The organism is Prochlorococcus marinus subsp. marinus str. CCMP1375 (assembly GCF_000007925.1).
GTDB classification, from domain to species: Bacteria; Cyanobacteriota; Cyanobacteriia; order PCC-6307; family Cyanobiaceae; genus Prochlorococcus_E; species Prochlorococcus_E marinus.
On record NC_005042.1, the window covers coordinates 1,022,448 to 1,080,118 of the forward strand.

The 57,671-nt window shown below is 36.4% G+C and carries 56 protein-coding genes and 1 tRNA gene (2 of these 57 cut by a window edge); 33 read left to right on the top strand and 24 right to left on the bottom strand.

Features of this window, described 5'->3' with window-relative positions:
• Positions 1-1,767, top strand: partial view of an ABC transporter ATP-binding protein gene (locus PRO_RS05400; RefSeq protein ID WP_011125248.1) — the 3' portion only. The gene continues 15 nt to the left of window position 1, outside the view; 1,767 of the gene's 1,782 nt are visible here — the last part of the coding sequence; the start codon falls outside the window, past its left edge; its stop codon occupies positions 1,765-1,767.
• A gap of 18 nt (positions 1,768-1,785) precedes the next feature.
• Here PRO_RS05400 and psbP read toward each other — a convergent pair whose 3' ends face one another.
• Complete coding sequence (psbP, locus tag PRO_RS05405; RefSeq protein ID WP_011125249.1) at positions 1,786-2,343, bottom strand: photosystem II reaction center PsbP; 558 nt, start codon at positions 2,341-2,343, stop codon at positions 1,786-1,788.
• 114 nt (positions 2,344-2,457) lie between these two features.
• On the opposite strand from psbP, the gene recR reads away from it, so the two are divergent.
• Both recR and lipA read left to right on the top strand, forming a co-directional pair.
• The gene (recR, locus tag PRO_RS05410; RefSeq protein WP_193328872.1) at positions 2,458-3,057 is read left to right on the top strand and encodes a recombination mediator RecR; all 600 of its coding nucleotides are present in this window, start codon (positions 2,458-2,460) and stop codon (positions 3,055-3,057) included.
• Positions 3,058-3,072: 15 nt separating this feature from the next.
• Positions 3,073-3,999 (top strand): lipoyl synthase, encoded by a 927-nt coding sequence (gene lipA, locus PRO_RS05415; RefSeq protein WP_011125251.1) that lies wholly within the window; start codon positions 3,073-3,075, stop codon positions 3,997-3,999.
• Here lipA and PRO_RS05420 read toward each other — a convergent pair.
• The 6 genes from PRO_RS05420 to lysA are packed head-to-tail and all read right to left on the bottom strand — an operon-like array spanning position 3,996 to position 9,584.
• Positions 3,996-4,520, bottom strand: a complete 525-nt coding sequence (locus tag PRO_RS05420) for a hypothetical protein (RefSeq protein ID WP_011125252.1) — start codon at positions 4,518-4,520, stop codon at positions 3,996-3,998. The genes lipA and PRO_RS05420 overlap by 4 nt on opposite strands.
• A complete protein-coding gene (locus PRO_RS05425) occupies positions 4,517-5,482 on the bottom strand; it encodes a rhodanese-related sulfurtransferase (protein ID WP_011125253.1) in 966 nt (321 codons plus the stop codon). The genes PRO_RS05420 and PRO_RS05425 overlap by 4 nt, the downstream gene beginning before the upstream one ends.
• Positions 5,475-6,473 carry a biotin synthase BioB gene (gene bioB, locus PRO_RS05430; protein ID WP_011125254.1) on the bottom strand — a complete coding sequence of 333 codons (999 nt, stop codon included), beginning with the start codon at positions 6,471-6,473 and terminating at the stop codon, positions 5,475-5,477. The genes PRO_RS05425 and bioB overlap by 8 nt, the downstream gene beginning before the upstream one ends.
• Positions 6,474-6,484: 11 nt before the next feature.
• A complete protein-coding gene (locus PRO_RS05435) occupies positions 6,485-7,285 on the bottom strand; it encodes an isoprenyl transferase (RefSeq protein ID WP_011125255.1) in 801 nt (266 codons plus the stop codon).
• 12 nt (positions 7,286-7,297) lie between these two features.
• Positions 7,298-8,188, bottom strand: a complete 891-nt coding sequence (gene cdaA, locus PRO_RS05440; RefSeq protein ID WP_011125256.1) for a diadenylate cyclase CdaA — start codon at positions 8,186-8,188, stop codon at positions 7,298-7,300.
• Positions 8,189-8,216: 28 nt separating this feature from the next.
• A complete protein-coding gene (gene lysA / locus PRO_RS05445) occupies positions 8,217-9,584 on the bottom strand; it encodes a diaminopimelate decarboxylase (protein WP_011125257.1) in 1,368 nt (455 codons plus the stop codon).
• Positions 9,585-9,656: 72 nt separating this feature from the next.
• On the opposite strand from lysA, the gene PRO_RS05450 reads away from it, so the two are divergent.
• The 5 genes from PRO_RS05450 to PRO_RS05470 all read left to right on the top strand — a co-directional run bounded on the left by PRO_RS05450 (position 9,657) and on the right by PRO_RS05470 (position 15,585).
• Positions 9,657-10,118, top strand: coding sequence for a GNAT family N-acetyltransferase (locus PRO_RS05450; RefSeq protein WP_011125258.1), 462 nt, complete (start codon positions 9,657-9,659; stop codon positions 10,116-10,118).
• Between the two features lie 192 nt (positions 10,119-10,310).
• Positions 10,311-12,881 carry an ATP-dependent Clp protease ATP-binding subunit gene (locus tag PRO_RS05455; RefSeq protein ID WP_011125259.1) on the top strand — a complete coding sequence of 857 codons (2,571 nt, stop codon included), beginning with the start codon at positions 10,311-10,313 and terminating at the stop codon, positions 12,879-12,881.
• A gap of 34 nt (positions 12,882-12,915) precedes the next feature.
• Positions 12,916-14,049, top strand: coding sequence for an iron-containing alcohol dehydrogenase family protein (locus PRO_RS05460; RefSeq protein ID WP_011125260.1), 1,134 nt, complete (start codon positions 12,916-12,918; stop codon positions 14,047-14,049).
• Between the two features lie 12 nt (positions 14,050-14,061).
• Positions 14,062-14,943 (top strand): alpha/beta fold hydrolase, encoded by an 882-nt coding sequence (locus tag PRO_RS05465; RefSeq protein WP_011125261.1) that lies wholly within the window; start codon positions 14,062-14,064, stop codon positions 14,941-14,943.
• Positions 14,944-14,946: 3 nt separating this feature from the next.
• Positions 14,947-15,585 carry a hypothetical protein gene (locus PRO_RS05470; protein WP_011125262.1) on the top strand — a complete coding sequence of 213 codons (639 nt, stop codon included), beginning with the start codon at positions 14,947-14,949 and terminating at the stop codon, positions 15,583-15,585.
• On the opposite strand, the gene PRO_RS05475 is transcribed toward PRO_RS05470, so the two are convergent.
• Together PRO_RS05475 and PRO_RS05480 are read right to left on the bottom strand one after the other, a co-directional pair.
• Positions 15,582-16,472 (bottom strand): phosphatidate cytidylyltransferase, encoded by an 891-nt coding sequence (locus PRO_RS05475; RefSeq protein ID WP_011125263.1) that lies wholly within the window; start codon positions 16,470-16,472, stop codon positions 15,582-15,584. The two genes, PRO_RS05470 and PRO_RS05475, sit on opposite strands and share 4 nt — an antisense overlap.
• Entirely contained in the window at positions 16,472-17,869 is a 1,398-nt protein-coding gene (locus tag PRO_RS05480; protein ID WP_036892278.1) for an aminotransferase class I/II-fold pyridoxal phosphate-dependent enzyme, read from the bottom strand. Before PRO_RS05480 ends, PRO_RS05475 begins: the two co-directional genes overlap by 1 nt.
• Before the next feature lie 92 nt (positions 17,870-17,961).
• Here PRO_RS05480 and PRO_RS05485 point away from each other — a divergent pair, with 92 nt between their 5' ends.
• From PRO_RS05485 to PRO_RS05495, 3 genes are all read left to right on the top strand, one after another.
• Positions 17,962-19,608, top strand: coding sequence for an ABC1 kinase family protein (locus tag PRO_RS05485; protein WP_011125265.1), 1,647 nt, complete (start codon positions 17,962-17,964; stop codon positions 19,606-19,608).
• A gap of 69 nt (positions 19,609-19,677) precedes the next feature.
• Complete coding sequence (locus tag PRO_RS05490) at positions 19,678-20,391, top strand: pseudouridine synthase (RefSeq protein ID WP_011125266.1); 714 nt, start codon at positions 19,678-19,680, stop codon at positions 20,389-20,391.
• Between the two features lie 11 nt (positions 20,392-20,402).
• The gene (locus PRO_RS05495; RefSeq protein WP_011125267.1) at positions 20,403-20,897 is read left to right on the top strand and encodes a helix-turn-helix domain-containing protein; all 495 of its coding nucleotides are present in this window, start codon (positions 20,403-20,405) and stop codon (positions 20,895-20,897) included.
• A 62-nt stretch (positions 20,898-20,959) separates the two neighbouring features.
• Here the strand turns inward: PRO_RS05495 and malQ are convergent, their stop codons facing one another.
• Both malQ and PRO_RS05505 read right to left on the bottom strand, forming a co-directional pair.
• Positions 20,960-22,510, bottom strand: coding sequence for a 4-alpha-glucanotransferase (malQ, locus tag PRO_RS05500; RefSeq protein WP_011125268.1), 1,551 nt, complete (start codon positions 22,508-22,510; stop codon positions 20,960-20,962).
• A gap of 314 nt (positions 22,511-22,824) precedes the next feature.
• Positions 22,825-23,370 (bottom strand): hypothetical protein, encoded by a 546-nt coding sequence (locus PRO_RS05505; protein ID WP_011125269.1) that lies wholly within the window; start codon positions 23,368-23,370, stop codon positions 22,825-22,827.
• A gap of 85 nt (positions 23,371-23,455) precedes the next feature.
• Between PRO_RS05505 and PRO_RS05510 the strand changes: the two genes are divergently transcribed.
• Positions 23,456-24,451 carry a ribose-phosphate pyrophosphokinase gene (locus PRO_RS05510; RefSeq protein ID WP_036892408.1) on the top strand — a complete coding sequence of 332 codons (996 nt, stop codon included), beginning with the start codon at positions 23,456-23,458 and terminating at the stop codon, positions 24,449-24,451.
• Between the two features lie 10 nt (positions 24,452-24,461).
• Here the strand turns inward: PRO_RS05510 and PRO_RS05515 are convergent, their stop codons facing one another.
• Both PRO_RS05515 and PRO_RS05520 read right to left on the bottom strand, forming a co-directional pair.
• Positions 24,462-24,884 (bottom strand): hypothetical protein, encoded by a 423-nt coding sequence (locus PRO_RS05515; RefSeq protein WP_164923231.1) that lies wholly within the window; start codon positions 24,882-24,884, stop codon positions 24,462-24,464.
• 120 nt (positions 24,885-25,004) lie between these two features.
• A complete protein-coding gene (locus PRO_RS05520; protein ID WP_011125272.1) occupies positions 25,005-25,559 on the bottom strand; it encodes a hypothetical protein in 555 nt (184 codons plus the stop codon).
• A gap of 112 nt (positions 25,560-25,671) precedes the next feature.
• Between PRO_RS05520 and PRO_RS05525 the strand changes: the two genes are divergently transcribed.
• Positions 25,672-26,817: a histidine kinase gene (locus PRO_RS05525; protein ID WP_011125273.1), complete on the top strand. Its 1,146-nt coding sequence runs from the start codon at positions 25,672-25,674 to the stop codon at positions 26,815-26,817.
• A 57-nt stretch (positions 26,818-26,874) separates the two neighbouring features.
• Positions 26,875-26,947, top strand: a tRNA-Glu gene (locus tag PRO_RS05530).
• On the opposite strand, the gene PRO_RS05535 is transcribed toward PRO_RS05530, so the two are convergent.
• Positions 26,948-27,469 (bottom strand): SRPBCC family protein, encoded by a 522-nt coding sequence (locus tag PRO_RS05535; RefSeq protein WP_011125274.1) that lies wholly within the window; start codon positions 27,467-27,469, stop codon positions 26,948-26,950.
• Positions 27,470-27,695: 226 nt separating this feature from the next.
• On the opposite strand from PRO_RS05535, the gene PRO_RS05540 reads away from it, so the two are divergent.
• The 4 genes from PRO_RS05540 to PRO_RS05555 all read left to right on the top strand — a co-directional run bounded on the left by PRO_RS05540 (position 27,696) and on the right by PRO_RS05555 (position 33,286).
• Positions 27,696-28,790, top strand: a complete 1,095-nt coding sequence (locus PRO_RS05540; RefSeq protein WP_011125275.1) for an FAD-binding oxidoreductase — start codon at positions 27,696-27,698, stop codon at positions 28,788-28,790.
• A 193-nt stretch (positions 28,791-28,983) separates the two neighbouring features.
• Positions 28,984-30,504, top strand: a complete 1,521-nt coding sequence (gene zwf, locus PRO_RS05545; RefSeq protein WP_011125276.1) for a glucose-6-phosphate dehydrogenase — start codon at positions 28,984-28,986, stop codon at positions 30,502-30,504.
• A 39-nt stretch (positions 30,505-30,543) separates the two neighbouring features.
• Positions 30,544-31,857 carry a glucose-6-phosphate dehydrogenase assembly protein OpcA gene (locus PRO_RS05550; protein WP_011125277.1) on the top strand — a complete coding sequence of 438 codons (1,314 nt, stop codon included), beginning with the start codon at positions 30,544-30,546 and terminating at the stop codon, positions 31,855-31,857.
• Between the two features lie 19 nt (positions 31,858-31,876).
• A complete protein-coding gene (locus tag PRO_RS05555; RefSeq protein WP_011125278.1) occupies positions 31,877-33,286 on the top strand; it encodes a cobyrinate a,c-diamide synthase in 1,410 nt (469 codons plus the stop codon).
• A 10-nt stretch (positions 33,287-33,296) separates the two neighbouring features.
• Here PRO_RS05555 and PRO_RS05560 read toward each other — a convergent pair whose 3' ends face one another.
• From PRO_RS05560 to folD, 4 genes are read right to left on the bottom strand one after another with little or no spacing between them, the layout of a single operon-like run.
• A complete protein-coding gene (locus tag PRO_RS05560) occupies positions 33,297-34,736 on the bottom strand; it encodes an AAA family ATPase (protein ID WP_011125279.1) in 1,440 nt (479 codons plus the stop codon).
• Positions 34,733-35,248, bottom strand: coding sequence for a divergent PAP2 family protein (locus PRO_RS05565; RefSeq protein ID WP_011125280.1), 516 nt, complete (start codon positions 35,246-35,248; stop codon positions 34,733-34,735). The genes PRO_RS05560 and PRO_RS05565 overlap by 4 nt, the downstream gene beginning before the upstream one ends.
• Positions 35,245-36,147, bottom strand: coding sequence for a geranylgeranyl diphosphate synthase CrtE (crtE, locus tag PRO_RS05570; RefSeq protein ID WP_011125281.1), 903 nt, complete (start codon positions 36,145-36,147; stop codon positions 35,245-35,247). Before crtE ends, PRO_RS05565 begins: the two co-directional genes overlap by 4 nt.
• 42 nt (positions 36,148-36,189) lie before the next feature.
• Complete coding sequence (gene folD, locus PRO_RS05575; protein WP_011125282.1) at positions 36,190-37,098, bottom strand: bifunctional methylenetetrahydrofolate dehydrogenase/methenyltetrahydrofolate cyclohydrolase FolD; 909 nt, start codon at positions 37,096-37,098, stop codon at positions 36,190-36,192.
• Positions 37,099-37,168: 70 nt separating this feature from the next.
• Here folD and PRO_RS05580 point away from each other — a divergent pair, with 70 nt between their 5' ends.
• Positions 37,169-39,271 (top strand): HDIG domain-containing metalloprotein, encoded by a 2,103-nt coding sequence (locus tag PRO_RS05580; RefSeq protein WP_036892411.1) that lies wholly within the window; start codon positions 37,169-37,171, stop codon positions 39,269-39,271.
• Positions 39,272-39,333: 62 nt separating this feature from the next.
• Here the strand turns inward: PRO_RS05580 and PRO_RS05585 are convergent, their stop codons facing one another.
• From PRO_RS05585 to PRO_RS05595, 3 genes are all read right to left on the bottom strand, one after another.
• A complete protein-coding gene (locus PRO_RS05585; protein WP_011125284.1) occupies positions 39,334-39,726 on the bottom strand; it encodes a membrane protein in 393 nt (130 codons plus the stop codon).
• A gap of 103 nt (positions 39,727-39,829) precedes the next feature.
• Entirely contained in the window at positions 39,830-40,066 is a 237-nt protein-coding gene (locus PRO_RS05590) for a hypothetical protein (RefSeq protein ID WP_011125285.1), read from the bottom strand.
• 62 nt (positions 40,067-40,128) lie between these two features.
• On the bottom strand, positions 40,129-41,739 hold the full coding sequence (locus tag PRO_RS05595) for a 2-isopropylmalate synthase (RefSeq protein WP_011125286.1): 1,611 nt from the start codon (positions 41,737-41,739) through the stop codon (positions 40,129-40,131).
• A gap of 84 nt (positions 41,740-41,823) precedes the next feature.
• On the opposite strand from PRO_RS05595, the gene PRO_RS05600 reads away from it, so the two are divergent.
• Complete coding sequence (locus tag PRO_RS05600) at positions 41,824-43,389, top strand: 1,4-alpha-glucan branching protein domain-containing protein (protein ID WP_011125287.1); 1,566 nt, start codon at positions 41,824-41,826, stop codon at positions 43,387-43,389.
• A 5-nt stretch (positions 43,390-43,394) separates the two neighbouring features.
• On the opposite strand, the gene crtL is transcribed toward PRO_RS05600, so the two are convergent.
• Both crtL and gyrA read right to left on the bottom strand, forming a co-directional pair.
• Positions 43,395-44,624: a lycopene beta cyclase gene (gene crtL, locus PRO_RS05605; RefSeq protein WP_011125288.1), complete on the bottom strand. Its 1,230-nt coding sequence runs from the start codon at positions 44,622-44,624 to the stop codon at positions 43,395-43,397.
• Complete coding sequence (gyrA, locus tag PRO_RS05610) at positions 44,621-47,239, bottom strand: DNA gyrase subunit A (protein ID WP_036892286.1); 2,619 nt, start codon at positions 47,237-47,239, stop codon at positions 44,621-44,623. The genes crtL and gyrA overlap by 4 nt, the downstream gene beginning before the upstream one ends.
• Before the next feature lie 851 nt (positions 47,240-48,090).
• Here gyrA and PRO_RS05615 point away from each other — a divergent pair.
• The 4 genes from PRO_RS05615 to rsmD all read left to right on the top strand — a co-directional run bounded on the left by PRO_RS05615 (position 48,091) and on the right by rsmD (position 51,023).
• Complete coding sequence (locus tag PRO_RS05615) at positions 48,091-49,254, top strand: GuaB3 family IMP dehydrogenase-related protein (RefSeq protein WP_011125290.1); 1,164 nt, start codon at positions 48,091-48,093, stop codon at positions 49,252-49,254.
• Positions 49,255-49,428: 174 nt separating this feature from the next.
• Positions 49,429-49,752: a thioredoxin gene (trxA, locus tag PRO_RS05620; RefSeq protein ID WP_011125291.1), complete on the top strand. Its 324-nt coding sequence runs from the start codon at positions 49,429-49,431 to the stop codon at positions 49,750-49,752.
• Positions 49,753-49,782: 30 nt separating this feature from the next.
• Positions 49,783-50,424: an imidazole glycerol phosphate synthase subunit HisH gene (gene hisH / locus PRO_RS05625; RefSeq protein WP_011125292.1), complete on the top strand. Its 642-nt coding sequence runs from the start codon at positions 49,783-49,785 to the stop codon at positions 50,422-50,424.
• Positions 50,421-51,023, top strand: coding sequence for a 16S rRNA (guanine(966)-N(2))-methyltransferase RsmD (gene rsmD / locus PRO_RS05630; RefSeq protein WP_011125293.1), 603 nt, complete (start codon positions 50,421-50,423; stop codon positions 51,021-51,023). Before hisH ends, rsmD begins: the two co-directional genes overlap by 4 nt.
• On the opposite strand, the gene petG is transcribed toward rsmD, so the two are convergent.
• A complete protein-coding gene (gene petG, locus PRO_RS05635) occupies positions 51,004-51,123 on the bottom strand; it encodes a cytochrome b6-f complex subunit V (protein WP_011125294.1) in 120 nt (39 codons plus the stop codon). The two genes, rsmD and petG, sit on opposite strands and share 20 nt — an antisense overlap.
• A 56-nt stretch (positions 51,124-51,179) precedes the next feature.
• Here petG and PRO_RS05640 point away from each other — a divergent pair, with 56 nt between their 5' ends.
• The 9 genes from PRO_RS05640 to PRO_RS05680 form a co-directional block, all read left to right on the top strand.
• The gene (locus PRO_RS05640; RefSeq protein ID WP_036892287.1) at positions 51,180-51,572 is read left to right on the top strand and encodes a c-type cytochrome; all 393 of its coding nucleotides are present in this window, start codon (positions 51,180-51,182) and stop codon (positions 51,570-51,572) included.
• Positions 51,569-52,309, top strand: a complete 741-nt coding sequence (locus tag PRO_RS05645; protein WP_011125296.1) for an RNA methyltransferase — start codon at positions 51,569-51,571, stop codon at positions 52,307-52,309. The genes PRO_RS05640 and PRO_RS05645 overlap by 4 nt, the downstream gene beginning before the upstream one ends.
• A gap of 33 nt (positions 52,310-52,342) precedes the next feature.
• A complete protein-coding gene (locus tag PRO_RS05650) occupies positions 52,343-53,380 on the top strand; it encodes a serine hydrolase (protein WP_011125297.1) in 1,038 nt (345 codons plus the stop codon).
• A 114-nt stretch (positions 53,381-53,494) separates the two neighbouring features.
• A complete protein-coding gene (gene bchI / locus PRO_RS05655; protein WP_011125298.1) occupies positions 53,495-54,583 on the top strand; it encodes a magnesium chelatase ATPase subunit I in 1,089 nt (362 codons plus the stop codon).
• Positions 54,584-54,587: 4 nt separating this feature from the next.
• Positions 54,588-55,055, top strand: coding sequence for a crossover junction endodeoxyribonuclease RuvC (ruvC, locus tag PRO_RS05660; RefSeq protein WP_011125299.1), 468 nt, complete (start codon positions 54,588-54,590; stop codon positions 55,053-55,055).
• Between the two features lie 38 nt (positions 55,056-55,093).
• On the top strand, positions 55,094-55,660 hold the full coding sequence (locus PRO_RS05665) for a 5-formyltetrahydrofolate cyclo-ligase (protein WP_011125300.1): 567 nt from the start codon (positions 55,094-55,096) through the stop codon (positions 55,658-55,660).
• A gap of 50 nt (positions 55,661-55,710) precedes the next feature.
• On the top strand, positions 55,711-56,154 hold the full coding sequence (locus PRO_RS05670; RefSeq protein WP_011125301.1) for a SufE family protein: 444 nt from the start codon (positions 55,711-55,713) through the stop codon (positions 56,152-56,154).
• Between the two features lie 40 nt (positions 56,155-56,194).
• Complete coding sequence (locus tag PRO_RS05675) at positions 56,195-57,514, top strand: homoserine dehydrogenase (RefSeq protein WP_011125302.1); 1,320 nt, start codon at positions 56,195-56,197, stop codon at positions 57,512-57,514.
• 144 nt (positions 57,515-57,658) lie between these two features.
• Positions 57,659-57,671, top strand: the 5' portion of a protein-coding gene (locus PRO_RS05680; protein ID WP_225866372.1) for a hypothetical protein. Its footprint extends 164 nt past the window's final position; only the first 13 of its 177 coding nucleotides appear in the window; it begins with the start codon at positions 57,659-57,661; the stop codon falls past the right edge of the window.

Consider the following 57,671-nt stretch of genomic DNA (forward strand, 5'->3'; position numbering starts at 1 on the left):
AAGAATAAAAGCAACCCCCTAATCAGACTGGCCAAAAACCAGTCCGAACAAAGTTTCCTAATAATATCAGCAACATTTTGTTCAATATTAAATAAACTTTTTGATCTTGCTCCACCTGTTCTAATCGGTTTGTCTATTGATGTAGTCGTAAGAGAAAAAAGCTCATGGCTTGCTAGTTATGGCTTTGAGTCAGTACCAACTCAACTTTTAATACTTGCAACTGCATCATTCCTTATATGGACTGCAGAATCTTTTTTCGAATACTTATATGGCTTACTTTGGAGAAACCTTGCGCAAAGTACTCAGCATAATTTAAGAATACAAGCATACAACCATCTGCAAAAACTAGAACTATCATTTTTTGAAAGTGATAGCACTGGCAGGTTGCTTGCAATACTAAATGATGACATAAATCAATTAGAAAGATTTTTAGATCAAGGGGCCAATCAGCTACTTCAATTATTTGTTACTGTAATTCTTGTTGGTGGTGCAATGGCATTCTTAGCTCCAGGAGTAGCAATATTTGCATTTATACCTATTCCAATTATTCTTTGGGGATCTATCAGATTTCAAAAAAGGCTAGCTCCTAAATACAAAGATGTTCGAGAAAAAGCAGGAGATATAGCAGCACGGTTAAGCAATAATCTTGGGGGGATGCTTACAATAAAAAGCTTTGCAACCGAATCATGGGAACTAGATCGACTGAGATTAAATAGCCACTCTTATCAAAGGAGTAATAGAAATGCAATAAGACTTTCAGCAGCCTTTATTCCTTTAATACGTTTTGCAATTTTATTTGCTTTTCTTGCAATTCTTATAGTTGGTGGCCTTCAGGCTTGGGAAGGTGAATTAGAGATTGGGATATACAGTTTTCTTGTATTTATAACTCAAAGACTATTATGGCCTCTAACTACACTTGGGCACGTCTTAGACGAATATCAAAGGTCCATGGCATCAACAAATAGAGTCCTAGATTTAATTGACAAACCAATCGAGATTTCGGGTGGTTCTTTGAGACTTGAGCCTAAAAATGTAATAGGGAATATAGAGTTTAAAAATGTTTATTTTAATTATAAAAATAGAAATAACCTTCTCACTAATTTCAATCTGAATATTTCAGCTGGTACTACAGTCGGGATTGTTGGTTCAACAGGTTCCGGCAAAAGTAGTTTGGTTAAATTAATTCTTAGGCTTTATCCAATTAAATCAGGGGAAATAAAACTTGATGGAATAGGTATAGATAAATATAATCTACTAGATCTACGTAGATCTATAGCTCTTGTAAGTCAAGAGGTATATCTTTTCCATGGAACAATTGAAGAAAATATCTCATATGGGAACAACAGTGCATCGCAAAAGCAAATACATGAAGCAGCAATATTGTCTGAAGCTGCAGATTTTATTGAAAAACTTCCCGAAGGCTATCAAACTCTTGTTGGTGAACGTGGCCAAAAGCTATCAGGTGGTCAATGCCAACGCATAGCTTTAGCAAGAGCAATTCTTAAAGATGCACCAATACTAATTCTTGATGAAGCCACAGCGTCTGTTGACAATGAAACGGAAGCTGCTATTCAAAGGTCTTTATCCAAAGTAACCTCTAATAGAACAACAATAGTTATTGCTCATAGACTTAGCACCATTAAAAATGCTGATAAGATTGTTGTCCTACAAGAAGGTTCTATCTCGGAAGTAGGCACTCATGAGTTTTTAATTAAAAACCAAGGGGTATATTTTGACCTTTGGAAAGTTCAAGCAGGAGCAAATTAATAAAGAAAGGCTTTATTCCTAAATTAGAAAAACAAATGAACTTATAACTCTTTCAAATAAATCACCTACAGTATTCCACCTGGAATCATTAGTCCCGGCAGCAAAAGTGTATAAAGATCCTCTATCAACAACAACTGTTGCTAGTTCATGACGATCTTTATCAGGGAGATGAATCAAATATTCAATATCATAAAAAGTGTGATTGTCAGCAACTCTCGATTTAGCATCTAATAACTCTGCCTCTCTTTCCCCACCATTAGGAGCCAACAGATTATTCATCAGCTTTTCACCAACTTCAGAAGGACTGCCCATATTTTCAAGTTCAACATCCGCTGAAATATCAGAAATAACCAAACTCAAAGTTTCATCACTGTTAATAAGGTCATGAAAAACAACTTCAGGTCCTCCTTTTAAAGTGATGCGTGTCCATCCAGTTGGATAAAAGAAACCATAACGTCCATCATTACTTTGAAATGCTTCTAAACCGGCCGTAATCCCTGAGCTACAAGAAACTAGCGAAATAGAAAGTACTATTAACAACAAAAGGCTTGCGGAAGATTTAAAGAAGGTTTTCATGGTTTTCTGTACAAAAAACAATCTATAAGATCAATGTACTTACTTATATAAGAATTAGTAAATTTCACTTTAAGGGGCAAGAGCGTTTAAATTCTATATATATGCCTAAAAACTCTGAGCAGCTTTACACGCCCACTCGCTCACCTAATAGACCAATTTGAACAACTGCCTGGAATTGGTCCTAGGACAGCACAAAGACTTGCATTGCATTTACTTCGACAACCTGAAGAAAAAATCAAAGCTTTTTCTAATGCTCTCCTAAATGCAAGAACAAAGGTCGGGCAATGTAAAAAATGTTTTCATCTCACTGCTGAAATAGAATGCGAAATATGTCTTAATCCAAAAAGGGACAAATCATTGCTTTGTGTTGTTGCTGATTCAAGAGACTTAATAGCCTTAGAAAGGACACGAGAATACAAAGGTCTCTATCATGTTCTTGGTGGACTTATCTCACCAATGGATGGAATTGGACCAGAGTTGCTTAACATTTCTGCATTAGTTCAAAGAGTTTCAAATGAAAGTACTGCCGAAGTAATACTTGCACTAACTCCAAGCGTTGAGGGTGACACTACAAGCCTTTATATTGCAAGACTTTTAAAAGTTTTTGTTAAGGTCACAAGAATTGCTTATGGTCTACCAGTTGGAAGTGAGCTGGAATATGCTGATGAAGTGACCTTAACAAGGGCTATTGAAGGTCGACGTGAAGTCGAATAGACATTTTAACGAGAAATGACAACCACAAACAAAAAAACTCGTTACAGTGCAATTAAGCCAAGCGAAAGGCTACCTGAATGGATAAAACCCTCTTTAGGTACGGCCTCACAATTAGAAAAAGTACAGAACCTAGTTAAAGAATATCGATTAAATACAATATGCGAAGAAGGACGCTGCCCAAACAGAGGTGAGTGCTATGCATCAGGAACAGCTACTTTCCTATTAGGTGGTTCAATCTGCACTCGAAGCTGCGCTTTTTGCCAAGTAGAAAAAGGAATGCCACCACAAAACATTGATCCAAATGAATCAATCCGTGTAGCAAAAGCAGTTTTAAAATTACAACTCAAATACGTTGTCTTAACTTCTGTCGCAAGAGACGATCTTGATGATCATGGAGCAATTCATTTTTCAAGAACAATTCATGCCATAAGAAAAACTTCTCCCACGACATCTATTGAAGTTCTAACTCCTGACTTTTGGGGTGGATGTATTGACAAAATAAAAGCAACAAAAATTCAAAGGGAGCGCTTAAAAATAGTTCTTAAAGCAAAGCCAGTTTGCTTTAACCACAACCTTGAAACTGTAGAACGTCTACAAAAAGAAGTGCGCAGAGGTGCTACCTACCACAGGTCTCTTGAACTATTAAAAGCTTCTAGAGAAATTGACAACGAAATCCCAACAAAATCAGGATTAATGTTAGGCCTAGGTGAACGAAGTGATGAAATAATCCAAACTCTTAAAGACCTTCGCTCAGTCAACTGTCAACAGGTAACAATTGGTCAATACCTACGTCCTTCGCTAGCGCATATACCTGTTCAAAAATATTGGCTTCCAAAAGACTTTGAACACTTTAAGAGAATAGCCGAAGGACTTGGTTTCAAAAAAGTCAATAGTGGTCCATTAGTAAGAAGTAGTTATCATGCTGAACTTCCACAAACCTAATTGCCAACAACTATTGATCTAGTAGCTTCCCAGCGCCGAAGACTATATTCATAAACTTCAGAACAGCTGGCAACCATTAAGCTCCCTGCTCCGCCCCAAACCATCCTGAAAGGCAAATCAACAGGAGAAGATCCTACTTCCTTTACGTTTCTGAAACCTCGTCGTTGAAAATATCTAATTAGTATTTTATTTTGTTGAGCATCATCATATATAGCAAGTAGTCTTGCTTTCTTACACGGAGTTTCTTCAAGAGCCCAAGCCATTGTTGATGCCCAAATTAAATGCCCAACTCCTATTGGAGCATCATTGCTGACTTGCATAGTATCAAGCTGTAATCCACTTGAATTGTGATAAGCCCATCCTTTTAACTCTCCTAATATTTTTACTTTCTCGGAATCCAAATACCTTCCGACGACTAATCTCAATGTCCATAAATTAAGTGGGCGCCGGACCTGAATTCTTAACAATAATCCTGAAGATGATGCTTGTTTTTCTAAGAGATCTAATAATTCTTTAGTCATGCACTTGGCCAGATAGAGTTCCCAGGGAAACGTTCTCCAAGTCTTGCAATATGCCTTTGTCTTTCCCGAAAACGTTCTCTATCATCATCACTAAAAAGATCTACACAATGGTGACATTGAATACTAGGAATATAATATTTTCCGTTTTGATCTTGAGGAGAAAGAGGCATTCCACAGGCAAAGCAAAGTTTATAAACCCCTGGCATGAGCTTATGATTCAAAGCCACACGTTGATCAAAAACAAAACATTCTCCATTCCAGCGACTTTCATTTTCTGGGACTTCTTCTAAATACCTAAGTATGCCACCATGCAAATGATGGACCTCAGGAAAACCTTCTCGTAATAACAAAGCACTAGCTTTTTCACAGCGAATGCCCCCAGTACAAAACAATGCGATTTTTTTAAAACTCTTTTTTTTCAAAAGGCTATGCAATTTCTTGTCAACCCATTCAGGGAACTCGCGAAAAGAATCAGTCCTAGGATTTACTGCTCCATCAAAACTGCCTACAGAAATCTCATATTCATTACGTGTATCAATAACCAAAGTCAATGGATCATCAAGGAAAGCATTCCAGTCCTCAGGTTCAACATATTTACCAGTGGTTTTGCATGGATCTACGTTCTCAACTCCCATAGTTACTATTTCGTTTTTTCTACGAGCTTTAAAACGCCTAAATGCTTGTCTAGAAGTGTAGCTATATTTAATTTCTAAAGGAGTCTCCAAATCAAGCGAATCTAATTGTTTCTGCATAGCAGTAACACCTTCTACAGGGCCACAAATTGTTCCATTAATACCTTCCAATGCAACAAGAACTGTTCCTCTTACATTATGCTTTTCTGCAATAATTCTCAGCTTGCTTAAGAAAGTAGTTATTACCTTTTCAGCTATAGGCGAGAAACTATAAAAAGCCGCTATCTTATAGTCATTGTCTACTTTCTGACTTTCAAACGAATTAATCATACAGGTCCCAATTAACTGAAACACCTGCAGAAGCAAGCAACTCTCTATCTGCCTTTATAGATGGATTACTTGTAGTCAATAAAGTATCTCCATAGAAAATCGAATCTGCACCTGCAAGCAAACAAAGAATTTGGGCTTCTTTCCCCAATTGTTCACGACCAGCACTAAGTCGAACACGGCTTCGAGGCATAAGAATCCTTGCAGTAGCAACCATCCGTACCATTTCCAAAGGATCAACCATGGAAAGATTCTCTAAAGGAGTCCCTTCTACAGGTACCAAAGCATTGATAGGAACACTTTCTGGATGAGGATCCATATTTGCAAGAACTCTTAGCAAAGAAGCTCTGTCTTTTAAAGTCTCTCCCATACCGATAATCCCGCCACAACAGATAGTGATGCCAGCATTACGAACTCTATGTAATGTTTCCAGCCGGTCTTGATAAGTACGTGTAGAAATAATTTTGTCGTAATGCTCTGGGCTTGTATCAAGATTATGGTTGTAAGCATTTAATCCAACTTCTGCCAAACGAGCTGCTTGCTGATTAGTTAGCATTCCTCCTGTTACACATGCCTCTAATCCTAGTTCTTTTACACCTCTAACCATATCCAACATTGCTTCAAATGGTTTGCCATCACGTATTTCTCTCCATGCCCATCCCATACAAAAGCGATCAGCTCCCGCAGCTTTCGCTGCTTTAGCCTGCTCAAGAACTCCTTTCACATCAAAATCGGATTGGTTGGTAACATCACTACTGTTATAGATTGACTGAGAACAGTAAGAACAATCTTCTTCACAGCCTCCTGTTTTAACACTTAACAAAGACGCCAATTGAACCTTATATTCTGGATTTACTGATCGATGAACATTTTGGGCCTCCCAAAGAAGTTCAAACAAAGGCTTTTCAAGGATCTCTTGAATCTCTTCCAAGCTCCAGTCAAAACGTACTTTAACTTCTTGACGAATTGGTATATTAGGATTTAGCAAAGTCATAAAGAAAGTTTTTAAACTTGGTCGTAATCATTAACTGTTGGATCTACTCCTCCAAAACGCCTTCTTCTTGATTGATAATCAATAAGTGCCTTAGTCAACGAGATGGAATCAAAATCAGGCCATAATGTATCTGTGACATGTATTTCAGCATAAGCCAGTTGCCATAAGAGAAAATTACTTATTCGCATCTCTCCACTTGTACGTATTAACAAATCAGGGTCTGCATAGCTAGATGTTAGGAGTTCTCCCGCAAAGGTATGCTCATCAATAAATGAAGGATCTAAATCTCCTTGCAATACCCTTTGTGCCAACTTTTGAGCAGCTAAAACCAATTCCCGCCTACCTCCATAATTAGTACAAACATTAAAACGGATTCCATTATTCCCTGAGGTTAACTCTGTTGCCTCATTAATGAGATCTTGCAGGCGTGTTGGAAGTTGATCTAAATCACCAAGAAAGCTTATTTGAACCTCTTCAAGATTTAATGCCTCTAGTTCTTTTTTAAGAACACGTTCAAAAAGAGTCATCAAGAAGTTGACTTCTTCCTTAGGCCTAGACCAATTCTCTGTAGAGAATGCATAAACAGTTAAAACTCCTATCCCCCAATCATTGCAAAGTCGTAGAGTTTGTTTAAGAGCATCAACGCCTGCACTATGTCCCATAGCTCTAGGAAGTTTCTTTGCATTTGCCCATCTACCATTACCATCCATAATGATGGCAATATGCTCAGGCAACCTAAGAGGATCTATTGACGCTGGCAACGGAGTAATAAGAGACTTCTTTTCTGCTCCAATCGCAATAGGGGTTTTCATTTGAATATATGGTTATTTTTGCTCAGGAGACAAGTCAGTCTTTAAATCAACTGAAGCTTCCTCTGGATTATAAGATAAAGACTTAGTCGAACTACTAACAGCTAGATTTGGCTTTGTAACGGCAGATCCTGTAGAAGAGCTCATAAATTCCTTTAGCAGATCTAATAATCTGCTGCTAGTAATTGGTCTTTCTAGGCGACCTTGATTAGCCAAAGACAAAGTGCCTGTTTCCTCTGAAACTACTACACAAATACATCTCTCAAATCGTTCTGTAATACCAAGAGCGGCAAGATGCCGTGTACCATATCTACTAATACTTTGCCTTGACAAAGGCAAAATAACTCCTGCGGAAATAATCCTGTTACCTTTAACCAAAACAGCTCCATCATGTAAAGGAGTTTCTGATGCAAATAAATTTAATAACAATTCTGTAGAAAATTTTGCGTCAATAGGTACTCCTGCATAAAGAAAATCTTCAGGTCGCAAATCACTTCCCATATCTAAAACAATTAATGCTCCTCTACGTTTCTGAGATAGCCTTCCTGCTGCCTCAGATAATTGAGTTACTGTACTGGTATTAGCTTCGAATTCTTTCTGAGTATTTCCTAAGAGAACAGCCAATCTACCAGTTCCAAGTAATTCCATTAATCGCCTTAATTCTCCTTGCCACAAAATCGCCAAAGAAAGAGAACAAGCTAGAACCAACGCATCAATTAATTTTGAAGTAATGGGAAGGTTTGCATATCTCTGTACGAACCAAGCAAGAGAAACAAGAAATAAATATCCGCGCAACAGCCAAAGAGTTCTCGGCTCCTTAACTCTTGAAAAAAGTAAAACCCCTAACGCTGAAGCAAAAAGTGCATCCAGCAAGAAGCGCAGGTTTATTAACCACCAGAAGTTCAATCCATAGGCCCAAGCTCCCTAAGGTTAACTACCCTTTTGCAATAAAGCGATCTGGAAGGATATCATTTCGCAATAGATCTTCAGGTAATTCCCTCTTTTGTATTAATTCTGATTCACCATTTCCAACGATAATAGCTGCTGGCTTAGGAATTCGATTGTAATTTGAGCTCATAGAAAAGTTATATGCGCCTGTTGAAAAGACGCCTAAGACATCTCCACTATTGCTTCGAGGAAGACGAAAGTCCTTCAATAAAACATCTCCAGATTCACAATGCTTACCAGCAATAGTTACGACCTCATCTGCTCTAATCAATGGTTTATCAACAAGACAAGCTGAGTATTCGGATTGATATGTAATTGGTCGTGGATTATCACTCATGCCTCCATCAACTGATAAATAAGTTTTTATTCCTGGGATTTCCTTCCTGGATCCTATTTTATAAAGCGTCAGCCCTGCTGACCCAACTATTGAACGGCCAGGTTCGCACATTAATAAAGGGAGATCTAATGATCTTTCTCGACAAGCTTTAACAACAGCTGCTGCGATCACTTCAACCCAATCACTAATAGAAGGGGGGTCGTCAGAAGCGATATACCTGATACCGAGTCCTCCTCCAAGATTTAACGCATTTAAAGAATGGCCAAGCTTACGACCTGTTTGCAAAGCACTAGCCATTACATCTGCAAGATCTTTATGAGGTTGTACTTCAAATATTTGAGAGCCAATATGAGCATGCAGACCAATCAATTCACCCCATTCAATATCTTTAAATTGCAGAAAAATACTTTCCAATTCATCAGGGTCAAATCCAAACTTGCTATCAATATGACCTGTTTTAATATATTCATGTGTATGACATTCAATGCCTGGTGTAAATCTCAGCATAAGTTTAGCTTTTCTCTTGCCAAATGGAACTATTTCTCTTAATTGATCAATATCATATTGATTATCTAAAACGATAATTACATCATTTTTATAAGCCATTATCAACTCACTTTTAGATTTGTTATTACCATGAAAAACAATATTTGAACTTTCTACGCCTCCTTTTAGAGCCGTAATCAATTCACCTTCCGAGACTACATCTACACCCATTCCCTCAGAAGCAACTATATTACTTATAATTAAAGAGCTGTTCGCTTTTGAAGCATATAAAGGTATTGAATCGCCAGGGTAATATTTACTTAATGCATCTTTATACTCTCTACAAGATGTTCTCAATGTCAACTCATCTAAGATATAAAGTGGAGTTCCATATTTCTCAGCAAGGCTGCTTAACAAGCATCCCCCAATACTTAGTCTTTCCTGCGAGTCCAATGCTGCTGTTATTGGAGCAATATTTCTATTAGGACTTGATTTATCCTGATCTTTTTCAAAAGGTCTCAAAATAGCCATGACAAAACTAAAAGGTTTTAAGGTTTAACTTTTTCATTCACTACTAAATTTAATCATGCAGCCTGAAAAAACATGCAAAAATTAGATTTATATCTGCAGACAAAAGTAATAACGATAGGGATCCGAGACCTAAAACGCTGTATTGACCTTGATTTAAAAACACTTAATGGAATCTGGAATAATACTCAATGGGAAAAGGAATTGACTGATCCTAATAGAATTTGCCTAGGAATAGTTAAAGGTACAGATTTACTTGCTCTTGCTACAGGCTGGCTAATAATGAGTGATTTAAATATAACCTTTTTAGCAGTGGACCCACTTTACCAAAGACTAGGTTTAGGAATAAGGGTACTCTCAGAGTTAATAAATAAAGCAAAGAAATCTGGCATGAAAATTGCTACTATTGATGCAAAAGAAACAAATATCGCAGCCAAGGCACTATATAAGAAAATGGATTTTGAAGAAGTAAGATGTAGATATAATTTATACAAAGATGGCAATAATGCGATAATCTATCAGCGCCTTTTTTATTAATTAGCCCCCTAAAGTATTGTCAGCAAAGTGAAGAGTCTGGAATTTAATATGATTTTAAAGTCCTAGAAAAAACCTAAGGAGAAGAGCTGAATTTCATTTTAAGCAAGATTACGGTTTATACGAAAGCTCACTTATAACACAAACTCATCTCAATCCTGATAAATTAGAGTAAATGAACCAGGCTGAGACCATATGTTTGAAAGGTTTACCGAAAAAGCCATCAAGGTGATCATGTTGGCCCAAGAGGAGGCTAGAAGACTTGGTCACAATTTTGTTGGAACCGAACAAATACTCCTGGGATTAATAGGAGAGGGGACTGGAGTTGCAGCAAAGGTTTTAAAATCAATGGGAGTTAATTTAAAAGATTCCAGAGTAGAAGTTGAAAAAATAATTGGTCGTGGATCTGGCTTTGTTGCTGTAGAAATACCTTTTACACCTCGTGCGAAAAGAGTCCTAGAGCTTTCTTTAGAAGAAGCTCGACAACTTGGACACAATTACATTGGAACGGAGCATCTTCTACTTGGGCTAATTAGAGAAGGGGAAGGAGTAGCAGCAAGAGTTCTTGAAAATCTTGGAGTTGACCTTACAAAAGTAAGAACACAGGTAATTAGAATGCTTGGCGAAACAGCAGAAGTTTCAGCAGGCGGAGGATCAGGCAAAGGTTCAATAAAAACAGCAACACTCGACGAATTTGGTACAAATCTCACTAAATTAGCAAGCGAATCTAAACTTGATCCTGTCGTTGGTCGCCATGATGAGATAGATAGGGTTATACAAATACTCGGAAGAAGAACAAAAAACAATCCAGTACTTATTGGAGAGCCTGGGGTAGGTAAAACAGCTATTGCGGAAGGATTAGCTCAACGCATTCAACAAGGCGATATACCAGATATTTTGGAAGAGAAGCGAGTGTTAACTCTTGATATAGGTTTACTTGTAGCAGGAACTAAATACCGTGGGGAATTCGAAGAAAGATTAAAAAAAATAATGGAAGAAATAAAATCAGCCGGCAATGTAATTTTGGTTATCGATGAAGTTCATACTTTAATAGGTGCGGGGGCCGCTGAAGGTGCAATTGATGCAGCAAATATTCTTAAGCCTGCATTAGCAAGAGGTGAACTTCAATGCATAGGTGCAACTACTCTTGATGAATATAGAAAACATATAGAAAGAGACGCCGCTCTAGAAAGACGCTTTCAACCGGTTATGATTGGCGAGCCTTCAATAGAAGACACAATCGAAATACTGAAGGGCCTAAGAGAACGTTACGAACAACATCACAGATTAAAAATTACTGATGAAGCCTTAAATGCGGCTGCAAATCTTGGTGACAGATATATTTCCGATAGATTTCTTCCAGACAAAGCAATAGATCTAATAGATGAAGCTGGAAGTAGAGTTAGACTTCTTAATTCTAAATTACCTCCAGAAGCAAAACAAGTTGACAAGGAATTAAGAAAAGTACAAAAAGAAAAAGAAGAAGCTGTAAGAGATCAAGATTTCACAAAAGCAGGAGAGCTTAGAGAAAAAGAAGTTGAACTAAGAGATAAAATAAGATCTATTCTAGATAATTCAAAACAAGATTCATCTAACTCTAAAAATGATTCTGAAGATGTAGCGTTAGTAAAAAATGATGAATCAAAGAATGAAATTAATAATTCAACCAAAGAAGAAATTAATCAAACCATGCCTATGGTGAATGAAGAAGATATAGCTCATATAGTTGCCTCTTGGACTGGTGTGCCGGTTCAGAAATTAACAGAAAGTGAGTCCGTCAAACTGCTAAATATGGAAGATACATTGCACCAAAGACTAATAGGCCAAGATGAAGCTGTTAAATCAGTATCAAAAGCAATAAGAAGAGCACGAGTTGGTCTTAAAAACCCAAACAGACCTATTGCTAGTTTCATATTCTCAGGACCTACAGGAGTAGGAAAAACAGAATTAACCAAAGCATTGGCAGCCTATTTCTTTGGCAGTGAAGAAGCCATGATAAGGCTAGACATGTCAGAGTTTATGGAAAGACATACTGTTAGTAAATTAATAGGATCCCCTCCTGGATATGTTGGTTTCAATGAAGGAGGACAACTTACAGAGGCTGTTAGAAGAAGGCCATATACAGTTGTACTTTTTGATGAAATAGAAAAAGCTCATCCAGATGTCTTTAATCTACTTCTACAGTTACTAGAAGAAGGCAGACTAACAGATTCGAAAGGTAGAACAGTAGATTTTAAAAATACACTTATAATAATGACTTCAAATATCGGCTCAAAAGTTATAGAAAAAGGTGGTGGCGGTTTAGGGTTTGAAATGGCCGGAGAGAGCGTTGAGGATAGTCAATATAATAGAATTAAATCTCTAGTAAATGAAGAGCTTAAGCAATACTTTAGACCTGAGTTTCTAAATAGATTGGATGAAATAATTGTCTTCAGACAATTAACCCGAATGGAAGTAAAAGATATTGCAGAAATAATGTTAAAAGAAGTCTTCTCAAGAATAAAAGATAAAGGTATTACCTTATCAGTATCTGAAGCATTTAAAGAAAGGTTAGTCGAAGAAGGATATAACCCTTCCTATGGTGCAAGGCCTCTTCGACGAGCAGTAATGAGACTTCTGGAAGATAGTCTTGCTGAAGAGGTTCTTTCAGGGAAGATCAAAGATGGTGATCAAGCAGAAGTAGATATTGATGAGAATAAGAATGTAATTGTAAAGCATATAGACAAGAATTCTAATAAGCCAGAACTTGCAACAGCAGGTATATAAAATTTTTATTAATAAGAATTAGCTTAAAATAGATATGCAAAATACAAATTTTTTGCAGAATATATCTCCTGAGAGAGTTATTAGAGGTGAAAGTGCTTGGGAAGAAGGCAAGAGTCTGATTCAATCAATATGTAAGAAGCCTCTCTTCTTAGGAAGAAGTCATTCCACCTCTAAATTAAGATCAATGTTGGAGAAAGATCTTATCAATATTGGCATAAATATAGTTCACGCTGAACTTGAATATGATTGTTGTGATGTTGACTTAAATCGTATATATCAATTATGTAAGGATTGTTCTTGTGATGGAATAATTGCTTCTGGTGGAGGGAAAGTTTTAGATGCAGGAAAATTAATCGCTAACAATTTAAACTTACCTTGTATAACGGTTCCACTTAGTGCTTCAACTTGTGCAGGCTGGACTGCACTAGCAAATATTTATTCAAAAAAGGGGGCATTTATTAAAGATCAAACTTTAAATAACTGTCCTAAATTATTAATATTTGACTATTCTCTTGTAAGAAAAGCACCCAATAGACTTCTTGCTAGTGGTATTGCTGACGCACTTGCAAAATGGTATGAGGCATCTCTTAGCAATGCAGGTTCTAATGATGCTCTCGTACAGCAAGCTGTTCAAATGGCAAGAGTGTTAAGAGATCAATTGTTAATAGATGGCTTTAATGCATTACAAAATCCATATAGTTCTTCATGGATAAGAGTTGCAGAAAGTTGTTCTCTTACAGCCGGACTCATTGGTGGAGTAGGTGGTGCAAAATGTAGAACAGCAGCCGCGCATGCTGTTCACAATGGTCTAACACAATTAGACTTTACACAAAAGGCTCTTCACGGGGAACTCGTTGGGTTTGGCATATTAGTTCAACTAAGAATTGAGGAGAAGTTATTAGGTAATCAGTTAGCATTGCAAGCAAAGAATCAATTAATAACATTATTAAAAGAATTAAATCTTCCTACTAATCTTAAATCTCTAGGAATTAATTTAACAACTAAGAAAGAACTAGAAATGGCCTGTATATTTTCTTGTAGAGATGACTCTGATATTCATAATTTACCATTCAAAGTAGATAAAGAAACACTTATGGAAGCAATTTTAGAAACAGATAGAATAGAGATTGAAAAAATTTCTCCTAGAGGAACCATTTTCAACTGCTAAAAATTATTAGTAATGATCAAAGAAGTGTCCAATACATTTATGGAATTAAATAAGGTTAAAAATTCTTTAATAGATCCACTGGCCGTTAAATTAACTGAATCTGTTAATTGGCTATATATAGATGGGGTATCTGAAAATACCTCTGATGTTTATCCAATATCAATTATTGGAGAAGGGCCGCCAATATTACTTCTTCATGGTTTCGATAGTTGCTTTATGGAATACCGAAGATTAGCGCCTTATCTAAATGGAAGATTCAAACTAATAATACCTGATCTTTATGGATTCGGATTCTGCCCTAGGCCAAAAAAGGGAACCTATGGAATTAAGCCTATTATTAATCATCTAATTAAACTATTAAAAACACTAAAATACACTTCAGGGGTAGGTCTTATTGGTGCATCTATGGGCGGAGGAATAGCTCTGCAGTTTGCAAGAGAATATCCTTCAATTATAAATAAGATTTTGTTATTATCCCCCGCAGGAATACTGGGTGAGCCAAAGCCCATTCCTCCTCCATTAGATTCATTAGGTGCGTGTTTCTTAAAACAATCTTTTGTGAGAACAATGCTATGCAAGCAAGCATTTTCAAATCCAATTCATGCCGGAAAAGCTGAAATACAAATTGCTTCAATTCATACAAACGTTCCTGGATGGAAAAGATCACTTGCAGCATTTGCTCGAGAAGGAGGTATAGCAAATTGCGGACTGCCACTTCCAGAACAACCTCTAAGTATTATTTGGGGAGAAAATGACAGAATACTTAGTAAAGCACTAAGAAACAATTGCATAGAGCTCTTGAATTGTTCACACAAAAGGCTTGAAAAATGTGGTCATTTACCTCATATAGATAAACCAGATTTAGTTGCATCACATTGGGAAGAGTACGATTGATTAATGAATAATTTTTTGAGTAATCAATTGTCTATTGAAAGAGTTATAGAAATAGGTCTGATTTACTGGATAAAAAGTAAGTGTCAATCAATTGATGAAATAGAATTAAAAATAATAGGTCTTAAGTTAAATCCATTTGGCAGTGAAGTTGAAAAGCTAATAATAAAAGGGAAAAATATTAATTTCAGAAATTTACCTATTCAAGAGCTGAAACTAGAAACAAATAAAATAAAGCTGGCGCTAAATATAATGAATAAAAAAACTGATTTAGTTACAATTAAAAACGAATTTAATATTTCTGGTCAATTATCGGCAACTCAGAAACAACTTAATCAAATATTTATCTCTGAGGAATGGGGTTGGTTAGGAGATTGGATCACACAAACTTTTTTCGATGATGAAAAATTTTCTGAGCTGTATATTAATAATAATCTCTTTCGAGTAAAAGCATTTAATGAATCAAGGTCTCAATCAAAAGAGAAGATATTAATATTAAAATCAATTAGAGGTAAAGCAATCCTTCAAGAAAAAGAAAGCTCTCAAGGGAAGGAGTTCCCTATGGATAAATCAATATATATTAAACAATTATTTATCAAGGATAGCAAACTTTATATTGATATAATCTCAAAAGTTATTCCTTAACCAAGCAAAGAAGGTAAAATAAATTTAATTAAATAGTAAATAATGGAAGGAGTAAATAAATAACTGTCTATACGGTCTAAAATGCCTCCGTGGCCAGGCAAAGCATTTCCAGAGTCCTTTAATCCTGCATCTCTTTTCATCATCGATTCAATCAAATCACCAACTATTGAAAGCAAGCCAACTAATGCACCAAGAATTGCCCCAAATAATAAGCCCCAAAAATCAAATTTAATAAATATAGCTGAAATAATACCTATTAAAACAGAACAAAGCAAACCACAAATAGCTCCTTCAATTGTTTTTAGTGGCGATATTAAAGATAAAGGATGCTTACCTAAAATCCTACCAAAGTAATAAGACCCAATATCAGATGCTACAATCATAAAACAAGTAATGAGCGTAACTGTCATCCCTAATGTAAAAATATTTGGATGATTAATTGACATTAGTTTTATTGAGGCATTTAAATCATAGTCAGAAAGTCCTCGTAATCTTATCCAATAACTAGGAAGAAAGCCTAAATAAAAAAGTCCAAAAATTGATGCTGCAATATCTGAAATAGATCCTGGGACTGGTTGTAAAAGTAACCATCCACAAATAGCTGCTCCTGCAATAGCTAATACTGCACTTGCAATCTCTGGAGGAAAAGTTCCTTGAATTTCAAAATAAGTTGTAAACAAAAGTATTTGACATGCCAGAAGAGTAGTTTTGGTAGCAGGTCTAATACCTGCAAACTCTGTTATTCGAAAATACTCAATAAGTGCCAAATGAATTATTAAACCAAGTGCAAATGTAAACCAAAACCCTCCAATACCAACAACTAAAAGACCAAAAGTGCCGGCAAACATACCGCTAACAATTCTTTTACTATAAAAAGCTTGGGTCATTAAGAAATTACCTTTATTTCAGAAGGAATTTGAGTAGGCCAGAAGTTCCTTTGTTCAATCATCCAGTCAATTCGATTCTGATCAAGCAACTCTCCCGGAAATAGTATTGGTATGCCTGGTGGATAAGGTGAAATTAAATCAGAGGAGATTCGCCCAATGGAATCCTCAAGAGGAACCTTTACAGTATCAGCGATAAAAGCAGATAGACATGAGGTCCCCAAGATAGTAATTAAAGGGAAGTTAGGCTTAGTGAATGGTGGAAAAGTTTTTCTCTCCAGGTTGGATGAAAGAAGTTCATCCCAATAATTCTTCATGACTTTTGTAAGACCTCTCTGAATAGCAAAACCAAGGCAGAAAGTAATTGTTCCAGGCTCAGGCAATTCAGCAATCATTCCTTTGCTAATTAGCCAAGAATCGGCTTCCATTCCATTGATTCCTATAGAAGCAGTATGAAGGATAAGCTTTAAAGGATCTTGATTTTCAAGTAAAGGCAATCCTTCCTGACGAAGCTGAATATTAAGTTCTCTGGCTTTGCTAATTATTTTTTTAAGTTTTTGCTTGCCCTGCAAACTTGTCAATTCAGCTATAGCTGCTTCGCAAGAAGCAAGCAATAAAGCACTTGGACTTGTAGTTTGCAAAATAACAATACTTCTTTCTATTTGATCTGGATCTACCAGATTCCCTTGCCACCAAAGAGCTGCTGTCTGAACAAGCCCATTTGCTGATTTATGCAAAGAATGCACAACAAGATCTGCTCCTGCTTGCAATCCTGATTCTGGCAATGAATCGTCTGCATTTGATGAGAAATAAGCTCCGTGAGCTTCATCAATCAGAACAGGCCAGTTCTTCTCATGAAGTAAAGTAATAAAAGGTTTTAGATCAACTGCATAGCCTTGATAGAAAGGATTAGTTAAAACAACAGCAGAAATCTCAACGTTTTCTTTTTCAATAGCTTGTAAAACACTCTTAAACCAAGAAATATTTGGCGGGACGAAATGGCCTCTATCTTCTAAAAATGGTAAGTCAAATAATACTGGATTCATATCTCCCAACAAACATGCGTTAATGATGCATTTATGAATATTTCTAGGCATTAAAACTGACTGTTTAGGTTTTACTAATGCAAGAAGTGCAGCCTGCAATAAACCCGTTGCTCCATTAACTCCGTACCAACCTTTTTTTGCACCAATAGCCAAAGCTGATTCTTGTTGACTAATTTGTATTTCCCCCTCTAGTGATGTTGGACCTCCAATGTCAGGTAATTCAGGTAAATCCCAAATACCTGGCTTATTTCTTAGCAACCTCCGTATTTCCATGGGCAACGATTTTCCTCTAGCATGGGCTGGCAAAAACAGATTATTACCACGTCTAAAAGTAAGCAGGCTAGTTATCCGCATAGAATCGCCTTTAATGCCTGAGAGACCAATGCTCTACTTTGAACTTCAACACAGTGAAAACAACTCAAAGAAAAAAAAGGAAATCTGAACCATTGACTTACAAAGCTAATAGAGATTTCATTTGGCTTATTCTAAGACCTTGGATAATGATCCCTAGGTTAATACACATTGCATTAACAACAATCAAGCTTATTATAAGGTTTTTAATTGAAGGTAATAATGATGACATAGAAGTCCAAAAAGATCTGGCAAAATATCTTTTAAATACAATTGCTGATCTAGGCCCATGTTTTATAAAATTAGGTCAGGCATTATCAACCAGACCAGATCTAGTTAAACAAGTATGGCTCGATGAACTAACAAGACTTCAAGATGATTTACCTCCCTTTGATCATCACCAAGCTTTAGATATATTCCACAAAGAAATAGGGAAGACTGTGTATGAGATATTTGAATATTTCCCTGATAAGTCAATAGCTTCTGCAAGTCTAGGGCAAGTTTACAAAGCAAGGTTAAATAAGAATTACTGGGTAGCTGTAAAGATACAGCGACCAGACTTAATCTTTATAATTCGTAGAGATTTAGTTATAATAAGAGCAATTTCCATACTTTTAGCTCCATTCCTTCCTCTAAATCTTGGGTTTGGCCTTGACGAAATCATTGATGAATTCGGAATAACTCTATTTAAAGAAATTGATTATGAAAAGGAAGCCGACAATGCTGAAAAATTTGCAAGTTTATTTAGAAATAATAAATCTGTCACAGTTCCTAGAGTTGAAAGATTACTTTCAGCAAGGAAAGTAATCACTACGAGTTGGATTGAAGGCACAAAAATAAAGAATAGAGAGGTGTTAATTAGCAATGGTATTGACCCAACAGCAATTATAAGAACAGCCGTAACAAGCGGTGTTCAACAGCTACTTGAATATGGTTATTTTCATGCTGATCCTCACCCAGGAAATCTATTTGCTATAAAAGGTAACAATGGCATCTACGGAAACTTAGGATACGTAGATTTTGGCATGATGGATAATTTAAGTGATAGTGACCGAATAACACTTACTGGGGCAATTGTACATTTAATAAATAAAGAATATTTATTATTAGCTACGGATTTTAAGAAACTAGGTTTTCTCTCAGAAAATGAAAATATAAATACATTAGCTCCGGTATTAGAAGAAGTACTGGGAAGTGTTATCAATAAAGATGTTAATTCTCTTAATTTAAAAACAGTTACAGACAAATTCTCAGATTTAATGTTTGATTATCCATTTAGAGTTCCATCACGCTTTGCATTAATTATAAGGGCTGTTGTAAGCCAAGAAGGGTTGGCAATAAAGTTAGACCCGGAGTTCCAAATTTTAAAGTTTGCCTACCCTTACGTAGCAAAACGTTTATTAACTGATGAAAATGAAGAATTAATAGAAATACTTATGGACATTATCTTCGATAAAAATAATAATATTCGCATAGATAGACTTGAGAATCTACTTGGAGTTGTAATAGATAGTTCTAGCAATCCTAGTATAGAGCTTTTGCCAGTAGCTGGTAATAGCATCAGAATGCTCACAAGTAGTAAAGGTTCAGAAATAAGAAAAAAACTTTTAATGTCATTAGTTAAAGACGATGAACTTAATACAGCTAGAATTAAAGAGATAATTAAATTAATTACCAGAAAACTTGATCCTATAGATATAAGCAGCAAATTTATAAACAAAATCAACCCTTTACATGCTTAAAATATACTCAAACAAAATTTTTCTGATCATGTCGATAAACTATTTAATAGCAATAATATTTTAAATATAATGAAAGAACGGTTACAGAAAATTATTAGCAATTCAGGCATATGCTCGAGGAAAAAAGCCGAAGCTCTAATAGACCAAAAAAGGGTATTTATAAATAATGAGATAGCTTCATTAGGCGAAAAAGCTGATATTTTAATTGATATTATTAGGATAGATGACTATATAATTCCTAAAAATATAAAATCATCTAAAGTTATTTTGTTAAACAAACCAACTGGGGTTATCAGTACTTGTAGAGATACACATGGCAGGAAAACAGTATTAGATCTTTTACCTGATAACTTACAAAAAGGAATGCATCCTGTAGGCAGACTTGATAAGGATAGTAGAGGAGCATTAATTATTTCTAACAATGGATTGTTAACATTACACTTAACCCATCCAAGATTTAATCACAAGAAAAGGTATTCTGTTTTGATTACTGGAGTACCTTCTAAAAATACTCTAAAAAAATGGAGAAATGGTATAGAAATAGATAAAAAGACTACTAGAAAGGCTCTTGTAAATATAGTTAAAAGACAAGGCAATAATACTCTTTTAGAAATTGTATTGTTTGAAGGCAGGAACAGACAAATCAGAAAGGTTGCAGATAAACTAGGACATCCGGTGATTGACCTTATAAGGATAGAGATAGGTAATATCAAACTAAATGGGCTTAAAGAAGGTGCCTGGAGAGAGATAAATGAATTAGAATGGAATCAATTAATAAGCTAAAATAAATAATTATGTTCAAAAAATTAGATTTCCTAAGAGGTCAGGTAATAGATTCAAATATAAAAAGAGATAAATTGAGCGATCGCTTACTAAAAGAAGCTGGTCTATTGCTTAAGAAAGAAAGGGAAAAGCAGCAACTTACACGATCTATATTATCAATTAAAACAAAAATCTCAGTTGCTGTAATAGAAGCAATAGAGAATGGTTGGTCAAGTCAACTTCCTGAGCAAACTTATCTTTATCCTATGCTAAGAATACTAGAAATTGAATTAGGCTTAGAGAAATTTAGCCTTGGAGAAATTACTCAAGCTGAAAGTAAAAAGAAAGTTAAAGACAATGAAAATTTAGCCGGAGATAAAATAATGCCATTTTTATCTAGGTGGCCATCATCAATGTTATATTCTACTTGTATTTTTCTAACTATTTTTCTTCTTAACCGGCATCACATATTCCTATCAAAACAAAATGTTCAAACCATTAGTCCTATGATTAATGTTGTCAAATAATTAGTTTATATTAATATTATATGTTTATACAAGAATAGAAATTATCTCTGAAAATGATAGCATTAAAAATAATCAATTATGCTATTTCTACTATCTGATGAGCGTCCATTAGATCTAGATACCTCTCCGTATTTACTAATTGATTTATTAAAATCATTGTCAAAATGTTCCAATTTCCAAGACCAGTTATTTTCAATTGTACCAGGTTTATTTAGCCTGGCTTCATTACCTAAAGAGAGTATATCTTGTATTGGCGATATAAATAATATTGAGTTTGATTTCATTCCCACATCTATTAACTTCCATGAAGGACAATTATAGGCTCCATCATATCCTTCTGAAACTCTATTTTTAATCTCAGGGTCACATTCATCCCACCATCCAACTGTAGTAGAATTATCATGAGTTCCAGTATAAACAATCCATTTATGCCCTATAAAGTTTTCAGGTAAATAAGGATTACTAGGGTCACCATTAAATGCAAATTGAAGAATTTTCATACCAGGAAAACCAAAGTGTTCACGCAAACTATTAACTTGCTTTGTAATTACTCCAAGATCTTCTGCTACTAAAGGCAAACTTTTACCATAATCTTGCTGCAAAATAGTAAGCAATTCCAATCCAGGAGAAGGCAACCAGCAACCATGTTGTGCCGTCTTTTGTCCCCCTGGAACTGACCAATATGAATTAAGAGCTCTGAAATGATCTAAGCGCAATAAATCAACTTGTAACCATTGTCTTCTAATTCTATTTCTCCACCATCTAAATCTTGTCCTTTTATGTTTTTGCCAGCGATATACAGGAGTACCCCAGAGTTGTCCAGTTTCAGAAAAATAATCGGGAGGGACACCACTTTGACTATGAAGGTCACCTTTGCTGAAAATTGAAAAAAGAGATCGATTTCCCCATACATCTGCACTATCTCGTGAAACATAAAAAGGAAGATCTCCAAAAATAGCAACATTGAATTTCTTGGCTATTTTTCTTAAAAGATTCCATTGACGGTTTAAATGCCATTGAACCAGGGCATGTTCTAATAAATCATCTTTGTGTTTAATCTTCCAGAGGCCTAATTCATTTTGGTTACGAGAAGAAAAAGCGCTAGGCCATTCCCACCATGGGAGGTAAGAAAATTGCCTACGAAGTTCCATAAAGCACACATGGTCATCAAGCCAGTGCTGATTGGAAGACCAATCGAGAAATTCAATCTGTTTTCCTGAATCTTGATTCTTCCAATTTTTTATTAATGCCTTGCCAATTTCGTTAGACCGACGAGTTGCAAGAGTGAAATCTATCTTTGAAGAATCAGAAGGCAAGGTCTCAGAAAATTCATTTATATCATCTGAATTAATGAACCCTTCTTTAGCAAGGTCATTAGCATCTAAGAACCAAGGGTTAAATGCAAATCCAGAAGGAGAACTATAAGGAGAACCAAATGAATCGGGTGGTGCTAATGGCAATATTTGCCAAACAGCAATTTGATTCTCAGAAAGCAGTTTGATCCAATCTCTTGATGGCTGACCAAAAGTTCCACAAACGCCTCCGGAAGGCAATGATGAGGGATGAAGTAAAACTCCACTGAAACGAGGGTGAGCAGAAGAATTAAATCCCATCAAAATAATCTGGCAAAAAAGATCTAATTTTCTTTATATCTTTTGATGATATCTATCATAAAGTAAATGTGAATGAATTTATAAATCACACGTGAAATATCCAGGTATAACAATACATTTTTTAGGGATTGCACTCTCAGGAATATGGATTGTTAATATTACATTAAATCTATTATGGAAACAAATTGAAAAAAAAGATCGTTTTACAGAACGATCTAATAGCGTTTTAATAATAAGAAACAAAACAATTTTAACTTCATCTAAAAATATTAAAAGCTTTAATTTTAAAAGTCTATCTAAAACTTTAAATCCAATTAACTAGATCTATACTTTAAAAAATTTATACGAGCTTTTAATCTAGAAACGATCTCTTCTAAAACCAAAGAAGTATCAAGCCTTCTTTTTTCCCAACTAAAACCTTTTTCCAAAACTTCAGTTGGAATACATCCACACCAAGGCAGGCCATCAGCTTTTCTTGTAACAAAGTCCCAAGATCCTCCTAATTGGACAAGTCCTACTAATGGAACCGATAGAGACTTACATAAACTCACATAAGCAGCTGCTATTCCAGGGATCTCCCCAGAGGAAGTTGGCTTGACCATTAATATTACTGGTTGTCCCCATGCTCCTATAGCTTCCATCCAACTAGTACCAGATGGATGCAACATTGCCGCATCACCAATAAATTGGATTAATTCATTTTTATTTTCTATTTCCTTAAGGGTTTCTATTGGATTATTATCGCTTGATATTTCAACGAGTTCACTTCCAAGGATCCTTGATATAGCAATGGATCCAGCATAATTAAATGGTCTGGTTCCATCTCCAATTGAAAGAAAAAAAGGGAACTGAGAAATCATCGATCGACTACAAGAGTGAAAAAATATTTGGAATGATGAGCTATCAGCATTAGCATAAATATAAGGGTTTTTGAATGCTGCAACCGTGACGAGCTTTATGACCGCAGCTACTGCTCAAAATATAAAAAGCAGTCTAAATACTGATCGACTCAAATTAATTAGCGGAACTTCTAATCCAATTCTTGCAAAAGAGATATCTTCATATATAGGAATTGAGGATGTTCCTGTTGTTTCAAAGAGATTCGCTGATGGAGAGCTATATGTGCAAATACAACAGTCGATCAGAGGTTGTGATGTTTTTCTGATTCAACCTACTTGCGCTCCTGTTAATGATAGTTTGATGGAACTAATGATAATGGTAGATGCTTGTAAAAGAGCTTCAGCAAGGCAAGTTACTGCGGTAATACCTTACTTTGGGTATGCAAGAGCAGACAGAAAAACTGCAGGTAGAGAATCTATTACTGCCAAGCTAACAGCTAATCTACTTGTTTCTTCTGGAGTTGATAGAGTTCTAGCAATGGATCTTCATTCGGCTCAGATTCAAGGTTATTTCGATATACCATGTGATCATATATACGGCTCACCAGTTTTAATAGATTACCTTTCTACTAAGAATTTAGATGAAATAGTTGTAGTTTCTCCAGACGTGGGAGGAGTTGCTCGTGCAAGGGCATTTGCTAAACAAATGAAAGATTCTCCACTCGCCATTATAGATAAGCGAAGAGCTGCTCATAATGTTGCTCAAAGTCTTACTGTAATTGGGGATGTAGCCAATAAGACAGCTATTCTCATTGATGACATGATTGATACTGGAGGAACGATATGTGCAGGAGCTGAATTATTGAGGAAAGAAGGAGCTAAAAGAGTCATTGCTTGTGCTTCCCATGCAGTATTTTCTCCTCCCGCCTATAGTCGATTATCTGCAGATGATCTTTTTGAAGAAGTTGTTGTTACCAATAGTATTCCAGTTCCTACTAGTCAATACTTTGAACAATTAAAAGTACTTTCTGTTGCAAATATGTTAGGAGAAGCAATATGGAGGGTGCATGAAGAAAGCTCAATAAGTTCTATGTTCAGATAATTAGTCTCCGTTATTTCTTTTTACTTGCTTCCTTTACTTTTTTCAGATATTTCTTAACTTGTTTTTTAACTTTGTCAGGAACCTCATCAGGGCAATATCTAACTGCGGCTGGTACCAATTGCGCCTCAGCAGCTGTAAGTAACTCTTTTCGCGTAAATTTTCTATCTCCTGCAACTTTGATTTTTCCATCATGCTTACCTTCTATAACATTCACATATGTAACAGCAGCTACAACTGAAGCTTTCTGAAACTCAATATCCAACTTTCTTGCGAAACATATATAAGTCGCTCCTATTCCTTCATACAAGACTAGGTCTTCCTGACTGGCAGGACTTTTTTTTGATTCATCTTTTCCAAAAGAAGGGCTAATCAGTGTTCCTAAAGCAAAGGGAAAGAGAATTAAGCTGTAAGTAACTCTGCGAAATAAACTCAAGGATTTTCTCAAAGGACTAAAAGGAATAATAATAAAAAGAATGGCTTAAAAGAAAAAGCCTTTCCACGCAATTATAGCGGAATTAATAGTGGCTTTAATATCTAAATTTATTTTAAACCATTAATTATGATTGAAAACTCTTATTTCATGATGATTTTCAACTATTTTTAATTTGTTTTTGGACCAGCTATAAATATTTCTAGAACGATAGCAATCTTGATCTATTAAACGAGTATGTTCAAGTATATTCCAATCATCATAAGAAGAATCAAAAATCAATTCATGTTCATCCACTTGCCTAATATTTGAGACAACGGAAGATTGACTTAAATAACTACTATTTCTATGCAGTTGATGACCGAACAAATAAGCCTCTATAACTCCTTCTTTTGAATAAAAGGGCTTCTTGATAAAAAAATCATTCTCCTTCTCAACCCACCAAGAAAATCGATAACAAGGACATTCCTCTACATTTTCTTTTAACTCCTCGATTCTAAGAAACATTTCAACATGCAAGACATCTTCTTCTTCAAAGAAATACTGTCGCTTAGAGCACCAAACCCCTAAGTTTCTTGAAAACCATCTACGAAGACTATTATCAAATTTAAGATTGAAATCATTAAGTTCTGGCGTTTTTACGGTCTGAGAACTATTGTCAACGAAGTTAGTAATCATTTAAGAACAGAACAAAAATTTACATGAAAGAGTATTCAATTACTTATTAGCAATTATCTAAATCGACGCGCAGTCCCTTAAGGTATATATAACATTCAATAAGTTCAAAGCTGTGAATAAAGCTACAGCTAATGAACGAAAAAAACTCCGCCTTCTTCTTGTTGCAAGTAGGAAACATCTCTCAAGAGGAGATTTAAGGTCGCTAATCAGATTTTTAGAATCTGAAGATTGTGGATTCGAGATAAAACTTCAATTTTCTGACCCTAAGGAACAACCTGAATTACTTGAGCTTCATAGACTTGTTGCAATACCGGCTTTAATCAAACTTGATCCTCAGCCTAAGCAGATTTTTGCTGGGACAAGCATATTAGAACAACTTAAAAATTGGCTCCCAAGATGGGAACAGGAAGACATTCTAATTAGTAGTGGATTAGGAATAAATCTTAGGCAAAAGGAAAGTGAGAATGGAAGAACAAGGAACGAATTACTTTTAGAAGATGAAAATCTTGTCCTACGACAAGAGAATGAAACCTTATCTAATCAAATTGAATCTCAAGAGAGATTACTTCGAATGGTTGCTCATGAGTTAAGGACACCACTTTCTGCCGCTAAGTTAGCTCTACAAAGTCAAGCGCTGGGTCAAATTGATTTAATTAAATTACAGGAAGTAGTGAAGAGAAGGTTGGAAGAAATTGAGTCTCTATCGAAAGATCTTCTTGAAGTGGGAACAACAAGATGGGAGGCATTATTTAATCCTCAAGAGGCAAACCTTGCCAATATTGCAGCTGAAGTAATTCTTGAACTTGAGAAATTTTGGCTCTCTAGAGGAATTGGAATAAATACTGACATACCTGCAGACCTTCCTAATGTTTTTGCTGATCAAAGTAGAATGAAACAGGTGTTATTAAATTTAATAGAAAATGCTTTGAAGTTTTCAAATGATGGAGACACAGTAGAAATAACAATGCTTCATAGGACAAATCAATGGGTACAGATAAGTGTTTCTGATAAAGGTCCTGGGATACCAGAAGAAGAACAACAACGTATTTTCCTAGATCGAGTACGTTTACCACAAACATCTAATGAAACATCAGGTTTTGGTATTGGATTATCCGTATGTCGTCGAATTGTAGAAGTCCATGGGGGCAAAATATGGGTTGTCTCTCAACCTGGAGAGGGATCTTGTTTTTATTTCACTGTTCCCGTTTGGGATAAAAGAAACAAGTCCCTTGAGCCCTTGACCTTGACGCAGGGCTAGGCTTGAACTTAGCTTTCAAATGTGATTGATAGCACATTTGTGTATGATCACCGCCATGGCCCCATCGTCTAGAGGCCTAGGACACCTCCCTTTCACGGAGGCGACAGGGGTTCGAATCCCCTTGGGGCTATTAATTCGAACTAATCTCATAGGCAGCTTTCTCAACTGCTAAAAGATTGGTAGTCAAATTTTTTTTTAAATGTTTCTCAATTAGAGCAACTGGCATGCCAAAACAACCTTGGACAATGAGTTCGTAAGTAAGAGCGCTGCCATTATTAAAGGGTGAAGGAGCTATCTGCCAAGAACCTTCAAATCTTCGAAAGTCTCCTTTAATCAAAGAAAATCTAAGTACTCCATTTTCCTTTTCTTCTATTAATTTAATGCATACTTCTGCAGAAAAATTAAGCCCAAGAAATTCTTGTGAACCTACTTGCTTTAAATGAACTTGATTATCTGTCTTTAATAGAACTTCACTTGAAAGCAGATTTGGAATGAAATCACTAAGCCTGTTGTAATCGGTCAAAACCTTCCAAAGTGAATCAAAGTCCAAAGAAGTTGTTAATTGAGCAGCAAGCCTTCTTGTTCCACCTGGCAGGACTTCCATTGTCTGCTCAATTGTTCTATTTTCTTTTTCCAAATCGAAATAAGTCATATTTGCTTTCAAAGCTTTGTCATTAAAAGAAATTCAATAACTTTTCGAGATACCAATTTAAACCAAGAAAATAAAAACCAATGAACAATACACAAAAAATCTCTTTCTTGTGCCCTTTAAGAGAATGTTCAGACTTGTGGCAATCTCATAACGTGAACTTTGAAAAAGGCTATGTCGAATAATAAAGTTGAGATATTGGTATTCTTATAGTGGTTTCGTCTTTTTAATGGCTTATTCGGAAGCAACAGTCCTGGCCGGTGGCCTTATACATGTTCCAATTTTAATTGGATTAGTGGGGTTTTTCCAAAAATTTCATGGAGGCATTACTAAAAAAACTAGTAAATCCACTTTGACAGAGAAGAAATCCTCTCAACCCTCTAAGCCCCCTGAAAAGCCTTCTTCCTCGCCAAAGGCAATTAAAAAGCCTGCTCACCCCAATGTTCCTGTAAACACTTACAAACCTAAATCACCCTTTGAAGGGAAAGTAACTGAAAATTATAGTCTTTTAAAAGACGGGGCTATCGGAAGAGTTAATCATATTACTTTCGATCTTTCTGGTGGTAATCCAAAACTTGAATATGTAGAAGGACAAAGTATTGGGATCATTCCTGCGGGTGAAGATGCCAAAGGGAAACCTCACAAAATTCGACTCTATTCAATAGCAAGTACAAAATATGGTGATGACTTTAAACAAAATTCAGTTTCTTTATGCGTTAGACAACTTCAATATGAAAAGGAGGGTCAAACAATTGATGGTGTTTGCTCAACATATCTCTGTGATATAAAACCTGGAGACAAAGTCAAAATAACTGGACCTGTTGGCAAGGAAATGCTCCTCCCAGATGATGAAGATGCGAACATAATAATGCTTGCAACTGGAACTGGAATAGCTCCTATGAGAGCCTATTTGCGCAAAATGTTTGAAAAAACAGAAAGGGAAAAGAATAATTGGTACTTCAAAGGTAAAGCATGGTTGTTCATGGGGGCTCCTAAAACAGCAAACCTTTTATATGACGATGATTTTGAGAATTATAAAGCCCAATATCCAGAGAATCTTCGCTATACAAAAGCAATTAGCCGTGAGCAAAAAAACACCAAAGGAGGCAGAATGTATATCCAAGACAGGGTTCTTGAATATGCAGATGAAATCTTTTCCCTAATAGAAAATCCAAAAACACATATATATTTGTGCGGTCTAAAAGGAATGGAGCCTGGAATAGACGAGGCCATGACAACTGCTGCTTCAGCAAAAGGGTTGAATTGGTCTGAATTAAGGCCTCAGCTCAAAAAAGCAGGTAGATGGCACGTAGAAACATATTAATTGGAATGATTACAGCAAAGTCCTAGCAAATGCATTGCTATCGCGATTAAAGATGACCTTATCATTTATCAAATTCAACCTGATTTTGTTTTTTATTTTTGGTGATCTGAGAACAAACGATAGCGTGATTGAAATTAGCAATTTGAATTTAATTAATTAGAGATTTTTCCCATCTTTTGATGGAAGTTAAATAATGATACCGACTACAAACCCATTGAGAGTTGGTCTTAGACAAGAGAGGGTAATTTCACCTCAGTGTTTAATTATTTTTGGGGCCAGTGGAGATTTAACTCATAGGAAACTTGTCCCTGCCCTTTTCAAGCTATTCAAACAAAGACGCTTGCCCAGTGAATTTGCATTACTAGGTTGCGCTAGAAGACCTTGGAGTGACATTGAGTTCCGAAAAAAAATGTCAGTTTCTCTTAAAGATGAAATCAAATTAAATCCAAATGAATGGGAAGAATTCATAACTCGTCTTTTCTATGAACCAGTCAATCTTGAACGACCAGAAGATCTTGTAAAACTAGGTACAAGGCTCGAAGAAATAGACCGGATAAAAGCTACCCATGCAAATAGAACCTTTTATTTATCTGTTGCACCAAAATTCTATGCAAGTGGTTGCAAAGCTTTAGCAGATGCAGGCCTTCTCAAAGACCCACGAAGAAGCAGAGTGGTTATCGAGAAACCTTTCGGGAGGGATTACAGAAGCGCTCAAAGTTTAAATCGTATTGTTCAGAATTGTGCTCTTGAAAGTCAAATCTTTCGCATCGATCATTATCTAGGGAAAGAGACTGTTCAGAACATTCTGGTTCTAAGATTTGCAAACACAATTTTTGAACCAATTTGGAACAGAAATTATATATCTAATGTTCAAATAACTTCAGCTGAAACAGTAGGAGTCGAAGATCGAGCAGGCTATTACGAAAGTTCAGGAGCATTAAGGGATATGGTGCAGAATCATTTAACGCAAATGCTTGCAATTACTGCAATGGAACCACCTGGTCATTTTGATCCAGAAGCCATTAGGAATGAAAAAGCCAAAGTACTGCAAGCTGCTCATTTAGCTAATGAACTTGAGCCTTGGGAATGTTGTGTAAGAGGCCAATATTCAAAAGGTGGCTCTAAGAAAAGACCATTGATTGGTTACCGAGATGAACCTGGTGTTAATCCAAATAGCACAACTGAAACCTATGTTGCTATGAAGCTTTTCATTAATAATTGGCGATGGCAAGGAGTCCCTTTTTATATTCGTACTGGGAAAAGATTGGCAAAAAGAACTAGTGAAGTAGTTTTAACCTTTAGAGAGGCACCTGTTCACCTTTTCGATGCGGCAGGGGGGACACCAACATCTAATCAACTAGTCCTAAGAATCCAACCTGATGAAGGAGCTGAGTTCAAGTTTGATGTGAAGTCTCCAGGTTCTGGAATGAGGAGCAGGCCTGTTGAAATGGAATTCTCTTATGATGAATCATTTGGAGAACCTTCAGACGAAGGATATGTAAGGCTTTTAGCTGATGCAATGCTTGGAGATCCTACTCTTTTCACGAGAAGCGATGAGGTAGAAGCCGCTTGGCGTTTATATACTCCTCTTTTAGAAATAATTGAAGATAGTCCTTGGCAACTTCCAACTTATCCTTATGAATCCAGAACTTGGGGCCCTTCAGAAGCTGATGCATTACTAGCTAAAGATCAATTACTTTGGAGAAGACCCTAATCTTTTCACATTTGTAATTATTTAATTAAGGAAGAAAAAATGTCACCACAACTAACTCTTCAAACCCCTCTTCAAATTCCACCCGAAGAAATACCAAGCTACTTGAAAAAGCTTTGGTCTCAAGATCAATCAGATAACAAGGGAGCTAATACTTTTTGTCTTCTAGTATGGCAACCCGCCTGGATTGAACAAAAACTTGTAGGAGCTGGAAGAATAAATGGACCTGTTTTAGGCAATCAGCGCAGTGAACTTATTGAAGAAGCACGAAAAATAGTTTTAGAAACAAATCTTCCTCACAGCACACCTCCTTTAGCTAAAGAAGTTTTTACATCAATACAATCAAAGCTTCTTTCGGATCAAGAGGAGGACCTAAGAGGGCAACATATTGATTCAGCTATAAGTCAATTACAACCACGTCGACTAATAACGCTTGCTCCCAGCCTTAATCAAGGACATGATCTAGAAACTCTTGTAGCAGCCTATTGTCCGTTGCCAGAAGAAGGAGGAGGCAATTCTGCATGTGGAGATGTAATAGTCCTAAAAGGTGATATTGATGCACTAAAAGACGGTCTACCTATAGTCGAAGAACTAATACCAAATGATCTACCTTCATGGCTTTGGTGGAATGGAAGCCTAGACGAAGACCCATCTCTCTTAAATCAACTGGCTTTGCCTGCTAGAAGGATCATCATTGACAGTGCCATTGGAGAACCAACAAGATGTTTAGATGTTCTTCAACAAAGAATAAAAAGTGGTCAAGCAGTTAATGATCTCAATTGGCTAAGGCTAAGAACTTGGAGAGAAACATTAGCAATGGTCTTCGACCCACCTACCCAAAGAAGTTCTCTTGCAAATATAATTAATTTGGATATTGACATAGAGGGAGAACATGTCATTCAAGGATTACTTTTAGCCTCTTGGATAGCCGATAGACTGGGGTGGAAACTAAAGAAAAATTTCTCAAGAGAAGGAAATAGTCTTAATACACAATTTCAACGCCCAGATAATGAAATCGTGAACTTTCGATTAATGCAATTACCTGTAGGGAATCCAAGCATTCACCCTGGTCAAATTATTGGATTAAGATTGATCTGTAAACCAGAGGAAGCTCATAAAACAGGTCTATGCGTAATACTTGCATCGGAGTCTGGAGAATGCATGCGACTTGAAGCTGGTGGGATGGCGAGCATGGAATTACTAGAAGAAGTGGTCCCAACACAAAACAACCAAGTTGAAACTGATGTAGCACTTCTACTTGAAAGCAGCAGAGGTTCAACAAGTCCTTTACTTAGCAATGCGGCTCCCATAGCAGGGGAATTATTAAGTCTAATTGAATCTAAAAACAACTTTTAATGAAATTTTTAAAGTCCATATGGCATTTGTAATCGCTGCCCCCGCAAGCAGCAATGGCAAAACACTTTTAAGTATTCTTATTGCTTCTTGGGCTCGAAGAAATGGGGAAAGTACTCAAACATTCAAAATTGGTCCTGATTATCTTGACCCACAATTACTTAGCGCCGTAACTGAAAGACCTTGTAGAAATTTAGATACAATTCTATGTGGTAAAAATTGGGTAGTAAATAGTTTTAATCTGTATGGAAGTGCTGCGGAATATGCCTTTATAGAAGGCGTAATGGGTTTGTTTGACGGAATTGGCTCATCAGACAAAGGAAGCACTGCTGATATTGCTCGTCTTTTAAACCTCCCCCTTTTATTGGTTGTTGATGCTCGCGGTCAAGCAGGTTCAATTGCTGCATTAGTAAAAGGCTTTAAAGATTTTGATCACACATTGAATATTGCAGGAGTCGTTCTTAATAAGGTAAACAGTTCGCGTCATAAAGTCTTATTAACTGAGGCACTTACAAAGATCAATGTAAAAGTTTTGGGATGCCTTCCCAAAGATGACTATCTCTCAATACCAAGCAGATCTCTTGGTCTACAACCAGCACATGAAATAAGCAACATTGAAAAATTAATAAATACTTGGGCAAGTATTGCTGAGAAAAATCTTGATTTCTGCTCTTTAAGACCACTGCTTAAAGCACCTAGTCAATCAAACAGTCTTAGCAATATCTTATTCAAAAATAATCTAAAAAACCCACGCCTAAAAAGAACTACAATTGCGATTGCAGAAGATAAAGCTTTTCATTTTAGATATCCTGAAACCAAGGAGTGTCTAGAAGAACTTGGAATTAATCTAATAAAATGGCAAATAACACAAGACAGTCCTATACCAAAACAAGCAAAAGGCTTGATAATCCCCGGGGGATTTCCAGAGCAATTTGCAGAGGAAATTAGTCAGTGCAAAAGAAGCTTGAATTCAATAAAAGAATTCCTAAACAACTATCCTATCTATGCTGAATGTGGAGGTATGTTAATACTTGGGAAATCCTTAAGTGATACTAATGAAAAAAAATTTCCGATGGCAGGAATACTACCTTTCAATGCAAAGGAAGGGAAGCTAAAAGTAGGCTATCGAAAGTTAACAGCTATATCAAATAGTCTTATATCTAATAAAGGAGATCTTATTAATGGGCATGAATTCCATAGATGGAAACTTGATATTAACGGATCTAATGATCTAGATATCACAAAAAAAGAGCCTATGATTCAAAGCTCAATGAATTTATACTCACCTTGGGAAATAAGGGGGTGGGGAATAGATACTAGACAAGAAGGTTGGAGTAATAAGAATTTTCATGCAAGTTGGATTCATCTTCACTGGGCAAGTTCACCAAGCATCTTGCAAAATTGGAGTAGTATTGTTCATAAACACATTTAAATTAATACATTTAATCAATGCACCACGGACTATTTAAAGAATTAATTGAATTATCACCTGCAAGCCAAACTTTTTCACTCGCTCTTGATACTGCCACATAAACCAACTGTTTCCTTAGTGATAGATCACTAGCAAAAAAAACATCTGCTGCTATAAATACTTCTTGGAAGGTACTCCCTTGACTACGATGAACTGTTAACACTGATGCCGGACCAACTGAAGCAAATGAATCTCTAACATAAAAAAACTTCTTCCAAAAAGCTCGTGCTTCTCTTTTAGGCAACTTTTTCGCCAAATTACACAAATCCTGCATTAACTCTTCTAAAATAAGTCTTGAATTAGTTCCTAATTCAGGCATAAGACGAATTAAATATTTATTATTTCCTGCTGAAACTTTTGCTACAAGAGTATTTATTTGAGGTAAGTCCAAATCATATTTTTCCTCAAATTCTAAATCCAAGTCAAACAAATCAAAGACTTGATTTTTAACATCCTCAACAACAATCTCTGCATTAGATCCTAATAGGATGCCTGGTTCTTCTTCTGCATTATCACTCTCCAGAGATGCTGTAGTCATTACAGCTCTTCTACTAATAAGAACTTCTCCTGGCAAAACAGACATTTCATCAGCCAGCTGGCCGTGAACAGCACGCCTTGCATGAGGAACCAACCTTTCTAAATATCTGTTCGTATAACAAAGAATCCTTATAGAGTCAGGATCATTTTTTTCTGCTGCTTCCCTAAGAGAAGATTTAGCTTTCTCTAACCAGCTTTTTTGATCCAATGATCCAATCAACCCTGTTTTGGTTCTAACTATTGGGAAGCATGGGGGCATAGAACAAGTGAAACCCTCTTCCCTAATAAGACTTGCCAACTTAAGTACTGGGCCTTGGTGTCTTATTACTTCAGTTAGATGAGCTCTTTTGACTCTTTGCAATGAAAAGACAGGACTAGCCTCCTCTCCTACTGGAGGCAATTGAGCAGGATCACCTACAAAAACAAGACGTGTTTCATGTGAATGTGCACAAGTAATGACTATCTCAAGGAGATTGCTATCAACCATGGAAGCCTCATCTACAAGAACTAATCCAAGCTGATCTAAAGATTTTGCAGTTTGAGAAGTTTGTTCACAAACTTCGAGATTCCCTCTTCTTTTTAATTTTAAACGTAGAAGTCTATGAATAGTAGATGGATACCAAGTGGGTCTTAACCCTTCTTTCTCTATAGCATTTCTTAGAACGCCTACTGCCTTATGAGTAGGAGCTGCTACTGTCCAACAAATATTTCTATCTTCAACAAGTTGTAAAAACTTTGTCCCTAAGTAGGTTTTTCCACTTCCTGCATACCCACTAAGAAGGAAAGGTTTATCAATATTTTTTTCATCAAGCCAGAAAGAAAAATCCTTAAGAGCTTCTTTCTGATCAACACTTAAAGATCTATTTTTAATCACACTGTCATTAGACCAATACTGTGAAGAAAATCAAGTGGCGAACCAATTAAAATAATCCCAGGCAATGCAACTGAAGGTCCAAAAAGACTTCCAATAAATACTTCTAAACGAGAATGTCCCAAAGCTTCTTTTAAAGGAGTCTCTGGAGGTGATGGCCAATTATTTGTTGGAAGTTCATTAACTCTAGTAGCTATTAAGCCCGCAGACCTCCTGATCCCACTTGCATCATACATAACTATAAAAGCTACAGTTATTGCTAAAGCAAAGGCGGGGTGATCAAAACCCTGCTCAAGTCCAATACCAGAAGCTGTACCCATTACTAAAGCAGAATGACTAGAAGGCATCCCCCCTGTTTCAAGAAGAACCGAAGGGCGCCATTTTTGATAAAAGATTAATTCGACAAATAATTTTGAAAATTGTGCTAATCCGCAAGCAATTAAAGCCCAAGCCAACACTGCGTTGTCAAGAAATTCTAAAAATGGGGGATATATAAGCAGCTGTGAAAAATTCATCTATCTCTATTAATAATGTAATCCGCTAAAGATAAAAGCGGGGCAGCCTTATCACTCCAAGGATGTATAACGTCTTTGGATTTTCTAATTAGTTCCTTAGCTTTTTTGCGTGATTCATCCAAGCCAAGCAGCTTTGGATAAGTAGATTTATCAGCCAATAGATCCTTACCAGCTGTTTTCCCTAAGACTTCACTACTCGCTGTAACATCAAGGATATCATCTACTATCTGAAAGGCTAAGCCTATTCCTTTGGCATAAGTACTAAGAGCTATAAGCAAGTCTTCATCTGCTCCTCCAATTAGAGCTCCACATACAACGGATGCTTTAAGTAGGGCTCCTGTTTTATGAATATGAATGAATTCCAGAGTATCAAGATCGACTGCCTTCCCTTCACTTTCAAGATCTTCGACTTGTCCTCCGACTAAACCTGGAGCACCTGCTACCAAAGAGAGTTCGCCTACTACTTTTAGTAAACGATCCTTCGGCACATTTGGACTTCGAAGCGCAACCATTTCAAAAGCTCTTGTTAAAAGTGCGTCCCCAGCAAGGATTGCTATAGCTTCTCCATATACTTTGTGATTAGTAGGACGACCTCTACGCAAATCATCATTATCCATAGATGGCAAGTCATCATGAATTAATGACATTGTATGAATCATCTCAATTGCTACTGCTGTTGAGATTGCATTCTCAGAATCAGAACCTGTTAATTCGCAGGCTGCTAAACAAAGAATTGGTCTTAGTCTTTTGCCACCAGCAAGAAGGGAATATCGCATTGCTTCTCTAAGTTGATTAGGTCGTTCTGGACCTAAGGAAGCATCTAATGCAGACTCAATTCTTGTTCTAGCCTTAGCCAGATAAGCGGTAAAGTCAAAAGGAAACATGACTGCTTCCGCCATGAAGATAAAGTAAGTAGTTACAATTCTCGCAGGATTAATGCTCTATGGGAGCAAATCACTAAGAGTGGATGACAATCCGCAATGGTATTGCCATCTGTTAACAGTATTTACCATTAACATTGCAACTGTCATTGGCCCAACACCTCCAGGCACAGGAGTAATAGCTTTAATTTTTGAATAAATTTCCTCAGCCCTTACATCTCCACAAAGTTTATAGTTTGATCCCGTTAATTTTAAAGGTTCCATGGGAATCCTATGTATACCAACATCGACAACTACTGCATTAGAACGAACATGTTCCAAACCAATTAATTGGGGTATACCTGCTGCCACTATTAATACTTCAGCTTGATTAGTTATCTCAGGCAAATTAATTGTTTTGGAGTGGGCAACAGTTACTGTTGCGTTTGCTGCTTGAAGCATTAAGGCCATTGGCTTACCTACTAGAATGCTTCTTCCAATAACTACAACTTTTTTACCAACTAAAGATATGTTGTTACGACGAAGTAGCACCATAATTCCTGCTGGGGTGCACGAACGAGGCCCTTTTTCACCTTTAAGTAACCTCCCTAAATTCAAAGTATGTAATCCATCAACATCCTTCTCAGGATCTATAGCTTTCAACAGAGGCTCTGCATCAAGTCCTTTTGGCAAAGGTAATTGTAATAAAATCCCATCAACCTTTTGATCATTATTCAAAGCTTTTATCACTTCAAGAATTTCTTGCTCTGAAGTATTAGTGCCTAGATGATATAGAAAACTATCCAACCCAATTCGATTACAAGCCTTTTCTTTATTGGATACATATATACCACTTGCAGGATCATCACCGACTCTAATAACAGCTAGTCCTGGAGGCCTCCCCACCTCTGGACTAAATTCTGTAATATCTTCATGGAGTCTAAGCTCCAACTCTTTTGCAAGTTTCTTCCCATCAAGAATATTTGTCATAAGAACAAATTAAGTTGAATAAAGCAGGCTGCCAATAGCCAGCTAGCGTTATGTGGGGCTTCTAAATCCTTTGCCGAAAATTCCCAGCTTAAAAAGCATTTGGAGAAACTGGCTAATTAGCCAGTCCCCAAGACGAACTCTTGTTCAATGGTCTATTGCTGACCGAACAGCGTTATTAATGGTTTGTCTTCTAATAGCAATAATTTCTAGTTACAAATTATTAGCTGTTCCTGACTTAAAGCCAAGCGATTTGGCAACTTTTGATGCAATTGCACCTGATAACGCTCAAGTAATTGATAGTGCGGCATTACAACAAAAGAGATCTGATCTAATTCCTCGGACATCAGTACAAGTTATTGATACAAAAGCATCTCAGAAGCTTAAAGAAACACTAATTGATCAACTATACGAATTAGAGCAAGTAGCTAGAAGCAATGATTCGGACAGATTAGGGCCTGTAAATTTAACAAAAAGAGAGCGACAATGGATTACAAGTCAATCGGTACAAAATCGCAGCAAATGGAGAGAAGAAATAATAAATGCTTCTGAAAAAATGCTTAGTCAAGGACTTATAAAAACCTTGGCCCATGATCAATTAGAAAAATCATCCTCTCGACAATTATCTTCTCTTGCAGGAGAGAATCCAGCAAAAACCCTTGGAAGTAAATTAATTACAAATGCTTTTCATGGCAAGAGTAATCTTCGCCATGATCCTAGTCGCAGTCAAAAACTTCTTGAGGAACTAATTACAAAACAAGGAATACCAAAAATCGAAGTTAAAAAAGGTGACTTAATAACTCGAAAGGGGGAAGTTATTACACAAAAAAGGTATGACGTACTCGACTATTTCGGCCTCATTAGTAGAAGTCCAAGACCATTGGAATGGTTCTGGAGTTTTACTGAAGCCATGACCAGTTGCTTTGTATTATTAATGCTCATGCGAAGGGAAAAACCTTCTCTGAAATCAAAGCATGCACTATTAGCATTATCTCTTTTACTAATTGCACAAATAGCTAAAGATTGGTTTGGAGCAGCAATTAGTCCTTTACAAATCCTTGTTCCTCCCACTCTTTTACTTTCACAAGGAATCGGGACAATATCAGCTTTAGGTTGGTTATCAATTGGAAGCCTTTTATGGCCAGTCCCTGTAAGTGGAATTGGGGAAGGAAGATTATTAATTGCTACTTTGACGGCCTCGTTAATTGCCTTTCAAGGAGGACGGATGCGTAATAGGGCTCAAATACTTCAAATAGCAGTTTTAATTCCTTCGAGCGCTCTTCTTTTAGAATGGATTTTATTAAAAACTGGCATTACTCCGTTAAATAGTTCTTGGGGAAAACTTGCACCAAATTCAGAGACTTTAATAACTGAAGCATTGGTTCTAGGCGTAATGTTAATGATAACTATTTTACTTTTACCAATTCTTGAAAATGCATTTGGATTATTAACGAGAGCCAGGCTAATGGAACTTGCAGATCAAGAAAGACCATTGCTTAGAAGATTATCAAGAGAAGCCCCAGGAACATTCGAACATACATTAATGATATGTAGCTTGGCTGAAGAGGGTGCTAGGAGTATTGGAGCCGATGTAGACCTTATTAGAACAGGAGGCTTATATCACGACATAGGAAAATTACATGCCCCTGAATGGTTTATTGAAAACCAAGAGGATGGAAACAACCCACATGACGAACTTGACGACCCATATTCTAGTGCAGATATATTGCAAGCTCATGTTGATGAAGGGCTAAAACTAGCAAAAAGGCACCGTCTCCCAAGTCCTATTGCAGATTTCATACCTGAACATCAAGGAACACTGAAAATGGGGTTTTTTCTTCACAAAGCAAGGGAAATTGATCCTACAGTTTCAGAAAACTATTTTCGATATCAAGGCCCAATTCCTAGATCACAGGAAACCGCTATATTAATGCTTGCTGATGGATGCGAAGCATCACTAAGAACATTAGATTTAAAAGCAACTGAGCAAGAAGCATCATTGAACATTAGAAGAATTATTGAATCGCGTAAAGATGATGGCCAACTTTTAGATAGCAGCCTTTCAAGAGCAGAGATTGAATTAATTATCAATGCATTCATTAATGTTTGGAAAAGGATGAGACATAGAAGAATTAAATATCCTGTTCATACAAAAAAAACAATTATGCAATCGTAATTTAAAAGTCAAAGAATATTTAGATGAATTTCTGCATAACGCTTAATTAAACTTATAAAAATTCAAAGCCTTCTATTTTTTCGATGAATAGGCATACACCAATAAATTAATGCAAATAAATTAAGCAATGCTATTAAAAGCGATATCCCACTTAAGCCTCTTAAGTCATCTTCTAGTAGTAAACGTACAATTCCATAAGGCAAAGAAGCTGATATTACCATTGATATAGAAATGATTGACATTATTACTCCCCACTTTCTTTCAGCCAATAATCCTGCAGAAGCAACAATACCAACTATTGCTGAAGGCCAAGCAAGACTAATAGCTATAGTTAAATTTGCTATGTGCAAAGGAGGGCCTGAGCTGACTACATAAGCAATGAAAGGTAGAGCCATTACATTTGCTAAAAGCCCTGTCCAAGAAAGAATCCAGTACCCTGATAACCCTTTTCTCATAAAATTAATAATTTTCTAAATCAAATTAACTATAAAAACTAACCAAGGTTTTATCTAAATTAGTGATTAGTGTTAATCAAATCTAATACTAATATCTTCTTAATTATGAATAATGAATTGTTCGCCATGAGCCATTAGATGTCTTCACTTCAACTCCAATAGCATCAATACTAGAACGATCTAGACAGTGCTTAGAAGTCCATTGCTTTGCTGCCCCAATTGCTGCATCAACAGACTCATATGGAGTGTCTAAAACTGGGTGAGGATGTCCATCCATACCTACCAAACGATAAATAGCTCTTTCAATAGACATAAGTATGTTCGCTTGACCAACTGTCACCTGATAAGTCTATACCTTATTTGGGTAAAAGCTCAATGCATTGAGTTCAAAATTAATTTACCTCACAAATTTGCTTTCACTACATCGTGCTGTGGATGTAGTGATGATTTTTTCAAGGAATAGACAAGTCTATTAAGGGCATTGATATAAGCCTGAGCAGCAGCCACAACTACATCCGTATCAGCTGAATGTCCAGAAAAAATCTTTCCATCACGTCTAAGCCTAATTGTTACTTCACCAAGGGCATCTATCCCCTCTGTAACTGATTTAACTGAAAACTCAATCAAATCGTTTTTTTCATTGGTCAAAGACCTTAGAGCTTTGCAGACTGCATCAACAGGGCCAGTACCTAATGCCACCGCTGTGTTTTCTATCCCATCTTGATCAGCAATAGTTACAGTTGCAGTTGGTCTTAAGGCAGTACCACAACTTACTTGAACCAAGTGAAGCTTAAAACGCGCTTCAGGCTGCATAACTTGTTCACTAACTATTGCCTCAAGATCTCTATCTGAAATCTCTCTTTTTCGATCTGCTAGATCCTTGAATCTTGCAAAAGCATCATTCAAGTCTTCTCTAGTCAAGTCATAACCTAGCTCTTCAAGCCTAGCTCTAACAGCACTCCTGCCACTCAATTTTCCTAATGAAATTCTATTTTCAGCAAGTCCCACAGTCTTAGCATCAACAATTTCATAAGTTAGTGGGTTTTTCAAAACTCCATCTTGATGAATTCCAGACTCATGAGCAAAAGCGTTTGCACCTACTATTGCTTTATTAGGCTGAACAACCATTCCAGTGAGATTTGAAACCAACCTAGATGTCTTTGTTATTTCTTCAGTTCGAATAGCGGTTAATGGAGTTGGACTTTCTGAATCCTTACCAAAAAAAGGATTGAAATATCTTCTTCGCACATGCAAAGCCATCACCAACTCCTCTAAAGCAGCATTACCTGCTCTTTCGCCAATACCATTAATAGTGCATTCAAGCTGCCTTGCTCCGTTCTTTACTGCTTCAAGGAAATTTGCAACAGCGAGGCCTAAATCGTTATGACCATGCACTGATAAAATTGATTCATCGATATTAGATACATTTTTGTTTATTCCTATAATTAAATCTCCAAATTCCGCTGGAGTTATATAACCAACTGTATCAGGAATATTTATTGTCCCAGCACCTGCTGCAATAGCACTTTCTATTACTTCGTACATAAAATCAGGGTCACTTCTTGCTGCATCTTCACAAGAGAATTCAACATCAGAAGCAAGTGATCTTGCATAGCCAACCATCTCTGGAACAATTTTGAGAACATCTGCACGTGACTTCCTAAGCTTATGTTTTAAATGAATATCACTAGTTGCAATAAAGGTATGAATCCTTTTGCGAGGAGCAGGTGCTATTGCTTCAGCACATGCCTTAATATCTGCCTTAGATGCCCTTGCTAATCCACAAATAATCGGACCCTCTTCTCCTCCTACTTGATCAGCAATCCTTTGAACAGCTTTAAAATCCCCTTGACTAGCATAAGGGAATCCAGCTTCAATTATATCTACACCTAATCTTGCAAGCTGTTGAGCAATCGCAAGCTTCTCTTCCAAGTTAAGGCTTGCACCAGGAGACTGCTCGCCATCCCTTAGTGTCGTATCAAAAATAAGAACTCGGCCTGGATCTTTGGCCATAAACTTTCCTATTTAATTAATTAATGTTTTTATTCTAACTATATTTCTATAACATCCTAAATTCAATGAACCTGTTTTTAGAACTTGGCAAAAGGCAAACTAGCCATAGTCCTCCACGCTCACCTGCCATACGTCAGGTCGAAGGTACCCGGCTCTTTAGAAGAAGACTGGTATTTTCAGGCACTTATGGAGTGTTATTTACCTCTATTAAAAATTCTTGAAGACTCTGCCAAGGCGAAAGATTTAAATCCAAAGCTGACTATTTCACTTTCTCCAACACTTCTTTCTCTTCTCAATGATGAAGAATTAAAGACAAGATTCCCAAAATGGTTAAAAGTTAGATTGAATTTGCTAACGAGTGTAGAAAGATCACAAAAAGAAGCAGCAGATTTCTTAGCCAAGAATATAAATATTCAATTAGATAATTGGTCAAACTGTGAAGGGGATCTAATAAAAAGATTTTCAAATTTAGAAGACTTACAAGTATTGGATATTCTTACTTGTGCGGCAACACATGGATACCTTCCCCTGCTTAGAGAAAATATAGAATGTGTTAACGCTCAATTATCAACAGCTGTAAGAGAACATTTTCGTTTCTTTGGGAAAACACCACAAGGAATTTGGCTTCCTGAATGCGCTTATTACGAAGGTTTAGATAGTTTAATGAGTCAAAATGGTCTTCGTTATTCAATATTAGATGGTCATGGTATTTTGCATGCAAAACCTAGGCCAAGATATGGAATATATGCACCTATTTGTACAAAAAATGGTGTTGCATTTTTTGGTCGAGATAGTGATTCAACACTTCCAGTTTGGTCTTCCAGGCAAGGCTATCCTGGAAACGGAGAATATAGAGAATTTCATCGAGATCTAGGTTGGGATCTTCCTTTAGAGATACTAAATAAAAATGGAATTAAGGAACCTCGGCCACTTTGCTTAAAGCTTAATAAAGTAACTAGTCAACAAACATCACTTAATAAAAAAGATTTTTACAAACCAGAAGTTGCAGCAAATACAGTTAGAAAACATGCTCTTGATTATCTTTTAGGAAGGAAGCTACAGCTTCAAAAGCTTTACCAAGCTATTGATCAATCCCCAGTACTAATTGCACCTTTTGATGCTGAACTTTTTGGACATTGGTGGTTTGAAGGGCCTTCCTTCTTGTACGAAATATTCAAACAAGCCAATGAACAAGAAATTGAATTTACAAGATTAAATGACGTTCTTAGAGAAACTCCGAGCATACAATTATGCGAGCCATGTCCATCAAGCTGGGGACAAGGAGGCTTTCACAAGTATTGGCTTAATGCAAGCAACTCATGGTTGATCTCAGAATGGAGTAAAGCAGGGCGAGCAATGATTGAAATATGTAATGTTGGCGTAGAAAAAAAATCAGACCTCAGAGTAATTCAGCAAGCTGCAAGAGAATTACTTCTCTCACAATCTTCAGACTGGAGCTTTATCCTTAGAGCAGGAACAACTACAGAATTAGCCAAAGAAAGAATAAATAGACATTTAAAAAGATTTTGGTCTTTAATTGAGAGTTTAGAAAATAAGGAAACCTTTTCAGAATCAACATTAATTGATTTTGAAGAAGAAGATTCTATTTTCCCTTTAATACAGGCGAATGACTGGAAAACATTAAGTTAATGCCTTCAAGTAATAACAACTCCTATCATTCCTAGCTTTACTTTTAATGGTGAAATAGTAAAAAGCTTTAACATAACTAAAATCAACTCAGGCAAAGGGAGTGTATTTGCCAAAAACCTAGACCAATCTTTTTTAGGGAGTCTGAAGAAAGTAGAAAAGAAACTCCTTAAGAGAGCTTCATCAAAACTCATTAATCTCTTTAATCCAAACTGATATAAGCGATGTCTCTGAATCAATTCTTTAGTCCATAAAACATTCCAGCCTTTTTTTGATAATGCTTCTGAATTTAAAGGAGGTTCAATTGACAATGATTCAGATAATTCTTTAGCAAGATCCGGAGCTCTTCTTAAAAGGGCTCCAACCATATACCCAGATGCAGGGTGGACCATGCTCGCAGAACCCCCAAAAGCCAGTAAAGACTGATTCCTATCAGGTAAAGGAAGGTTCATTGGAAACAAGCAATATTCTTCATGAACAACTTTTGTAATTTGTATATCACGATGAGCAAGCCTTGCCAGCATTCTCTTTTTTAAAGTGCTCCATGAAACTGGAGGAGAGTAAGCCAGTGAAGTTTCTTCCACAAAATATAAATCTTCTCCAAAATCCATTGCATATAAAAAAGAAGGGGGATCTTTTAATTCTTTTTCTGTCAAATGATCAGATCTAAAATCCATGAGAACAAATTGATCTTTATCAACAGGAGGAGAATTAAATTTCCCTACAACCCCATAAGCAGACTGCTTGGCAACAGGACCTTGATTAGGCCTCTTAACAAAAGGACTTCTATGCCCACTCGCATCTATTACAATTCTTGCCCTATAGGTATTACCTGAAGAACAAATGACTTCAGTAATTTGATCTACAAAACGAATATCTTCTGCAGTTTCAATAGCCCAATCAAGTCCTGCACACTTTTCTAAGAGTGCATTTTGAAAAGATGCTTGATCAAAAAGACCATAATCATATTCATGTAAAACTGGATTTGGCTCATTTTTGTCAACATCTTTCCCAAAATAACTAACTGTATTTTGCCAGCGATGTCCTAATAAAGAAGCCATACCTAAAGACTCAAGTTCTTCAGCCCAAATCCCGTAAGTATTAGGCCAAGGTTTTTTAGGAGGATGAGAAGCTAGAGCACTTATATGCAAACCTTGTTGAATTAACTCAGAGGCAATACAAAGAGCCGCAGGCCCTGCTCCCATAACTAATACATCTGAACAATTTTTCAATTTCAATCTTTGGGTGGTGTGTCGGCTCCGGAATCAGAATTGGAGCTCAAAGAATCACTATTGACTTCTTCATCAGCTAACTGAGGAGGAACTAAAACAATCTCAGATAAATGATCGCCTGAATCAAGACGCTGCAACCTAACACCAGTTGCGGCTCTTGATTGCTGAGAAATCTTGTCCGCACTTGTTCGAACAATTACTCCCTTTTCACTAACTAATAACACTTCCTCTCCTTTATCAAGAACCTTTAACCCAACCAATTCATCAGTATCACTCCTGAATTTCATTGCTCTTAGGCCCATGCCAGATCTTTTCTGCAATCTAAATTGAGTAACAGGTACTCTTTTCCCTAATCCATCAGCAGATGCAACTAGTATCCATGGTCCTTCATATTGCCCATTTGAATTAATTGCTTCATCGTCATTAGTACTAGCAATACGATCAGCAAGTTCCTTAGAAAGAACATCCATGCTAACCAATGAATCACCATCTCTCAAATTCATTGACCTAACTCCTCTTGCTGTTCTTCCTAAAGGTCTTAATTCATTATCATTTAAACGAAAATGAATTGTCATCCCTGCCTTTGATCCAATAAGGACACTATCTGCTGAAGAGGCTAATCTTACCCAGCGCAATGCGTCACCATCTTCAAGATTTATAGAAATAAGTCCATTAGCTCTGATTTTGCTAAATGCAGAAACAGGAGTTCGTTTAATAAATCCTCCAATAGTTAACATCAACAAATAATTATCGTCATCAAATGAAGAGACTGAAATCAATGATGTAATTGATTCTTCACGAGGTATTGGTAAAAGTTGAACAACTGGTGTCCCTTTTGCCGCTCTACTGCATTGAGGGACGCGATATGCAGGAACACTATATGAAACTCCTCTAACACTAAAAAGAAGCAAATTATCATGATCATTGCAACTAATAAAGAGTTTTACCTCTTCTTCACCTTGACTTCTTGTCCCAGACTTTCCTCTAGTTCCACGACTTGTAGCTTCAAATTCGTTGACAGGCATTCTTTTTAAATAACCAGTTTCTGTTAACAGAACAACTGATCTCTCATTAGCAATTAAATCTATATCTTCAAGACCACTTCCTAAATCTAAAATCTCTGTTCTTCTAACCTGAGGAAATTTTTCTTTTATACTAATTAACTCTGTTTTAATGATTTCATAAACTCTACTTTTATTAGAAAGAATATCTTTAAAATCACTTATTTTAACTAATAGGTCTTCATGCTCAAGTCTTATTTTATCTGATTCTAAGGCTGTTAGCCTTCTTAATTGCATCTGAAGTATAGCATCTGCCTGAACATCAGTTAGTCCATGGATTTCCTGCAATTGTTTCTTTGCAACAGAAGTATCTGAAGCAGATCTAATTAAAGCAATTATTTCATCAAGTTGATCTAAAGCAAGAAGGAGACCTAATAATAAATGATTGCGTTCTTCTGCCTTACGAAGTAAATACTTTGTTCTTTTTTCTATTGTTATTACTCGAAAATCTAGAAAAACATTTAGCATCCTCAATAATGAGAGTGTAATAGGCTCGCCATCAACTAATGCAAGCATATTTGCACTAAAATTTGATTGTAAAGGCGTTAATTTAAAAAGGTTATTTAATACAACCTGAGGATAAGAGTCCCTTCTTAATTCAACTACTATTCTCATTCCATCGCGATCACTCTCATCCCTTATATCCGATATACCCTCAAGTTTCTTATCATTAACCATATAAGCAATGCGTTCAATCAATGCAGCCTTATTTGTCTGATAAGGCAACTGCGTAATAATAATTGCATCTCTATCAGGCCTCCCAGGTATTTCAAGAGTTTCTATTTCTGCAACACCTCTCATAGTTACAGAACCTCTTCCTGATAAATATGTTTCTCTGATACCACTCCTTCCTAAGATTTGACCTCCTGTGGGGAAATCTGGGCCTGGAATAATTTTCATTATCTCCTGATCATTTAAATCGGGGTTAGCAATTAAGGCCATCAAGCCATCAATCAATTCGCCCAAATTATGTGGTGGGATATTCGTAGCCATTCCAACTGCAATGCCTGAAGATCCATTTAGAAGAAGTTGAGGAATCCTTGCTGGTAATACAGTCGGCTCTTGTTGAGATCCATCAAAGTTATCGATAAAGTCAACTGTCTCAGATTCAATATCTTCAAGCAAGCTATCTTGAGTCAATGAGCGCAACCTGGATTCTGTATATCTCATTGCAGCGGGAGGATCATTATCAATAGAACCAAAATTCCCATGCCCATCAATTAAAGGCATTTGCATAGAAAAGTCTTGGGCCATTCGCACTAAAGCGTCATAAACAGCTGTATCTCCATGAGGATGGTATTTTCCTAGAACCTCTCCAACAACTCGAGCACACTTTCTATAAGGCCTATCGCTAGTCAGGCCAAGTTCATACATTGCATAAAGAATCCTTCTATGAACTGGCTTCAAACCATCTCTAGCGTCGGGCAAAGCTCTACCAACGATTACACTCATCGCGTATTCCAAATAAGATCGCGACATCTCGTTGCGCAAATCTGTCTGAATGATCCGATCTTCTAACTCATCTGGAACTCCACCAGTGGGTTCCGTTGGATCAGCCATGCAAAACACTCTTTCTTATTAGTTCTATTTTATCTCGAAATAAGCTCAATTGTTGGTACAAAATACTAAATTCATTTGTACAATTTGATTTGCCCACTCTTCCTTTTGGGCTAAGGGTTAAGGCTATAGAATTTAAAACAGAAATTCAAGCACTCTATTAAAAGCATAAGATTATAAATTAGCTAAGGCATAGAGTCATATAAACTAATACTATGAGCAGATTTGTCTTCTATAATAAGAACCAAATATAGTACTAGGCAATTAAAATAATTAAGATTTCGCTATGCTTTAGAGCTAAATTAAATATGTTCAATAATTAAAATATAATTAAATTTCCTATAAAACTAATTCATTTAGACATAACTATTAGGTCTTACTATCTCTTTATTACTAGGCCAATAAAAAAATCATTCGAAATTAAAGTAAAGAATAAGTATAATTAATTACTCTTAATTTTAACCAATTAAACCAAATTATATTAAGGGAATAAAAAAAAAGAAATGCTAGAGAATTATTAGAATAAATTATTTAAAATATAATTTTGAAAAGATATAGATTTCAATTATTCTTAAAATGCTTACTTAGGTCTATTCAAACTTGTTTAATAAAAAATTCTATTTTACAGCCAAAACTTGCTTGAATCCTAGTAAAAAAGTCATAGAAACTAAATGCGTTATTTTTGGTGGTTTCATGACCCAACTAATTTGAATCAAGCAAAAAAGATGCTGATTAAGAAACTTTTCATTCACTAAACAACCCTATAAGGATAATCTCCAGGAACAATCTGCGACTAGCATCAACCTCATATCAAGATTTGATTGCTAGTTTAAGAAAATTTATTTTGACCTAATGTGAATATCCAGCTTGGCCACTCGAAATTTGTCCGTCGTGCATATGGCATAGACGAAATAGCCCTTGTCCCTGGAGGGAAAACAGTAGACCCTGAAAACACAGATACAACCCTTCTGATTGGCGGAAAAAGTCTAGAAATACCAATTATTGCCAGTGCCATGGATGGAGTAGTTGATGTCAATATGGCAGTTGCTCTTTCAAAACTTGGCTCATTAGGAGTATTAAATCTTGAAGGAGTTCAAACTAGATATGAAAAACCAAACGATGTCTTAAAACGCATTTCATCTGTAGGTAAAGAAGAATTTGTTCCTTTAATGCAAGAAATATACAAACAGCCAATAAAAGAGAATTTAATTAATCAAAGAATACAAGAAATTAAAGATCAAGGAGGTCTTGCCGCTGTAAGCGGAACACCTTTAGCAGCTATTAAATTCAAAGACACGATAACCAAAGCAAAACCTGATTTGTTTTTTCTTCAAGCAACCGTTGTTTCAACAGAACATATTGGAGGAGGAAAACAAGAAAAATTAGAGATATCAAACCTTTGTCAAACGCTTGGCATACCTGTGATTGTAGGAAATTGTGTCACTTATGAAGTAGCACTTAATCTTATGAGAGCTGGGGTTTCAGGAATTCTTGTTGGCATAGGGCCTGGAGCTGCTTGTACTTCAAGAGGAGTTCTTGGCGTTGGAGTTCCCCAAGCCACAGCCATATCAGACTGTTCAGCAGCAAGAGATGATTATAAAAAAGAAACTGGTAACCATGTTCCTGTAATTGCTGATGGCGGGATAATTACTGGAGGAGATGTCTGTAAATGCATCGCATGTGGAGCAGATGGGGTAATGATCGGCTCACCTATAGCCAGAGCTTCTGAGGCTCCTGGGAATGGATACCATTGGGGCATGGCAACTCCTAGTCCTGTTCTTCCTAGAGGAACAAGAATAAAAGTTGGCTCGACAGGCAACTTGATGCAAATACTTCGAGGCCCAGCCAAAACAGATGACGGGACTCATAACCTGCTCGGCGCGTTAAAAACCTCAATGGGTACTCTTGGGGCTCAGACAATAAAAGAAATGCAGGAAGTTGAAATAGTTATTGCACCATCACTTCTATCAGAAGGGAAGGTATATCAAAAAGCACAACAGCTTGGAATGGGCAAGTAAAGTCTTGGGTTCTAAGTACAAACCCACTGAGGCCAAATTATTTTTCTTCTCTTAAAAATTTAGATTGCTGCAGAAATATGCGAACTTTGAAGTTAAAACAACTACAACTCATGGCAAGAATGATTTTTTTCGCCAAAATAAATAAGAGCTGTTTTACTTTCTCAGATTTAGTTTATGTCTAGCGCTGCTGCTGTTACTGATTCTTCTTTTGAGCAGGAAGTGCTCCAGAGTGACTTGCCTGTACTCGTTGACTTCTGGGCTCCTTGGTGTGGCCCCTGCAGAATGGTTTCTCCAATAGTTGATGAAATCTCCAAAGATTTTGAGGGGAAAATAAAAGTTTGCAAACTAAATACTGATGAGAATCCCAATGTTGCAAGTCAATATGGCATTCGAAGCATCCCTACATTAATGATCTTTAAAGGAGGTCAGAAAGTAGATACCGTAGTAGGTGCCGTTCCCAAAGCAACCCTCTCAGGCACTATTTCGAAACATCTCTGATTGCCATTAGCTCCTAGCTTAAATCCTTAAGTGATACTAAATATTGGTCTAATTGATTACGGAATGGGTAATCTCCATTCCGTAGAACAATCTTTCAAACGGCTAAATCAATCGCTAAAAATCATAAGTGGGCCGAATGATCTATCTAATTGCGATGCTTTAATCCTTCCTGGGGTTGGTTCATTTGATCCTGCAATGAAAAATCTCCAACAAACAAATCTTATCCCAGAGTTAAAAAAATGGGTTCTTAATAATAAGCCACTATTAGGAATATGCTTAGGTCTTCAATTGTTATTTGAATCTAGTGATGAGGGAAAATCTAAAGGACTAGGCTTACTAAAAGGAACAATAAAACATTTGCCTAAAAGTGAAAAACAATTAATACCGCACATGGGATGGGCAGAACTTAATCAAGATAAAGAATGTCCGTTATTTAAAAGTAACAGCTCACCGCAATGGATGTATTTTGTTCATTCATATTCAGCAATACCATCAGATAAGAATGATATAGCTTCATCAGTAAATTTTGGAGATGAGAAAATTACAGCGGTGGTTTGGAAAAAAAAGTTAGCAGCATGTCAATTTCATCCCGAGAAATCAGGGCGGTCTGGAGAGCTATTATTATCAAATTGGCTTGCATGGCTAAAAAAAGAAACTAAAGATTTATATTGAAAAGTCAGCTTCGTTTAATAGGTGGCAGAAAACTTAAAAGTCCCATTGGTGATTTAGTTAGGCCTACTACAGCTCGAGTTAGGGAAGCCCTAATGAATATCCTTAAAGAAGATATTGAGAACTCCAACTGGCTAGATCTTTATAGTGGTAGTGGTGCAATTGGGTGTGAAGCAATTCAACGAGGAGCAAATACTGTTGTTGCAATAGAACAAAATAAAAAAATATATCAACTATGTGAAAATAATCTTTCAGTTGTTTCCAAAGCCAATAAAAAAGAAGTATCTGTTCAAGTGATAAATTCCGACGTTAATAAATTTCTCAAAAGTGGTTTTAAAAACTACATTCAAAAATCACCTAAGAAATTACATTCAAAAGATTTTTATTTTGATTATATTTATATAGATCCCCCTTACAAAAAAGATCCTTATTATTATATTTTAGAAAATCTTCTTTTAGGTAATTGGGTTGTCAGTAAATGCCTAGCAATCTGTGAGTTTTCTTTAGAAAAGGGCATAGATGTCCCGCCCAGATGGATTACTAAAGATCAGAAAAGCTATGGGAGCACTGGATTACTTTTTCTCACTCCCAATCTGGGATAGCACTCCCACGCCTATATTGGTTCCAAGCAGCCACGAATAATCCCAAAAGTGTTATTGGGACTAAACCTAAGACAATTCCACAGAGTAGTGGTTCAATCATTTGCTAGCAAAAAATGAGAGTATTAAGGACAATTGTTTCATGTTAACGATCTTTTCGTGAAAAGCACTTCATCAATTGGTGCAGAAGAAAAAGAAACCTTGCTTCACGGGCTTAGGAATCTTTTGATAATCAGTGCGATTGCATGCCTATTGATAGTGTTTTTCATTTTAAATAATAAACCTCCAGATCCTTATGTAGAAAAGAGCTTAAATCTAAATGGAGCAATAGAGGATGGTAATCAATTGTTTCGAATGAATTGTGTTGGATGTCATGGGATATCTGCTCAAGGACTTGTAGGACCAGAGCTGAACAAAGTTACTGAAGAACTAAATGACAAGCAAATAATCAATCAGGTCATTAATGGTCTTACCCCTCCTATGCCTAGTTTTGAAATGGATCCACAATCAATGGCAGATCTACTTGCTTATCTTCACTCGTTAAACAATTGACTTTTAATTTAATTACTCGGCCTCTAAAAATAATACTTGTAGAGCCCTTAGGAGAAATTAATCTTGGCAGCATAGCTAGACTTTGTGAAAACTTTGGAGTTGATGAGCTTCGATTGGTATCACCACGGTGCGATCCAATGAATATTGAGACTCAAAAGATGGCAGTTCATGGCAAAAGGTTCCTTAAAAATGCCTGCATTTATTCAAATCTCTTAGATGCAGTAAATGACTGTGTTCGTGTTGTTGCTACATGTGGTCGAATAGATCATGGGGATATTCCTCTACACACCTCTAAAAATGCATTGCAATGGCTTTTAGAAACAAATCCCAAAGATCCTATTGCAATAATTTTTGGAAGAGAAGACAGAGGCCTTAGCAATTCAGAGCTTCAAATAGCACAAAAAATAATTACTCTTAAAACTTCTGAAAAATATCCTTCATTAAATCTCTCACATGCAGTTGCAATCGTTCTACATGAATTCAAATATTATAATGAGACTAGTAATCATAAAAAGAACTTTATAACTTATAAAACTGCTTCAGCGAAAGAATTAAATGACTGTCTTGATGATGTCAAAAAACTTTTACTGGAAATAGGTTTTTTATATGATCACACTGCAAACGCAAGAATGTCTAAAATTAAAGGATTGCTTCAAAGAGCAGAAGCTCGTTCAAAAGATGTATCTTTAATAAGAGGAATACTAAGACAAATAAGATGGTTTTCAAAGAAAAAATAATCATAATCAACATAAATGAATTGAATGATTAAAATGAGAACTAATCAAAAGCACAGAAAAGTTTACCGTTCTAATGACATAATTAGACAAATAATTAATCTTGCCCTAATTGGAATAGGTTTTGGTGTATTACTAGGATCATTATTGAAAATTATACCTAATAATAAAATTTCAACCAAAACGTTTGCTAAACAAAATAACGAGAAGGAGATAACATTAGATTCAGAATTTTCCCACGAGATTCATACAAGAATAAGTACTCTTGAAAGTAAATGGAAGGAGATAGATACAAAGAATAATGCGTTAAAAGCTAGTGGATATGTTCTTTTAGAAGATGGAAGGTACGCTGAGTTGAATTCGAATCAAATCGCTCCTGCTGCAAGCACAATTAAGATTCCTATTTTACTAATTTGCCTTAAAATGGTTGGGTCTGGTGAACTTAAGTGGAATGAAAAAGTGACTTTAACAAAAGATGATGTAGCAGAGGGTTCTGGATGGATAAGATATCAGCCATTGGGGAAAGAGTTCTTTATTCACGAGATAGCAACTGAAATGATAAGAGTTAGCGATAACACAGCAACTAATCTTTTAATACGAAAGATAGGGGGTATAAACACCATTAATCAAAGATTTAATATGATTGGTTTAAAAGCAACCAAAATAAACAGCTTATTACCAGATCTGCAAGGCACTAATACTACAACAACAAAAGAACTAGTAAAGATACTTGAATTAGCTCTTAAAAAGAATTTCTTAAGTATTGAAGCCAGAGATCTTTTTAGAGATGTTTTGAGCACCTCTGTTTCAAATAAATTAATACCAGATGGGGTCCTCGAAGGACTAGGCAAAGAGAACGGCAATAGTGATTACAAGCTTCTTATTGAAGGTCTACGAGTATTTAACAAAACAGGTGATATAGGCACTGCATATGGAGATGCAGCATTAATACAAATGCCTAACAATACAAATGTTTTTGCAAGTTTCATTGTCCAAGGTCCTTTTAATGATCAACGTTCTCCGGAACTCATAAGAAAATTAACTGCATCAATGATTAGGGTAATAAAAGATTGAACAGCTTTGAAACGCCTATTTCTCAACATTGCTATATCAACCTTTTTAATAAAAAAATAAGCTCTTGGTATCCCCCTTATGAAACAATCCACATAGAAGACAAGCAATTACAAAGTGAGTTCACCTAGGAAGCGCAGAGTATTCCCCTTTGCAGCAGTAATTGGTCAATCAGAGATGAAGCTTGCTCTTCTTCTCAATGTAATTGACCCTCGCATTGGAGGAGTAATGATTATGGGAGACAGAGGTACTGGCAAATCAACAACAATTAGAGCATTAGCAGACCTTCTCCCCGCAATCAAAGTTGTCGAAGGAGATCCTTATAACAGCTCACCAGATGACCCTGACCTTCAAAGCTCAGATGTTCGTGAACAAATAGATCAAGGTACCACTCCTAGTACAGAAAACAAGCAAGTACCCATGGTGGACCTCCCATTAGGAGCAACTGAAGATCGTTTATGTGGAACAATTGATATAGAGAAAGCATTAAGTGAAGGTGTCAGAGCTTTTGAACCAGGTCTTCTAGCTAAAGCAAACCGAGGTCTTCTTTATGTAGATGAAGTAAACCTCTTAGACGATCATCTTGTTGATGTTCTTCTAGACTCGGCTGCTTCTGGTTGGAATACTGTTGAAAGAGAGGGCATTTCAATAAGACACCCTGCAAGATTTGTTCTAATAGGTTCAGGTAATCCTGAAGAGGGTGAATTAAGACCTCAACTTCTTGATCGTTTTGGAATGAGTGTTGAAGTTCGTACCGTTCGCGAGCCAGAACTAAGAGTAAAAGTAGTTGATCAAAGAACTTCCTTTGATAATGATCCTGAGAATTTCGTTTCTTCAATACAGTCATCTCAAGATGAGCTTCAAGCAAAAGTTGTGGCAGCACAAGAACTACTGCAAAGCGTCAATATTGATGATGACCTACGCCTTAAAATCTCAGCAATTTGCGGCGAGCTTGACGTTGATGGCTTGAGAGGAGATATTGTCACAAACAGGTCGGCAAGGGCTTTAGCGGCTTTCGAGGCCCGCTCAGAGGTGACTGAGGAGGATATCGCAAGAGTAATATCATGTTCTCTAAGACATAGGCTGCGAAAAGATCCATTAGAACAAATTGATTCAGGTGATCGAGTAATAAAAGCGTTTTGCAAAATATTTGAAAGAAGTGATCAAGCTAATCTTGCAGACTTTGAATTAGCAGCCATTGAGTAACAATTTGGTAATTCTTGGCATTGATCCTGGCCTAGCAAGAGTTGGGTATGGCCTGATAGAAGTAAATAATCAACGCCAAGTAAAAATGCTTGATTGTGGAATCATAAAAACAAATAAAAATCAATATGAAGGAGAAAGAATGGTTGAAATAGCAAAAGATCTCCGAGTTTTAATCCGTAAATGGAAACCAGGTCTTGCTGCTGTAGAAAAATTTTTCTTTTACAAATCAAGTACTACCATTAGTGTTGTGCAAGCTAGAGGAGTGCTAATAATGACGCTTGCTCGCTTCAAAGTACCTATTGTTGAGTTTCCACCAATGCAAATAAAGTTAGCCGTAGCAGGTTCAGGTCATGCAAAAAAAGACGAGGTACTTGAAGCTGTAATGAGAGAATTACGACTCAAAGTTCCTCCTCGTCCAGACGATGCAGCAGATGCACTGGCAATAGCACTTACAGGATTATTTCAACAATAGGATCTGATTTTCCTAAAAACATTAAAGTAATTTATTAAATGGAAAAATCTAATGACAAAAATGCATTAAGAATAAAGTTTAAAAATATAAGGAAAGCAACCATTTACAAACAGCAAAAACTGATATTTGAGCAAGCAAAGAAATTAATTAAAAGCTTTACTGAAAATCAAGTTAAAGAATCTTTAATTGGCATTTACTGGCCATTAGAAGATGAAGTTGACCTTAGATCTTTAAGAAGATTAAAAGGAATATCAATAGCTTTACCTGCATGCATGAAAAAAGGCGAGATAACTTATCACCGATGGACAGAGAATCCTTTAAGTAAAGATGAATATGGTATCCCTGCTCCATTAAGCCAACCGCCTCTAAGCCCAAGCAAACTTAAACTGTTATTGGTTCCTGCATTAGCTGTAGATAATAATGGAATACGACTAGGATATGGTGAAGGCTGTTTTGATCGTCTTAGGCTCAAAGCTATTTGGCAGAAAATACCTGCCTTCGTTGTATTACCAAAAGCTTGTATAGCCCAATCTTTGTTACCAAAGGATGAATGGGATATTCCCTTTAATGGATGGATCAATGAGAAAGAATCTTTCCATATATAAATCTAGCAAAGCTGGATATTATGTTATTAAAAAATCCAGGTCCAGACTTTATGGGTGAACAAACTAATGAGCCTCAATGTAAAGACTTCGGTAGTCATGCGCTAAACGAAATTGTTGCGAAATTAAAATCAAGTTCTGAGCCTCGTAAACGTTATGAATACTTGCTTTTCTTAGCCAAAAAGCTACCTGTCTTATCAATAAATTCCCTTAACAATTCCATGCAAGTAAAAGGTTGTATTTCAAAGGTATATGTCATTGGTGAACTTAAGGGTGGGAAATTATTCTGGCAAGGGTATTCAGATGCATTAATAACAAAAGGTATGCTCTCACTTCTAATTAAAGGCCTTAACAATTTAACGCCTAAAGAAGTTCTGAAAATAGATCCATCTTTTATAACTGAAACAGGCCTAAGTAGCAGTCTTACCCCTTCTAGGGTTAATGGGTTTATGAACATATTTCTCAAAATGAAAGCTCAAGCTGGAACATTTTTATAGATAGCTTTCATTAACAAAACAAAATACATACAATAAATTCATGAATAATAAAATTGGAATAGGCCTACTTGGTCTTGGAACAGTAGGTACAGGAGTAGCAAACATTGTTAAATCTCCAGACGGAAGGCATCCTTTAGTTTCCAAAATTGAGCTAACTCGTATAGCTGTTAGAGACATTGAAAGGTCTAGAGATATCGAATTAGATCAATCAATACTTACAGATGACCCATTCGAAGTAGTAAAAGACCCAAATGTCCAGATTGTTGTTGAAGCCATAGGCGGTATTGAACCCGCTAAAAGTCTTATTCTTCTTGCTATATCATTAGGGAAATCAGTTGTTACAGCAAACAAAGCTGTTATTGCTAGACACGGAAAGGAAATTTCAGAGGCAGCAAATAATGCTGGTGTTTATGTACTTATAGAAGCAGCTGTAGGTGGAGGCATTCCCATAATTGAACCTTTAAAGCAATCTCTTGGAGGAAATCGCATTAGAAAAATAACTGGAATTATTAATGGAACAACTAACTATATTCTTAGTCAAATGGCTAAAGAAGATGCCAACTATCAAGATGTTTTAAAAGAAGCTCAAAATCTTGGATATGCTGAGGCCAACCCAACTGCCGATGTTGATGGTCATGATGCTGCAGATAAAATCTCAATCCTCAGTGGTCTTGCCTTTGGTGGATCTATCGATAGAGAAGGAATATCTACCAAAGGAATAAGCACTCTTGAAAGCATTGAAATAAACTATGCACGTCAACTTGGTTATGAAATTAAACTACTTGCAATAGCAGAAAATCTATCTATCAATGCTACTACAGCAATTAAATCTATCCCTTTAGGTCTGCGTGTTGAGCCTACTTTTGTTCCTAAAGAACATCCTCTATCGGTTGTAAATGGTGTAAACAATGCCATTCTCATAGAAGGAGATCCAATAGGAGAAGTAATGTTTTATGGGCCAGGAGCTGGGGCCGGAGCGACTGCATCAGCAGTAGTAGCTGACATACTGAACATAGGAGGAATAATGTTAATGCAAAAAGAAGATAAGACACTCGATCCTCTTTTATCTTCTAATAGCTGGCGAGATTGCTTTCTAGCTAATGCTCGCGAAATTGAACACAAAAATTATGTCCGATTAATTACAGTTGATACTCCAGGAGTTATAGGCAAAATTGGAAATGTTTTTGGAAAGAATAATGTTTCGATTCAATCAATAGTTCAATTTGATTCAAGCCATGCAGGAGCAGAAATTATTGTAATCACTCATAAAGTCAGTAAAGGACAAATAGAAGACTCCTTGTCCGAGATAGAACACTTAGAGGAGGTCATTCAAATAGCTGCTCATTTGAGTTGTCTTTGAACAAAGTTAAACATGGCAAAAAATCGAAAAAATTGTTAACTATATAAAAGTTGAGATTTTCTCAACCAATCACTCACTGGTCCACATTTGTTCGGACAAAATTAATCAAAGAACATAAGGATGCAGTCTTACAAAGCTGATTCAATGCCCACAGAAA

What these genes read in the sequence shown, in the direction of transcription:
- psbP (WP_011125249.1), bottom strand. Translation starts at nt 2,343, where the DNA reads ATGAAAACCTTCTTTAAATCTTCCGCAAGCCTTTTGTTGTTAATAGTA.
- lipA (WP_011125251.1), top strand. Translation starts at nt 3,073, where the DNA reads ATGACAACCACAAACAAAAAAACTCGTTACAGTGCAATTAAGCCAAGC.
- PRO_RS05420 (WP_011125252.1), bottom strand. Translation starts at nt 4,520, where the DNA reads ATGACTAAAGAATTATTAGATCTCTTAGAAAAACAAGCATCATCTTCA.
- PRO_RS05425 (WP_011125253.1), bottom strand. Translation starts at nt 5,482, where the DNA reads ATGATTAATTCGTTTGAAAGTCAGAAAGTAGACAATGACTATAAGATA.
- bioB (WP_011125254.1), bottom strand. Translation starts at nt 6,473, where the DNA reads ATGACTTTGCTAAATCCTAATATACCAATTCGTCAAGAAGTTAAAGTA.
- PRO_RS05435 (WP_011125255.1), bottom strand. Translation starts at nt 7,285, where the DNA reads ATGAAAACCCCTATTGCGATTGGAGCAGAAAAGAAGTCTCTTATTACT.
- lysA (WP_011125257.1), bottom strand. Translation starts at nt 9,584, where the DNA reads ATGGCTATTTTGAGACCTTTTGAAAAAGATCAGGATAAATCAAGTCCT.
- PRO_RS05450 (WP_011125258.1), top strand. Translation starts at nt 9,657, where the DNA reads ATGCAAAAATTAGATTTATATCTGCAGACAAAAGTAATAACGATAGGG.
- PRO_RS05455 (WP_011125259.1), top strand. Translation starts at nt 10,311, where the DNA reads ATGTTTGAAAGGTTTACCGAAAAAGCCATCAAGGTGATCATGTTGGCC.
- PRO_RS05460 (WP_011125260.1), top strand. Translation starts at nt 12,916, where the DNA reads ATGCAAAATACAAATTTTTTGCAGAATATATCTCCTGAGAGAGTTATT.
- PRO_RS05465 (WP_011125261.1), top strand. Translation starts at nt 14,062, where the DNA reads ATGATCAAAGAAGTGTCCAATACATTTATGGAATTAAATAAGGTTAAA.
- PRO_RS05470 (WP_011125262.1), top strand. Translation starts at nt 14,947, where the DNA reads ATGAATAATTTTTTGAGTAATCAATTGTCTATTGAAAGAGTTATAGAA.
- PRO_RS05475 (WP_011125263.1), bottom strand. Translation starts at nt 16,472, where the DNA reads ATGACCCAAGCTTTTTATAGTAAAAGAATTGTTAGCGGTATGTTTGCC.
- PRO_RS05480 (WP_036892278.1), bottom strand. Translation starts at nt 17,869, where the DNA reads ATGCGGATAACTAGCCTGCTTACTTTTAGACGTGGTAATAATCTGTTT.
- PRO_RS05490 (WP_011125266.1), top strand. Translation starts at nt 19,678, where the DNA reads ATGAAAGAACGGTTACAGAAAATTATTAGCAATTCAGGCATATGCTCG.
- PRO_RS05495 (WP_011125267.1), top strand. Translation starts at nt 20,403, where the DNA reads ATGTTCAAAAAATTAGATTTCCTAAGAGGTCAGGTAATAGATTCAAAT.
- malQ (WP_011125268.1), bottom strand. Translation starts at nt 22,510, where the DNA reads ATGGGATTTAATTCTTCTGCTCACCCTCGTTTCAGTGGAGTTTTACTT.
- PRO_RS05505 (WP_011125269.1), bottom strand. Translation starts at nt 23,370, where the DNA reads ATGATTTCTCAGTTCCCTTTTTTTCTTTCAATTGGAGATGGAACCAGA.
- PRO_RS05520 (WP_011125272.1), bottom strand. Translation starts at nt 25,559, where the DNA reads ATGATTACTAACTTCGTTGACAATAGTTCTCAGACCGTAAAAACGCCA.
- PRO_RS05535 (WP_011125274.1), bottom strand. Translation starts at nt 27,469, where the DNA reads ATGACTTATTTCGATTTGGAAAAAGAAAATAGAACAATTGAGCAGACA.
- PRO_RS05540 (WP_011125275.1), top strand. Translation starts at nt 27,696, where the DNA reads ATGGCTTATTCGGAAGCAACAGTCCTGGCCGGTGGCCTTATACATGTT.
- zwf (WP_011125276.1), top strand. Translation starts at nt 28,984, where the DNA reads ATGATACCGACTACAAACCCATTGAGAGTTGGTCTTAGACAAGAGAGG.
- PRO_RS05550 (WP_011125277.1), top strand. Translation starts at nt 30,544, where the DNA reads ATGTCACCACAACTAACTCTTCAAACCCCTCTTCAAATTCCACCCGAA.
- PRO_RS05555 (WP_011125278.1), top strand. Translation starts at nt 31,877, where the DNA reads ATGGCATTTGTAATCGCTGCCCCCGCAAGCAGCAATGGCAAAACACTT.
- PRO_RS05565 (WP_011125280.1), bottom strand. Translation starts at nt 35,248, where the DNA reads ATGAATTTTTCACAGCTGCTTATATATCCCCCATTTTTAGAATTTCTT.
- crtE (WP_011125281.1), bottom strand. Translation starts at nt 36,147, where the DNA reads ATGGCGGAAGCAGTCATGTTTCCTTTTGACTTTACCGCTTATCTGGCT.
- folD (WP_011125282.1), bottom strand. Translation starts at nt 37,098, where the DNA reads ATGACAAATATTCTTGATGGGAAGAAACTTGCAAAAGAGTTGGAGCTT.
- PRO_RS05585 (WP_011125284.1), bottom strand. Translation starts at nt 39,726, where the DNA reads ATGAGAAAAGGGTTATCAGGGTACTGGATTCTTTCTTGGACAGGGCTT.
- PRO_RS05595 (WP_011125286.1), bottom strand. Translation starts at nt 41,739, where the DNA reads ATGGCCAAAGATCCAGGCCGAGTTCTTATTTTTGATACGACACTAAGG.
- gyrA (WP_036892286.1), bottom strand. Translation starts at nt 47,239, where the DNA reads ATGGCTGATCCAACGGAACCCACTGGTGGAGTTCCAGATGAGTTAGAA.
- trxA (WP_011125291.1), top strand. Translation starts at nt 49,429, where the DNA reads ATGTCTAGCGCTGCTGCTGTTACTGATTCTTCTTTTGAGCAGGAAGTG.
- petG (WP_011125294.1), bottom strand. Translation starts at nt 51,123, where the DNA reads ATGATTGAACCACTACTCTGTGGAATTGTCTTAGGTTTAGTCCCAATA.
- PRO_RS05650 (WP_011125297.1), top strand. Translation starts at nt 52,343, where the DNA reads ATGAGAACTAATCAAAAGCACAGAAAAGTTTACCGTTCTAATGACATA.
- PRO_RS05665 (WP_011125300.1), top strand. Translation starts at nt 55,094, where the DNA reads ATGGAAAAATCTAATGACAAAAATGCATTAAGAATAAAGTTTAAAAAT.
- PRO_RS05670 (WP_011125301.1), top strand. Translation starts at nt 55,711, where the DNA reads ATGGGTGAACAAACTAATGAGCCTCAATGTAAAGACTTCGGTAGTCAT.
- PRO_RS05675 (WP_011125302.1), top strand. Translation starts at nt 56,195, where the DNA reads ATGAATAATAAAATTGGAATAGGCCTACTTGGTCTTGGAACAGTAGGT.